Source organism: Streptomyces alanosinicus (genome assembly GCF_014650595.1).
Taxonomy (GTDB): Bacteria; Actinomycetota; Actinomycetes; order Streptomycetales; family Streptomycetaceae; genus Streptomyces; species Streptomyces alanosinicus.
The window spans coordinates 1-57671 of the sequence record NZ_BMVG01000039.1; the positions used below are offsets into that span (position 1 = coordinate 1).

A 57671-nucleotide genomic window follows, 5' to 3' on the forward strand; every position below is an offset into this window, starting at 1 on the left:
ACGTGAAGAAACTCGTCAACAACAATGCGAACTGACACGAACCGGATCACGGGACACTAGCGGTAGCCGCCCAGTCCCTGGCGGCGGGCGCGCCAGGCCGCGTCGGCGGAGAGGTAGGGGGCGCCGGCGAGGATCAGTGGGAGCCAGGCCATCAGATAGGCGAGGTCGTTGCCGTAGTAGTAGGGGGTCGTCGCCCAGCTCACCGTGAGCCACAGGCTGAGCGAGATCAGCGCGCCGCCGAGCGCGGCCAGCCGGCCGAACAGACCGAGCAGGGTGCCGATGCCGACGACCAGTTCACCGAAGGCGATGGCGTAGCCGAAGCCGACCGGGGCCTTCAGGGCCAGGTCGACCAGGGCCGGGACGGCGGCGGAGTCGCGGGCCGCGCGCATGGTGTCGCCGATGGACCCGGCGCCGCCGGACTTCATGAAGGCGCTGTCGGTGAGCTTGTCCAGGCCGGCGTAGATGAACGTGACGCCGAGGAAGACGCGCAGCGGCAGCAGGGCGTAGTGGGCGGCGAGCTCCCGCCAGCCGCGGGGGCCGTGCAGCCGGTCCATGAGCGTGTCGGTCCGCATGCCGTGAGTCATCGTCGCCCGCCGCCTCTCGCCCGCCGTCCCACCCCTCACCTGACCATACGTACGACCGGGGGGCACAGTTCAATCCCATCCCGACGTTTTTCCGGATTTCGGCCCCGTGTACGAACCGTTCAGTCGGTCACCTGGACGATGCAGCGGTTGGTCGCCACGCCGGCCGCGGTGACCACCTGTACCTCCACCGCCCCGGGCTCCACATCGGCCGGTACGGGCACGGTCAGGGAGGTGTCGGTGGGGTTGCTGAAGCCGCCCGGGACCGGGACGAGCGGCACATGCACGTCGACGGTGCCGATCCGGACCACCGTGCGGGAGAGCCGGTCCGCGCTCTGGGCACCGGGCGGCACGAAACCGGCGCCGCGGATCTCGATGTCGTCGCCGGTGCGGATCGGCCCGTCCAGGTCGCCGGGTTCACGGACGCGGACCACGGACAGGACGACCGGGCGGCCGCCCTCGGCGTACTTGCCCGCCAGATAGGTCGCGGCCGAGATCAGCATCATCACGCCCAGCCCCCAGGGCAGGTCGGGCAGCTGGTCGGGCCGGCGGGCCAGTCGTACGGCGGCGAACAGCAGGGCGACGGCGCTGATCGCGACGTACTGGATGTCGGCGAAGGCGCCCCGGCCGGAGTCGTCGGTGAGCAGGTCGGCGGCGCGCGGCCGGTGCGCCGGCACCTTCTGCAGCCGCTGCGCGAGGACACGCAGGGCCACCACCCGGCGGACCAGGACGGCGATGCCGCACACCACGGCGAGGACGGTCACCACGCCCGCGCCGCGCGCCAGGTCGAGGCCGGAGATCAGCGCGTCGCGTTCGGCGTGGTCGGAGGCGGCGGCCAGCCGGGCGGCCAGCAGGAGCACGGCGTAGGCGACGAACAGCACCCAACAGGCGGCCACCGTACGGGAGGTGGACATCCGGTTGTCCTCGCCGATCACCGGGGCCACCGCCCCGCCGCGCGCCCGGTGCAGCCAGGAGGCGGCGCTGAGCGTGCCGGCGACGACGAGTGCGGCGGCCAGGGCCGCGGTGCGGGCGCCGGTCCAGCCCGCGCCGACGGCGGTGAGCGCCTCGCCGAGCAGCAGCGCGACGACCGCGCCCCATACCGCGCACACCGTACGCAGCCACAGCCGGGCGAGCCGGGCCTCGCCCTCGGCACGGCCGCGCCGGGCGACGGCCTCCGCCCGCTGGGTCAGTTCCTCGGAGACCCACTGGCGCGACGCCGAGGCCGAGTGCGCCACGGCCGCCGGCAGGCCCTGCCCGGCCGCGAACTCGTCGCGCAGGCGCAGAAACGCGGCGACGGCCCGCCGGTGACCCTCCCGGGCGCCGTGCGGGCAGTCCCCGCAGGTGCAGCCGCCCTCGTGCATCCCTCCGACACCCGTGTCCTGTCTCGCCTCCTGCACCGCCACGCCCGGCGCCCGCCTTCCCCACGACTCACCCGCACGGCCCGCGACCCTTCGACGGAGGGCCTCGCCGCCGCGCAACTCCCTTGCACCGACTGCGAATTGTGCCCTACGAAACGCCGCCCGGGACCGTCGGTCCGGGTCACGGCGGGTGAAGTACGGGCCGCCGTGTTGACCCGGCTGCGAGAATTTCCGTATGGCCGAGATCATCCAGCGGGACGGGACCTGGGCCTTCGACGGCAGCACGATCCGGATCACCCCCGGGCTGCACCGCTGCGTGCCGCTGTTCCGGCAGACGTACGGGGAGATCTCCGTACCGCTGGAGGCTGTCTCGGACGTCGTCCACGAACCCGAGCGGGGGCGGGGCCGGCTGCGGTTGCGGCTGCGTGAGGGCGCCGATCCGCTGCTGCAGGCAACGGGCGGGCGACTGCCGGACCAGGCCGATCCCTATCGGCTGACGGTGGCCGCGGACCGCGGCGGGGTCGCGGAGTACGTCGCCGAGGAGATCCGGCAGGCCCTGCTCCTCGACGGGATCCCCAAGGAGCGCACGGCCGCCTATCTGCTGCCGGGCCCGCCGGTGCCGGTGTCCGTGCGGTCCTCCGACGGCACGGTCTCCTTCGACGGCACCCAGGTCCGTATCGACTGGGCCGACTCCTCCGACCGGGTCAAACGGGCGACCGGCCCGCGGATCATCGCCCTCGGCGATCTGGTGCAGGTGGAGTGGCTGCCCAACTCCGGGTACGAGGACGGCTTCCTGCGGTTCGTGACCCCGGAGACGGTGTTCTCCAAGCTGCCGCCCGAGCGGGATCCCTACGCCCTGGACCTGTGGGGCAGTGTGCGGCGCGATCTGCTGACCGCGCTGGTCGCGACGGCCGTCACCGCCCGGCTGCCGCATCCCTCCGGCCGTCCGGGCGGCGGTCACGACGGCCTGGTGCCGCGCCGGGCGGTCGTACCGGCGCAGGCCGACCACCATGACGTACTGCTGCGCCGGCTGCGGGAGCTGGGCGAGCTGCACCGGGACGGGGTGCTCACGGACGAGGAGTTCACGCGGACCAAGGCGGTGGTGCTCAGGGGCTTCGACTGAGCGGGGCGGGCCGTCCCGTGGGCAGGGCCGGCCGTCCCGCCGCGGCGTCGGTCAGCTGAGCAGGTCCGGCTCGCTGCGGCTGATGTCCTGCCACAGGGGCTGGTAGTTGATCCAGGCCACCAGGTCGCCGCCGAGCTGTTCCCGGGTGGCGACGGCCAGCTTGTGGTCGATGAGGACGGGGCGGCCGGCCGCCTTCGCCATCAGCTGCACCTGACAGGACCGCTCCAGGGACATGAACCACCAGGCGGCGGCGTCCACCGAGTCGCCGACGGTGAGCAGTCCGTGGTTGCGCAGCACGAGCGCCTTGCGGGAGCCGAGGGCCCCGGCGATGCGGCGGCCCTCCTCGGCGTCGACGGTGACGCCGGTGTAGGCGTCGTAGAGCGCCACGTCCTCATAGAAGGCGCAGCTCTCCTGGGTGAGGGGGTCGATCAGCTCGCCGAGCGCGGCGAGAGCGCGGCCGTGCACGGAGTGGCAGTGGGCGACGGCGACGACGTCCGGGCGGGCGGCGTGCACCTGGGCGTGCACGGTGAACGCGGCCTGGTTGACGTGGTAGCGGCCCTCGACGACCTGCCCGTCCTGGTTGGCGAGGACGAGGTCGCCGACGGTGACGTGCTTGAACGGCATCCCGAACGGGTTGACCCAGAAGCAGTCGGAGAACTCCGGGTCGCGCGCGGTGATGTGCCCGGACACCCCGTCCTCGAAGCCCGCCCGCCCGAAGATCCGCAGGGCTCCGGCGAGGCGCTCCTTGCGATGCCGGCGTTCGTCCGCCATCGACTCGTGCATCGGCGGCATGGCGAACTGCAGCTGGTCGGTGGGCAGCGGCAGGGGCGGGGTGGGCCCGTGCATAGGTCCTCCTGCACTGGGATTGCGTACGGCCGGAAGTTACCGCCGGTCAGCGCAAAAGGGCAGAGTTGTTTTGTAAAGATGACGTACGCGGCGGATACCCGACAGAAGATGTCCGGATTGTCGGTGAGACTGGCACGTATGACCCCTGTGAACTGGGCGGCCTTCGCCGGCGCCGCACCCGAACTGGCCGCGATCGCCGAGAAGCGCTTCGGCGCCCACCGCCACCATGTCCTCGCCACGCTCCGCAAGGACGGCTCGCCGCGCACCTCCGGTCTGGAGGCCGACTTCCGCGGGGGCGAGCTGTGGCTCGGCATGATGGCGGGCTCGCTGAAAGCCCTCGACCTGCGGCGCGACCCGCGCTTCGCGCTCCAGGCCAACCCCGGCGAGGGCACGGACCTGGCCGGTGGGGACGTGCGGATCAGCGGGCGGGCGTACGAGGTCGAGGAGGGCGCCGCCAAGGCCGCGTATGTGAAAGAGGTGGAACCGCCGGAGCCGTTCCACCTCTTCCGCACCGAGCTGACGGAGGTCGTACGGACCTGCGTCGAGGACGACACCTACCTCGTCGTCCAGGTCTGGAAGCCCGGAGCGCCGGTGCGCACGCTCAGGCGGACATGACCTTCGAAACCGGGGGGACTACTCCCACTCGATGGTGCCCGGGGGCTTGGAGGTGACGTCGAGGACGACCCGGTTGACGTCCCGCACCTCGTTGGTGATCCGGGTGGAGATACGGGCGAGGACCTCGTACGGCAGCCGGGACCAGTCGGCGGTCATGGCGTCCTCGGAGGAGACGGGGCGCAGCACGATCGGATGGCCGTAGGTGCGGCCGTCGCCCTGGACGCCGACCGAGCGGACGTCCGCGAGCAGCACCACCGGGCACTGCCAGATCTGGCGGTCCAGGCCGGCCGCGGTCAGCTCCTCGCGGGCGATCGCGTCGGCGTCCCGGAGCAGGTCCAGGCGCTCCTTGGTGACCTCGCCGACGATGCGGATGCCGAGGCCGGGGCCCGGGAAGGGCTGGCGCTGGACGATCTCCTCCGGCAGGCCCAGTTCCTGGCCGACCATGCGGACCTCGTCCTTGAACAGCTTGCGCAGCGGCTCGACGAGCTGGAACTCCAGGTCCTCGGGCAGGCCGCCGACGTTGTGGTGCGACTTGATGTTGGCGGTGCCGGTGCCGCCGCCGGACTCGACGACGTCGGGGTAGAGCGTGCCCTGGACGAGGAACTCGACCGCCGGGCCCTCGTCGGCGATGATCTCGGCCTGCGCCTGCTCGAAGACGCGGATGAACTCACGGCCGATGATCTTGCGCTTCTCCTCGGGCTCCGAGACACCCTTGAGCGCGGTCAGGAAGCGCTCCTCGGCGTCGACGACGACCAGCTTGACGCCGGTCGCGGCCACGAAGTCCTTCTCGACCTGCTCGGTCTCGCCCTTGCGCATCAGGCCGTGGTCGACGTACACGCAGGTCAGCTGGTCGCCGATGGCACGGGCGACAAGGGCGGCGGCGACCGCGGAGTCCACGCCGCCGGACAGACCGCAGATCGCGCGCTTGTCGCCGACCTGCTCGCGGATCGCGGCGACCTGCTCCTCGATCACATTGCCCGTGGTCCAGGACGGGGTCAGACCCGCGCCGCGGTACAGGAAGTGCTCCAGGACCTGCTGGCCGTGCGTGGAGTGCATGACCTCGGGGTGGTACTGGACGCCGTAGAGCTTCTTCTCGTCGTTCTCGAACGCGGCGACCGGGACGACGTCCGTGGCGGCGCTGACCGTGAAGCCCTCGGGGGCGGCGGAGCAGGCGTCGCCGTGCGACATCCACACGTGCTGCTCGGCCGGGGTGCCCTCGAAGAGGGTGGAGGAGGTCCGGGAGACATGCAGGTCGGTGCGGCCGTACTCGCGGGCGCCGGTGTTGTCGACGGTGCCGCCGAGGACCTCCGCCATGAGCTGGAAGCCGTAGCACATGCCGAAGACGGGGACGCCGGCCTCGAAGATCGCGCGGTCGAGGCGGGGGGCGCCCTCCTCGTACACGGACGAGGGGCCGCCGGAGAGGATGATCGCCGCCGGGTTCTTGGCGAGCATCTCGGCGACCGGCATGGTGCTCGGCACGATCTCGCTGTAGACCCGGGCCTCGCGGACGCGACGGGCGATGAGCTGGGCGTACTGCGCGCCGAAGTCGACGACCAGGACGGTGTCGGGGGTGGCGGCAGCGGGAGTCGCTGATGACACGGGGTGCCTTCCGGCGGTCGGGCGGGGGTCTGTGGTTCCGATTCTAACGGGGCGGGCGCGGGAGGCGTCTCGTGAGCCGGGGCGGCAAGGGAGCAGCGGCGGGAGGGGAGCCGGGCCGGGCCCGGGGCGGGAGGGGGGCAGGGGCCGCCGTGGCATACTGGCCGCATGCTCGCGCACTCGACCTTCCTCTTTACCTATGGCAACCGGCCCGCCGGCTGCCATGGTCGTGCTGCTTGAGCCAACCGCCAAGCGACTTCCCAGGCGCCCCGGGCCGACAAGGCCCGGGGCGCCTGTCGTTTTCCGGGGTCTGTCGTTCCGGGGCATCCACCTTCCCGATCAAGGAGCCCTACGTGACCACCACCACCGCGGAAGCGACCATCGCCGACGCCCGTGAGCGCATCGACGCGCTCGACGACCGGATCATCGGCCTCATCCAGGAACGGATGGCCGTGTCCACCGTCGTCCAGGAGGCCCGTATCGCCTCGGGCGGCCGACGCGTGCACCTCTCCCGCGAGATGGAGATCCTCGGCCGCTACCGGGAGGCGCTCGGCAAGCCGGGTACCGGCCTCGCGATGACCCTGCTGGAGCTGTGCCGGGGCCGGATCTGAGTTCGATCACCGTCTCACCCGTACGGCGCGTGACCGGTGTGCGCACCGCTTCGTTGAGGGGGTGTCCGTGCCAGCCAGGGGCGGGCCCGAAGAGAACCACGCGTGGCTCGCTGGGGCGATGAGGCGTACGGGTCGTGCCGTGCGCCGTGGGACCTCGCTCCAGGGAAGTGACCGGACGGCAGGGGACAGCAGCCCGGTCACCCAAGAGAACGGCCGGCCCCGGGGACGCCCGGGGCCGGCCGACGGAAAACCTCAGATGTGCACCACGGACCATGTGCACCACGGACCATGTGCACCACGGAACCAGCGGCGCAACCCCCCGGCGCCGCCCCAGGCACCGACGCTGCCCTGACGTCGGTGCTGACCGAAAGAAGGGCCCCGCGGCCTCTCCGTCCCGCGGGGCCCTTCGTCATGCCCGGCAGGCGATGAATCGTCAGGCCCTACAAGCGAGGAACGTGAGTCACGTCACATGAAAATCAGGCGCCACTGGAGCAACCGTTGAGGGTCCTCGCTGATCAAACCTGCCGAGCCGGCCAGACGGCGCGAGGGACCTGCCTTCGGAGGGGGATGCAGGTCCCTCTTCACTACTTCTTCGGCCGTACCGCCGGCATCCCCAGGAACGGAAGGCGCAGGGCGCCGAAGGCGTCCTGCGGGACCGCGGGAGCCTGCGGCTCCACCGGCTTCAGCCGCTCGTAGGCCGCGCCCGGCACCGGACGCGCGTCCTCCTCACCCTTGTTCGGCCAGAACGACATCGCGCGCTCGGCCTGCGCCGTGATCGTCAGCGAGGGGTTCACCCCCAGGTTCGCCGAGACCGCGGCGCCGTCCACGACCGAGATGCCGGGGTGGCCGTAGAGGCGGTGGTACGGGTCGATCACCCCGGTGTCCGCCGAGTCGCCGATCGGGCAGCCGCCGAGGAAGTGCGCGGTCAGCGGGGTGCCCATCAGCTCGCCGACGTTGCTGCCGGCGAAGCCGTTGATCTCTGCCGCGAGCGCGGAGGCGGCCTCGGTGGCGGCCTTGATCTGCTTGGGGTTCGGCGAACCGTGGCCCTGCCGCGCGGTGAGCAGGCCCTTCCCGACGCCGTCCGGCTTCAGGTACGTCGTCAGCGAGTTGTCCAGCGACTGCATGACCAGGCCGATGATGGTCCGCTCGGACCAGCGCCGGTTGGACAGGGAGCGCAGCACCAGCAGCGGGTGCCTGGCCGCGTTCGTCAGCCAGGCCAGGGCCCGGGAGGAACCCTCGGCGTAGGGCACCTGGAGGATCGACAGGCCGCCCATGGAGTTCGAGCCCTTGCCGTAACGGACCGGCTCGATATGGGTGTTCGCGTCGGGGTGGATCGAGGACGTGATGGCGACACCGCGCGTGAAGTCGGCCTGCGGCTCACCGGTCGCCTTGCGGTAGCGGCGGTTGTCGGTCTGCGCGCCGACCAGCGCCTCGGAGTTGGTGCGGGTCAGATCGCCGAGGCGGGCGGAGAGGTACGGCAGCTGGCCGCCGGCCTTCATCCGGTGCAGCAGGGTCTGGGTGCCGTACGTGCCGGCGGCGAGGACGACCCTGCGGGCGGTGAAGAGCCGGCCCTCGCCCTTCTTCTTCCGGTCCGTCGGCAGGGTCGCCACCGCGTAGCCGCCCCGTGAGTCGTCCGTGACGGACACGACCGTCGTCATCGGATGCACCACCGCGCCCGCCTTCTCGGCGAGGTGGAGGTAGTTCTCGTTCAGGGTGTTCTTCGCGCCGTGCCGGCAGCCGGTCATGCACTCGCCGCACTCGGTGCAGGCGTTGCGGGACGGGCCGGCGCCGCCGAAGTACGGGTCGGCGACCTGCCCGCCCGCACCCGCCCGCGCCGTGCCGTCGGCGTCCTTGCCGTCGCCGAAGAACACGCCGACCGGTGCCAGGTGGAAGGTGTCGCCGACGCCCATCTGCTGGGCCGCCGCCTTCAGATGCACGTCGGAGGGGGTCATCGTCGGGTTGAGCCGTACGCCGAGCATGCGCTGGGCCTGGTCGTAGTACGGCTTCAACTCCTCCTGCCAGTCGGTGATGTCCCGCCACTGGGGGTCGTCGAAGAAGGCCTTCGGCGGTACGTAGAGGGTGTTGGCGTAGTTGAGCGAGCCGCCGCCGACACCCGCGCCCGCGAGGACCATGACGTTGCCCAGCAGGTGGATCCGCTGGATGCCGTACATGCCGAGTTTCGGGGCCCAGAGGTAGTTCTTCAGGTCCCAGGAGTTGCGGGGCAGGCTCGCGCGGGTGAAACGGCGCCCGGCTTCCAGGACGCCTACCTTGTAGCCCTTCTCGGTCAGCCGGAGGGCGGATACGGAACCGCCGAAACCGGAGCCGACGATCAGGACGTCGTAGTCGTAGGCGTCTTGCGGCACGGGTGTCTCCTCGTTGAGTTTCGCGTGCGGGCCGGCTGTGGAAGCAGGTGGGTCACCTGAACCGGAATGCCTTCATCAGGCGGAGACTGCGGCTCATGAACTGCGCGTAGGCCTCGTCCGTCATGCCCAGCGACGGCGCCATCGGCAGCAGGCGCTGCTGGGCCACCGTCTGGGCCTCCGTGTACTTGAGGATGCCCTCGGAGCCGTGGCGGCGGCCGAGGCCGGAGTCCTTCATGCCGCCCATCGGGGACTGGACGCTGCCGTAGGCGGGTGCGTAGCCCTCGTTGACGTTGACCGTGCCGGTGCGCAGCCGGGCGGCGACCTCGCGGCCGCGGCCGGCGCTCCTCGTCCAGACCGAGGAGTTGAGGCCGTACGGAGTGGCGTTGGCGCGCTCGATCACCTCGTCGTCGGAGGAGAAGCGGTAGACCGACACGACCGGGCCGAAGGTCTCCTCCTCGCACACGGCCATGGAGTCCTCGACGCCGTCGAGGATGGTCGGTTCGAAGAAGTACGGGCCGATGTCCGGGCGGGCCCTGCCGCCCGCGACCACCGTCGCGCCCTTCGCCACGGCCTCCTCGACATGCCGCTCCACGGTCTTCAGCTGGCGCTCGCCGACCAGCGAGCCCATGTCGGCGCCGTAGGTGAGGGAGTTGCCGAGCCGCATGGCCCGGGTGCGGGCGGCGAAGCGCTCCAGGAAGGCGTCGGCGACCGATGCGTGGACGTAGAGCCGCTCGATGGAGATGCAGAGCTGTCCGGCCGAGGAGAAGCAGGCGCGTACGGCGCCGGCGGCGGCCTTCTCGATGTCGGCGTCGTCCAGGACCAGCATGGCGTTCTTGCCGCCGAGTTCGAGGGACACGCCGACCAGCCGGGCGGCCGCTCCCTGGGCGACCTCGCGGCCGGTGCGGGTGGAGCCGGTGAAGGAGACGTAGTCGGCGTGCCTGACGATCTCCGGGCCGACGACCGGGCCCTCGCCGAGCACGACCTGGAAGACGCCCTCGGGCAGACCGGCCTCGATCAGCAGGTCACGCGCCCAGAGAGCGGTGAGGCAGGTCTCGGTGTCCGGCTTCATCACGACCGCGTTGCCGGCCACGAAGGCGGGCAGGGCGTCGCCGACGGACAGCTCCAGCGGGTAGTTCCAGGGGGCGATCTGGCCCACGACCCCGCGCGGGTGGCGCAGTTCGGTGACCTTCGTGAGAGTCGGGATGGCGCCGGTGTGCCGCTTGGGCTTCAGATAGGCGGCGGCCCGGCGGCCGTAGTGGCGGGCCGCGACGGCGACGGCCTGGACCTCCTCGTGCGCGTGCAGCCGGGCCTTGCCGGTCTCCAGCTGGATGAGGTCGAGCACCTCGGCCTGCCGCTGCAGCACTAGGTCGTGGAAGCGCAGCAGGACGGCGGCCCGCTGTCCCACCGGAGTCTTCTCCCACACGGCCTGCGCGGTGCGCGCGGCCTCGAAGGCCCCCCGTACGTCCTCGGGTGTGGACTCGGGCAGGTCGGCCAGCTTCTCGCCGGTGAAGGGGGTGTGGTTCGCGGTACGGCCCGAGCCGACGACACCCTTGGTGAGCTGGGCCACCAGCTCCGGGGTGACCACGTCGGCGGCGGTGCGGGCGCCTTCGGGGGCGGGCGCGAGGGGGTTGGTGCGGGTGCTGTCCGGGGCCTGCGTGTCCGTCATGACGCGCAGGGTATGCCGGAGCGCAGCCTTTGTGTACCCGTCGGTAACGCGGATTCACCGACTGCACACATACCGCCAGTGATCACTGGCAGGGAATGCGCTGATCAGCGTGTTGACGCCGCGGTGTGCAGAACGATCATTCGAGTCCGGCTTTTTTCGCCAGAAGCAGGCCGAGCGCGGTGCGCGGGGTGCGGCGGGGGGTGGGTGCGGGTTCGGGCGCCGAAGCAGGTGCAGGTGCAGGTGCCGGCGGGGACGAGGACGGGGGCGCGGGCGGGGGTGCGGCCTCGGGTTCCGTGGCCGGTGCGGGCGTCAGGCCCAGGTAGGTCCGCAGCGCCGCCGCGACATCCGCCGCTCCGGGGCGCGCCGACGGCTCGTCGGCGTGCAGCCGGTCCAGCAGGGGGCCCAGCGGGCCGGGGTCCGTGTCCCCCACGGCGGCCCGGAGCAGCGCGCCCAGGGACCACAGGTCGGAGGCCGGGCCGGCGCCGGGACCCGCGGCGCGCTCGGGGGCGACGAAACCGGCGGGCAGCTCGCCCGGATGTCCGTCACCGGTCCCGAAGTCGGTGACGACCACCCGCCCGGTGCCGGACTCCAGCAGGACGTTGGCCGGTTTGACGTCCCGGTGCACGATGCCGACGGTGTGGGCGGCGCGCAGCGCGCCGAGGACGGCGAGCCCGATCCGAGCGGCCTCGTCCGGCGGAAGAGGGCCGCGCCGCAGCACCTCCCGCAGCGACTCGCCCTCCACCAACTCCATGACGATCCAGGGCACATGCCCCTCCATGACGACGTCGCACACCTCGACGGCCGAGGGATGGCGCACCCGGGCCGCGACGCGGGCCTCCCGGTAGAGCCGGTGGGCGATACGACGGCTCTCCTCGTCGTCGGCCGGATCCCCGGGCAGCAGCGGCTCCTTGAGGGCGACCCGGCGGCCCCGCGCCTGTTCGTCCCGGGCCCGCCAGACGGTCCCGGTGGGGCCGGACCCGAGACGTCCGGCCAGCCGGTAACGGCCGCCGATCAGACGGGCGCCGGGCGGGCGTTCGCTCAGATGTGCGTCGGGCGGGTGTACGCCGTCTCCACTCATGCCACATGAGTACCGTGCGCACCACGCCGTTGTCGAAGCGGGAGGTCGGGCCGCCCATCGGTGGAATCAGGGCTTGCCGATGTCCAGGTTCGCGATCGCCGCCTTGGCCACCTCCCGGCCGCGCGCCGTGAAGTCGCCCTTGCCCGGGTAGCCGACCGTCAGCGTGTACATGTCTCCGGCAGCGGTGCGGTAGTAGAAGATCTGCAGTTCGCGCGGGCGCGGGTTCTGACTGTCGTCGGTCGTGTAGACGACGGTGTTCCGCGCGGCCTGCGCACCGTGGTACGTGGGCGTGTCGTCCGGGTTCGTGCGCGCGCCCTTGGGCATCTGGAGGGTGTACTCGCCCTCGCCGCGGAACTTCTCGTCGTCGGCGTACATCTGGGACCGGGCGCTGTTCTTGATGTCGTTCAGGGAGCCGTCCGCCTTGCGGGACACATGCAGCTGGACCCAGACGCCGCCGCTCCAGTCCTCGTACGTCACCCAGTTCTTGTCGGTGGCGTCCTTGGCGGGCCGGACGGCCTGGTAGGACGCGGGCACGGCGACGGTGGCGCCGAGCTTCGCCTCCGGTTTCCTCCCCCAGCCTTCGGGCAGCGGGCCCGCGAAGGGATCGGCGAGCACCAAATACGCCACCACGGCCGCCGCGACCAGCGCCGCACCCAGGCCGAGCCACACGGCCCGGCCGAGGCGCCGGACGGGGGCGGCGGGGCCGGCGTGGTCGGCGGAAGCAGCGGTGGCGGTGACCTCGACGCGCTGGGTGGGCACCGGCGGCGCCGGGGGCTCGGCCGCCTTCGTCAGCAGCGCGCGGACCCGGTCCGCCGGCAGCCGGTGCGCGGGATCCTTCCGGAGCAGCCCGTCGATGACCTCGGCCAGCGGGCCGGAGGCGGACGCGGGCGCGGCCGGCGTGGAGTTGAGGACGGACTGAAGGGTGGCCGGGGTGTTGCTGCGGCGGAACGGCGACACGCCCTCGGTGGCCGTGTAGAGCAGCACGCCCAGGGACCACAGGTCGCTCGCCGGGCCGGGCCGCTGCCCCAGCACCCGTTCCGGGGCGATGTACTCGGGCGAGCCGACGAAGCCTCCGGTGTCGGTCAGTTGGGTGTCGCCCTCGATGCGCGCGATCCCGAAGTCCGTGAGGACCACCCGGTCGTACCGGCCCAGCAGGACGTTGTCGGGCTTGACGTCCCGGTGCAGGACGCCCGCCGCGTGCGCCGCCTCCAGGGCGCCGAGCACCTGGAGGCCGATCCGGGCCGCCTCGGGCGCACCCAGCGTGCCCTCGCGCAGGGCGTCCCCGAGGGTACGGCCGCGCACCAGCTCCATCACGATCCAGGGCCGGCCGTCGACGACCGCGACGTCATGGACGTTCACCACCGCCGGGTGGTCGAGCCGGGCCGCCGCGCGGGCCTCGCGGCGCATGCGTTCGAAGGCGTTGGCCCGTTCCTGTTCGGGAAGGTGGTCGGGCACCCGAGGCTCCTTGACGGCGACCTCCCGGTCCACCGTCTCGTCCTTGGCCCGCCACACGGTCCCCATGCCGCCGTGGCCCAGCTTGCCGAGCAGCCGGTAGCGGCCGTCGACGAGCCGCCCGGCGCCCGCCTCCGGTTGCCGCCCCGGTGCGTCCGCACGCGACGCCGGCGGTTGCAGAACAAAACTCGTCGTGTCGTCGGCCCCCTGGCCGGCTCCCCCGTCACTGCTCATGCGTCATCCATATCGCGCCGGGCCCGCACCCAGCCACCGAGAAAGCCAACGGTCACGAAGCCGTGACCGAGCCGCCGTCAGGCGCCCGCGTGAAAGGTGTCGAGCGCCACGTCGAAGTACTCCCGGGCCTCCCGCACCTTGCCGACCGGCGCAGACACCCACACGTCGTACATCCGCCCGGCCTCCTCCCAGCACAGGTCGTAGGTGTGGCGCGGGCCTTCCGCCGCGCTGTAGCCGGCCCAGCTGAACTCCCAGAGCGCGGCGGGGTGTCCGTCGTGCGTGGTGGGGGTGACCTGGCCGTCGTGGTAACCGGGGTTGGTGTCGGGGCCCTTGGCGGCCGAGCGCCGCAGCACCGCCTGGGGGCCGCCCGGTTGGGGATCGGCCACCTTGACGCCGAGCCGGAAGGTCTCCCCGGGCGAGAGGTAGAAGACCCGCTCGCCCTGCGGGCTGCGGGTGAAGTCCTTCGGCACGGCGAGGGAGAAACCGGCCGGGTCCCGGGCCGTGCGATAGCCGGAGGGCGCGGTGTGCGAGCCGGCCGAGGCCGTCGCACCGCCGGGCGTGGGTGTGGGGCGCGGGGAGTCGGGCGGCGGGGAGGAGGCCGGGGGTGCGGTCGGGCTGGTGCCGGTCCCGGTCACCGGGGAGGTCGCCGTGCCGCCGGGGCTGCCGCCGCCCCCGTCCCCGCTCCCGTGCAGCAGCAGCGCCGCCGCCGACACACCGGCCCCGGCCAGCGCGGCGACGAGCAGGGCCGCGATCAGCACGCCGCGCGTCGAGGTGCGGGCCGGGACCTCCGCCGCCGCCCCGGACCCGGTGGGCGACGGGGATCCGCCGTGCGGAAGGTCCCGCTGGGTCGGCGTGTAGGCGGCGGCGTGCGCCGTACGGCCCCCCGCCCCACCGGAGTTCGCGGTACGCCCTCCGGCCGCGTCGGACACCGGCGTACGGCCCCCGCCGATCCGGTGACCGCGCCCGGCGGCCGGCGCGCCGGCCGTGCCCGGCGCCTCGGGAGTCCGGCCCGTCTCCAGGAACGTGAGCAGCATCTGCTCGGCATCCGCCGCGCCGAGCCGCCGGTCGGGATCGCGCTCCAGCAGCCCCCGTACGACCGGCAGCAGCGGCTCGGCCTCGGCGGGCGGCCGGATGTCCGCGGCGACGACGGCGTGCAGGATGCCGCCGAGCGAGTCCCGCCGGAACGGCGACTCGCCGCTGAGCAGGGTGCACAGCAGCGCGCCCAGCGACCACAGGTCGGACTCCGGCCCGGTGCGCAGCCCCGACATCCGTTCCGGCGCGGTGTACTCGGGCGAGCCGACGAAGGACCCGGTCTCGGTGAGCGTGGTGGCGCCCGCGACCTGGGCGATACCGAAGTCGGTCAGCACGACCCGGCCGGTGTCGGACTCCAGCAGGACGTTCGCGGGCTTGATGTCCCGGTGCAGCACCCCCGCCTCGTGCGCGGTGCGCACCGCGCTGAGAAGGGCGACACCGACCCGCGCGGCCTCGGCGGCGTCGAGGGGGCCCTGCCGGGAGATCCGGTCGGCGAGCGAGCCCCCCTCGACCAACTCCATGACCAGGTAAGGGCGTTCGTCCTGTTCCACCACGTCATGCACGACGATGATGTGCGGATGCCGCAGCCGGCCGACCGCCCGTGCCTCACGGAAGGTGCGGTCCTGGCGGCGCCGCGCGTCGTCCTCGGAGAGGGAGTCGTCCGGGAGGAGTTCCTTGACCGCGACCCGGCGCGCCAGCAGTTCGTCGGTGGCCCGCCACACGACGCCCATGCCGCCACGCCCGATGCGTGCCTCCAGGCGATAGCGGCCCGCGATCACCCGGTAGTCGGCAGCCTCGGTCCCCATGCGCCCCATCATGCCGCACCGGGCCCATGCGCTCCGGGGCGCCGATCAGCCAAGCCGCACCGCTCAACCAGCGGTTTTCAGCCGTATCAGCCGCCGTTCGGCTGCTGCCAGCTCTGCAGCACCCACGTGAACTCCTTGCTGGTCTTCGCCCAGTCCTTGGCCGGCGTCGACAAGTAGAGGGCGTACTCGATGCCCGCCCGCGAGTAGTACGTCTCCTCGATCGCGTGCCGCGGACCGGCGACATGCGGCGGGTCCTTCTTCAGCGCGGTCCAGGTGTACTCCCACAGCGCACCCGGGCGGTCGCGGTAGATGTTCGCCTTCATGGCCACGTTCTTGTAGTCGACCAGCTTCTGGATCTGCTGTTCCAGGTCCTGCTGGTGCTGGAGCGGGGTGGCGAAGTCCGGGGAGCCGTCGATGGCGATGCGGACGAAGTGCTTTCCGCCGTCCGGGCTGTAGTCGATCTGCTTGAGGTCGCCCTGGATCCCGTAGACCGTCCGCTTCCAGCCCTTGGGCAGGGAGAGGCTGAAACCGAGCGGGTCACGATAGGTCTGCCAGCTGTCCGGGATCGTGCCCTCCGGGCCCGGCGCGGTGCTGTCGCTCGCGGACGTGGCCGGGCTCGCGCCCCCGGCCGACCCGGTGTTCTGCTCCGCGGCGCCGCCCCACTCCTGGACGGCCACCGCCGCGCCCCCACCGAGCACGGCCGCGACGGCGACGACCAGCGCGAGGGTGCGCAGCCGGCGCCGGGGCCGGGCCGGCGCCGGGGTCAGGGACGCCGGGGCGACGGCCGTCTGCCCGGTCATGGAACGGCCCGGACCCGCCGGTGCCGTGACGCCGTGGCCGAGGCTGGTCCCGGTGGTGCCGTAGCCCGTCGCGGACATAGTGCCCGTCCCGTTCGCGTACAGGCCGGACCCCTGGGTCGGGACGAACTCCTGGGCCGTGTGCGGGCGGCGGCCCTCCGCCGCCTCGGCGAGCATCTGCTCCGCCTCCGCAGCGCTCGGCCGCTGAGCCGGTTCCTTGCGCAGCAGGGCGGATATGACGGGGCCGAGCACACCGGAGTGGCGCGGCTCGTCGGCATCCTCCTCGACGACCGCCTGCATGGTGCTCAGCGGTGAGGTCCGGCGGAACGGGGAGCGGCCCTCGACCGCCGTGTACAGCGTGGCGCCCAGCGCCCACAGGTCCGAGGCGGGGCCGGGGTCGTGGCCGCGCACCCGCTCGGGCGCGAGGTAGTCGACCGAGCCGACGACCTCTCCGGTGCGGGTGATGGTGGAGTCGCCCTCGATCTGCGCGATGCCGAAGTCGGTGAGCAGCACCCGGCCGTCACGGCCGAGCAGGACGTTTCCGGGCTTGACGTCCCGGTGCAGGACGCCGGCCGAGTGCGCGGCGCGCAGCGCACGCAGCACCCACAGCCCGATCCGCGCGGCCTCCCGTGGCTCGACGCGCCCTTGCTCCTTGACGGCGTCGGCCAGCGAGTGGCCCTCGATCAGCTCCATGACGATCCACGGGCGGCCGTCATGCTCCAGCACGTCGTGCACGGTGACGACGGCGGAGTGGTTGATGCGCGCGGCGGCGCGGGCCTCGGCCCGGGTGCGGGCCAGCAGTACGGCCTGGTCGCTGTCGGACACGTAGAGCGCGGCGGTCAACTCCTTTACGGCGACCTTCCGGTGCAACACCTCGTCGTGGGCACGCCATACCCGGCCCATGCCGCCGCTGCCGATGGAATCGGCGAGTCGGTAGCGGCCCGCTATGAGCAGGCCCTGCATCTGATTCACGTTGCCCCGCAATGCTCTTGACAGGGTCAGATTAAGGACCGGTCTGCCATCAGGGAACCAGCGGGGTCCCAAGGTGACAGCACTGTGACGCTTGTGCCCACCGCAAACCGGCCAGGACCGGACCACCGGTATACGGCGCGCTCAACGCGTGTAGCGGTACGTCGTCGTGGCCTCCTCGTACAACCGGGTCACCGCGTCCCGCTCGGCCTCCGGGCCGCGGACCTGAACGATGTGATAACGGCCGTTCAGCAGGATCGCCATGTTCCGCACGAACAGGTCCCGGCCCTGCCCGTCGGTCCAGGTGAACTGCCCCTCGGCCATGGTGCGTCCGCCGACCTCGATGGTCCTCAGCCCGGTGGCCGTGGCCCAGCTGGAGGCGCGGTAGGGCTGGAGTTCGCTCTCCTTGTCCCGCTGGTAGACCATCGGATCGCCGCCGTAGGAGGCGGCGCTGTCCCGTCCGGGTACGACGATCAGCTCGAAGTTCCCGTGCGCGTAGACCACCTGGCCGCTGCCGTTCTTCGGGGTGCGGTCCCAGCCCTTGGCCACGGCGATCTCGAAACCGTCCGGATCCTTTTGCAGGGTGAAGCCGTCGGCGACGGAGGGTTCGCCGTCGGTCTGGGTCCCGGTGGCGGGCGCGGAGGCGGCGGGGCCGGCGTCCGCGGACTGCCCGGAGGACGGCTGCCCGGAGGACGGCTGCGGGGTGGTGGGTGCGGGGCTCGCCTGCCCCGCGCTGCCGGTGCGGTCGCCGTCCGCCGCTCCGCTGTTGCCGTGCTTCGGCATGAACAGCATCGCGTACGCGATCGCCCCGGCCAGCAGGAGCAGGATCAGCAGGAGCAGGGTCCGGCCGAGGCTGCGCGGCGAACGTGCCTCCTCCCGGGCCCGCTTGTGCCGGCCGTGCGGATGGGGCTCGGGCAGCGTGGCGCGCCGGCGCCGCAGCCGGACCAGTTCACCGCGCCGGCGGACGATCGGCAGCCGCCGCGGGTCGGCGGACGGCACGGACACGACGTGGGTGCCGGCGTCGGGCTCGGGCGCGGACCGCACCAGCGAGCGCAGCCAGCCGTTCAGCTCCTCGAAGTCCAGGCGCTCGGTGGGGTCCTGGCGCAGCAGCGACTCCACGACCGGCCGCAGCGGACCGCACTCCTCGGCGAAGGCGGGCGGCTCGGCGCAGACCAGCTGCACCAGCTCGGCCGTCGACTCCTCCGGGTAGGGCGCGTGCCCCTGCACGGCCCGGAACAGCAGCGCGCCGAGCGCCCACAGGTCGGTCGCGGGCCCGATCGGCGCCGCGAGCTGCCAGTTCTCGTGCACGGGCCCGGCCTGCTCCGGCGCCCACCGCTCGGTCACCGGCCCGACGACGGTCATCCGCACCTGCCGCGCCCGCTCAGCCGCCAACGCCGTCCCGGGCCCCCGCCGGACCCCGCCGGAATCCGTCGCCTCGTCCCAACGGGAGGCGCGCTGCTCCGCGAGGGGGCTCCGGCCGGGGAGACCCGGATCGCCGTAGCCGGGCGGGACGGGCCCGCGGGGGTGCGTGCCATAAGCCGACGGGACGGCCCCGTGCCGCCCGGCCTCAATGCCGGTTCCCTGGGCCGCGCCCGGTCCCCGGTCATGGGCCTGGGCCTGGGCCTGGGCCTGGGCCTGGGCCTGGGCCGGCAGCGACGGCTGTCCGGGGCGGGGCGCCGCCGGGGGCAGCCCCGGGCGCCGCGTGACACCACCCAGGGCCGGGGAGCCACCGGAATCGGAGCGCGGCGAGACACCGTGCCAGGGAGAACCGTGCACGCCGTAGGGGTCGACGGTCCGGCCGGGGGGAGCCGGAGTACCGGGCCCGCCGGGACCGCCGGAGGACCTGCCAGGACTACCCGTTACACCAGGACCGCCGGGGTCGCCGGTTCCGCCAGGTCTGCCGGGGCCGCCCGTTACGCCGGGGCCTCCAGGGCCGCCCGACCCTCCGGAACTACCCATTCCGCGAGGGCCGCCGAAGCCACCGGGACCATCCGATACGCCGAGACCGCCAAGGCCGTCCGGTCCTCCGATGCCGCCAGGGCCTCCCGGACCGCCCATTCCGCCAGGACCACCGGAACCGCCCGGCCCTCCGGAACCACCCATTCCGCCAGGACCGCCGAAGCCGCCAGATCCTTCGGGACCACCTATTCCGCCAGGACCGGCGAGGCCGCCAAGGCCGTCAGAGCTGCCGAGGCCGCCCGTTACGCCAGTGCCGCCCGGCCCTCCGGAACCACCCATTCCGCCAGGGTTGTGGAGGTCGCCAGATCCTTCGGGACCACCCGTTACACCGGGGCCGCCGAAGCCGCCGCGACCACCTGATACGCCGGGATCGCCAGGTCCGTCTGGTCCTCCGATGCCGCCTGGGCCACCGGTTCCGCCGGGGCCGTCTGAGGCGCCCGGGCCGCCTGGGGCGCCGGTTCCGTCTGGGTACGGCGTCGGTGGTGCGCTGTCGGCGTGGTCGGGGTCGGTGCTGGGCTCGGAGGGGGGTCGGGCGCCGGGCAGTGCGGGGTGTACGGTCTGCCTGGCCTCCTGTACGCGGGCGGCGGCCCGCGCACCCGCGCGGTACGCGGCGATGGCCCCGGCCCGGGCGGCACGGATGTCCGCCCCGCTCGTCCCGCTCGTCCCGTTCTCCAAGGCCCGCCGGCCCGCCGGGCCGGACGCGCCGGTCCCGGTCCCGCCGGACGTCCCGTTCGCCACCGGCGCCGACAGTCCGCCGGCCGCCCGCGCCTGGATCGCGGCCCGGCGCGCGGCCTCGGGGTCGACGTCGGGATCGACACCGGCGGGGCCGCCGGAAGCCGGCCCGCCCCCCTGCCCGCCGGCGAACGCACCGCCGCCCGAGCCGGCCGCACCCGGCCCCGCAGACCCGCCCGAGCCGCCGCGCGGCCCGACGGCCCCCGGTGCGGCCCACTCCGCCCCGGCCACCGTCTGCACGGGCGCCGGAGCGCCCTCCTCCGGCACCGGGTCGTACCCGCAGAGCGCCTCCTCCGCGGCACCCGTCGCGAGACCGGTCAGCATCACCCGGCCGTCGTCGCAGACCAGCACCGTACGCGCGGTGATGTTGCGATGCACCCAGCCGTGGCCGTGCAGCACCCGGAGCGCCATCAGCACATCGGAGGCGACCTCGGCCGCCCGGTACGGCGACAGCGGCTGTTCGGCGAGCAGCGCGGCCAGCGGACGCGCGGACACCCACTCACTCACTATCCACAGCGACCCGCCCTCGGCGAACACGTCGAAGACCTGGTCCAGACGCGGATGGTCGGGGATGCGGGCCGCCGCCTGCACGGCCTCGACGGCGCGCCGGACGGCCGGGTCGGCGGGCCGGCGGGAGGCGGTCCGGGCGTCCGGCGCCCGCCGGGTCCCGCGCTCACGCGCGGTGAACCCCTCGGGCAGTCCCTCGGCGTCGAGCACCTCCGCCTCGACGACCTCCGGCAACGGCACCTGCCGGACAAGCACTTCCTGGCCGCTGTAGGTGTCGAAGGCGCGGGTCTCGGTGAACTCGTACTCGTCGGAGGGCGGCAACGGCAGGCGGTAGCGGTCGGCGAGCACCCGACCCGCGTAGTCGTCCACGCTGCCTCCCCCGGCCGCCCGGTCGGTCATATCCGTTCGCCTCACGACCCGTTCCGCACACACATCCGGCTGCGTACGGTCCGCAACCATTCACGATACGTGCCGGAGGCAACCCGCATTGAGTGGATGACGGATTCTCACGTCCCAAACCGCCACCCGGGCCCCACGGCGTGGGTCCGCGGCGGCTACGACTTGGGTGCGAAGGACGCCGTCAGCGTCTTCCAGGTGTCCTGGCGCAGCGCGCCGTCCCAGTCCGCGGCCTTCGCGGTGTACATCAGTCCGTAGGCGAGATGGTCGTTGACCACGAAACCCCGGTCGATGGTGCGGTACTCGGTGCCGCCGTCGGAGTACGTGAACTCCCAGTCGGCCGTGTTCCAGCCGCGGTAGTCCACCTTCTCTATACGGATCTTGTGATACTGCGAACGCACCATGTAGCGCTCCTGGTTCCGCCAGTCCGCCACCGGGTCGCCCTTGGGGCTGTCGGTCCAGCCGACGAGCAGATTCTGCCCGTCGGGACCGGTGTAGCGGTCGCCCGCGTCGTCACTGGACTTGTACGACCATCCCTTGGGCAGGCCGATCGAGTACCCCTGGCCGCCCTTGCGGGTCGAGGCCACCGGCGCGCTCCCGCCGCCCTGCGAACCGGACGTGCCGGACGAGCCCGAGCCGGTGGAGGCGCTCGCGTCCACGGCGGTGCCCGAAGCGGAACCGGTGCCGGCCGACGACGGGTTCGCCCCGTCCGTCCGGGTCCCGCCGCCCGCGGCCTTGCCGCCCTTGTCCTGCTTGGCGGACGCTCCGGCGCCCGCCGTCGTCCGGTGGGCCCCGCTGCCCTTGTCGTCCTTGCCGCCGTCACCGCTGAGGGCGATGGCAAGGACGGTGCCGAGCACCGCGAGGGCGGCCACCACGGCGATGATCACCAGCGTGCGCCTGGGCACCACGTCGGTCAGCGGCGCCCGGGGCACCGGCCGCGGCGGCAGGTCCAGGTCCGGCGGCGGCATCACAGGCCAGCCCGAACTCGGCTTGTTGGCACCGGACTTCGACGCCCCGGCGGCGCCGGAAGCGGATCCCGACTGTCTCCCGGCGGCCCCGGCACCCGTCGCGGGGGAGGCCCCGGACCGGGCCCCGCCGGAGCTGGCTGGCCGCGCCCCACCGGACGTGGCCGGGCGGGCCCCGCCGAAGCTGGCGGTCCGCGCTCCGCCGGGCGTGGCCGGGCGTGCCCCGCCAGGGGCCGCGGGCCGGGCCCCGCCGGCGGCGGCACCGCCGGCGCCCGTCGTTCCGCCCGCGCCCGGTGCGGCCGGGTCCGCGCCGCTCTTCGTCCGCGCCGAGGCCGCGGCGCCGGCCGCCCCCGCCGCCTTGCGGACCGAACGCAGCGCGCCGCGCAGCTTCTCCCCGGCCTCCTCGCCACGCCTGCCGTCGGACGCGCCGGGCGGCGGCGGCAGCGGCACCACCCGGGTGGCGTCCATCGGCTCGGGCTCGGGCGCGTGGATGACGTGGTTGAACATGACCCGGGCCCCGGCGTCGTCGAGCCGCTCGGCCGGATCCTTGGTGAGCAGGCCGTAGATGACGTCCCGGAGCGGGCCCGCGTTCTTGGGCTCCTCCAGGGGCTCGGTCATCACCGCGGTGAGCGTGGCGATCGCCGACCCCTTGTCGTACGGCGGCACGCCCTCGACCGAGGCGTACAGCAGCCCGCCGAGCGACCACAGGTCGGCCGCGGGCCCCGGCTTGTGACCCCGGGCGCGCTCGGGCGCGATGTAGGAGGGGGCGCCGACCAGCATGCCGGTGGAGGTGATGGACGGGTCGCCCTCGACCTGAGCGATACCGAAGTCGGTGAGCACGACCCGGCCGTCCTCGGCGATGAGGACGTTGGACGGCTTCACATCGCGGTGCAGGATGCCCTCACGGTGCGCGGAGCGCAGCACGTCGAGGACGGCGAGGCCCACCTCGGCGGCGCGCCGGGGCTCCAGCACGCCGTCCTCGCGGATGACCTCGGCGAGGGACTTGCCCTCCACCAACTCCATGACGATCCACGGCCGGTCGTCCTCGTCGACCACGTCGAAGACCGTCACCGCGCTGTTGTTGCGGATCCGGGCGATCGCCTTGGCCTCGCGCAGGGTGCGCGTGATCAGGCGCCGCTTCTCCTCCTCGTCGATGTTCGACGGGAACCGCAGTTCCTTGACGGCGACCGTCCGGCCCAGGGTCTCGTCCTCGGCACGCCAGACCGTGCCCATACCGCCCCGGCCCAGCACGTCCCCCAGCCGGTACCGCCCGGCGAGGAGACGACGCTCGCCCTTGTCCTGACGAGTCCCCTGACGCGATGTACCCGCCCGCTCCGTCTCCGACATGCGTCCCCTCATGCAACCCGCCCTGACAGAGCCTCCATTGTCTCTCACTCGACAAGTGCGCCTCGCCCAGGGTGCCCCTGGCCACGGCCCGCCCGCCACGGACCGCGCGGTCATGCGGAGCGAGGGCTGCGCCTACCGGGATGATGGGTCGTAAGAAGGGCGAAACCGGCACCCCTCCATGCCAGTTCGACCGGTCTGCGCCCCGCCGGTGTCAGCTGAGCGGCACGATGTCCGGCGCCCCCAGTCGCGCCGCGTCCGCCGTCTGGTCGTCGGGCTGGAGCTGGGACTCCCGCTCGGCCTCCACCCGCTTCTCGTAGTGCTCGACCTCGCGCTCGATCTGGTCCTTGTCCCAGCCGAGGACCGGCGCCATCAGCCCCGCCGCCTCGCGGGCGCTGCGCGTGCCCCGGTCGAAGGTCTCGATGGAGATACGGGTGCGGCGGGTGAGGACGTCGTCCAGATGCCGGGCGCCCTCGTGCGAGGCGGCGTACACCACCTCGGCGCGCAGATAGTCGTCGGCGCCCTGCAGCGGCTCGCCCAGGCCCGGGTCGGCGGCGATGAGCTCCAGGACCTCCTCGGCCATGGAGCCGTAGCGGTTCAGCAGGTGCTCGACGCGGGCCACATGGAGTCCGGTGCGGGCGGCGATGCGGGCGCGCGCGTTCCACAGCGCCTGGTAGCCCTCCGCGCCCAGCAGCGGGGTCTCCTCCGTCACACAGTCGGCGACCCGCATGTCCAGCCCGTGCACCGCCTCGTCGACCGCGTCCTTCGCCATCACCCGGTACGTCGTGTACTTGCCACCCGCCACGACCACGAGTCCCGGCACCGGATGGGCGACGGTGTGCTCCCTGGACAGCTTGCTGGTGGCGTCGGACTCCCCGGCGAGCAGCGGACGCAGACCCGCGTACACGCCCTGGACGTCGTCGCGGCCGAGCGGCACCGCGAGAACCGAGTTCACATGCTCCAGCAGGTAGTCGATGTCGGCGCTGGAGGCGGCCGGATGGGCCTTGTCGAGGTCCCAGTCGGTGTCGGTGGTGCCGATGATCCAGTGCCGTCCCCAGGGGATGACGAAGAGGACGGACTTCTCGGTGCGCAGGATCAGTCCGGACGCGGAGTGGATGCGGTCCTTGGGCACGACCAGGTGGATGCCCTTGGAGGCGCGGACGTGGAACTGGCCGCGCTCCCCCACCATGGCCTGGGTGTCGTCGGTCCACACACCGGTCGCGTTCACCACCTGCTTGGCGCGGATCTCGTACTCCCCGCCGCCCTCCACGTCCTGCACCCGGGCGCCGACCACCCGCTCGCCCTCGCGCAGGAACCCGGTCACCCGCGCGCGGTTGGCCACCTTCGCGCCGTAGGACGCGGCCGTGCGCACCAGCGTGGCCACGAAGCGGGCGTCGTCCATCTGGGCGTCGTAGTACTGCAGGGCGCCGACCAGGGCGTCCTTCTTCAGGCAGGGGGCGACACGCAGGGCGTGACGGTGGCTCAGATGCCGGTGCAGGGGCAGTCCCCGGCCGTGTCCGCGCGCCATCGACATCGCGTCGTAGAGCGCGACGCCCGAGCCCGCGTACAGCCGCTCCCAGCCCTTGTGCTGCAACGGGTAGAGGAACGGCACCGGCTTGACCAGGTGTGGAGCGAGCCGCTCCAGCAGCAGCCCACGCTCCTTCAGCGCTTCCCGTACGAGGGCGAAGTCGAGCATCTCCAGATAGCGCAGCCCGCCGTGGATCAGCTTGCTGGACCGGCTGGAGGTGCCGGACGCCCAGTCGCGGGCCTCGACCAGACCGGTGGACAGCCCACGGGTGACGGCGTCCAGCGCGGTGCCCGCGCCGACGACTCCGGCGCCGATCACCAGCACGTCCAGCTCCCGCTCCGCCATCGCCGCCAGTGCCTCGGCGCGCTGCGCCGGCCCCAGAGTCGCTGTCCTCACCGCTGCCTCCCGCTGTCCCAGACCCGCTCGCGTCGGCCGCACCCCGTGGGCGAAGCCCGGTTCATCCCCTCCTCATGCCCAAATTGTGACCGGGTTGCCCGACTTCAGCCACCACGGCCTCCCAACCTGTGGACAACTCACGCACAACCCTCGGAAGACACACGAACACAATCACACATAACAGTCATATGTGTACCTAGTCTGACAGGGCACTCGCGCACGACCTGTCGACAGCGGTTGCGCACCTGTCCCGCTTCGGCTACTGGAAGGACGGCCCACGCATGCCCGCAGACCTCGCCGTCATCGGACTCGGCTCCTACGGCTTGCCGCTCGCCCAGGCCGCCGTCGCCGCACGCATCCCCACCGTCGGTTTCGCCACCGGCCCGGAGGAGGGCTCGCTGAGCCCTGCCGAGCTGCGCCGGATGCACCAGGCCGGTTTCCGGCCCGGCACCGACCCGGCCGAGCTCGGCCGGGTGCGCACCGCGGTGATCTGCGCGTCGACCCCGCGCGGCACCGACGGCGCACTGGACCTCGGCGAGGTGGAGACGGCGGCCCGCGCGCTGGCCGAGCGGCTGCGCCCGCACACCACGGTCATCCTGGAGTCGCCGGTGCTGCCCGGCACGACAGAGACGTTCCTGCGGCCGCTGCTGGAGGAGGGCTCCGGGCTGCGCGCCGGCCGCGACTTCCACCTCGCCTACTCCCCGAGCCGGGTCGACCCCGGCAGCCGCGGCCACTCCCCCGCCAGCATCCCCAAGGTCATCGGCGGTCTCACCCCCGCCTGCACCGAGTCGGCCGCCGCCTTCTACAGCCGGCTCACCGACAAGGTGGTGCGCGCGCGTGGGCTGCGCGAGGCGGAGACGGTGCAGCTGCTGGAGACCAACTTCCGGCATGTGAACATCGCGCTCGTCAACGAGATGGCCGTGCTCTGTCATGAGCTGGGTGTCGACCTGTGGGACGTCATCCGGTGCGCGGAGACCAAACCCTTCGGCTTCCAGGCCTTCCGGCCGGGGCCGGGCGTCGGCGGGCACGGTGTCCCGCAGGACCTGACCGGCCACGCCACCCGCACCCTGCGGATGGTGGAGCTGGCCCAGCAGGTCAACCACCGCATGCCGCGCTATGTCGTCCAGCGGGCCGCCACGCTCCTGAACGAGCACGGCAAGTCCGCCCGCGCCGCGCGCGTGCTGCTGCTCGGCGTCACCTACAAGCCCGACATCGCCGATCAGCAGGGCACCCCGGCCCAGGAGATCGCGATCCGGCTGATGGAGCTGGGCGCGTCGGTGAGCTACCACGACCCGCACGTGGCCTTCTGGAACGTCCTGGAGCGCCCGGTGCCGCGCGCGGACGCGCTCTACGACGCCGCGGCCGACGCGGACCTGACGATCCTGCTCCAGAACCACCGGACGTACGACCTGCAGGCCCTGTCGGTGAAGGCCCAACTGCTGCTGGACACCCGCGGAACCACCCCGATGGGCTCGGCGCACCGGCTCTGAGCCCGGTCACGAACGGAAAACAGCCGGGAGCGTTGTCACCCCCGGCTGTTAATCTCCCCCGGACTCACCGAACGCGCCGCACGCGCGCGTGTACGGGGGTCTTCCGTTTCTGTTCTTCAGTCATGCTCTTTTTCGGGGGGATTTCTGTCATGAGCCAGTCAGCTCCATCTCCGCAGCAGCCGCCGTCCGGTCCGGTAGGCGGCAACCCGTACGCCGGGCAGGGCCCGGCCGGCGCGCCGTACCCGCCGCAGCAGGGCGCCGTCAGCGGCCAGCCCGGCGCGTTCCCCGGCCAGCCCGGCGCGTTCCCCGGCCAGCCGGGCGCCTTCGCCCCGCCGGCGCCGGCCGCGCCCGCCCGGAACAACCTCGTCCTCGGTGTGGTCGCCGCGGTCGTCGCCGCCATGGCCGCCGCCGCGCTCTACGGCCTCGTCATCGGCGCCACCAAGCACGAGATCGGCTACGCGGCCGTCGGCGTCGGCTTCGTCGTCGGTCTCGCGGCCGGCAAGGCGGGCGGCCGCAACCCGGTCCTCCCGATCGCCGCCGTCGTCCTGGCCCTGGCCGCCGTCTACCTCGGCCAGCTCGTGGGCGAGGCCATGATCGGCGCCAAGGAGAGCGGCCTGGACTTCTCCGACGTCTTCTTCAACCACTTCGACCTGGTCCAGAAGGCCTGGAAGGAGGAGGCCGACCCGCTGACGTTCCTCTTCTTCGCCATCGCCGGGTTCGCCGCGTTCTCCGCCACCAAGAAGGCCGCCGCCTGACCCCGTCCCACAAGCGGCAGGGCCCGGTCACCTTCTCGGTGACCGGGCCCTTCGCGTCCTACTGCCGGCGGAGACGCGTCAGCGGCGGTGCTGGCTGTCCGCGACCGTCACCTCGACCCGCTGGAACTCCTTCAGCTCGCTGTAGCCGGTCGTGGCCATCGCGCGGCGCAGGGCACCGAAGAAGTTCATCGAGCCGTCGGGGGTGTGGGACGGGCCGGTGAGGACCTCCTCGATGGTGCCCACCGTGCCGAGGTCGACCTTCTTGCCGCGGGGCAGCTCCTCGTTGACCGCCTCCATGCCCCAGTGGTGGCCCCTGCCGGGCGCGTCCGTGGCACGGGCCAGCGGGGAGCCCATCATCACGGCGTCGGCGCCGCAGGCGATCGCCTTGGGCAGGTCGCCGGACCAGCCGACACCGCCGTCCGCGATCACGTGCACATACCGGCCGCCGGACTCGTCCATGTAGTCACGGCGGGCCGCGGCCACGTCGGCGACGGCCGTGGCCATCGGGACCTGGATGCCCAGCACGTTGCGCGTGGTGTGGGCGGCGCCGCCGCCGAAGCCCACGAGCACACCCGCGGCGCCCGTGCGCATCAGGTGCAGGGCCGCGGTGTACGTGGCGCAGCCGCCGACGATCACCGGGACGTCCAGCTCGTAGATGAACTGCTTCAGGTTCAGCGGCTCGTGCGAGGACGAGACGTGCTCCGCCGAGACCGTCGTACCGCGGATGACGAAGATGTCCACACCCGCGTCCACGACCGCCTTGGAGAACTGGGCGGTGCGCTGCGGGGAGAGCGCGGCCGCCGTGACCACGCCGGAGTCGCGCACCTCCTTGATGCGGGCGCCGATCAGCTCCTCCTTGATCGGCGCGGCGTACACCTCCTGGAGGCGGCGGGTCGCCTGCTCGGCGGGCAGCTCGGCGATCTCGTCGAGCAGCGGCTGCGGGTCCTCGTACCTCGTCCACAGGCCTTCGAGGTTGAGCACCCCGAGGCCGCCCAGCTCACCGATGCGGATCGCGGTGGCCGGGGAGACGACCGAGTCCATGGGTGCGGCCAGGAAGGGCAGCTCGAAGCGGTAGGCGTCGATCTGCCAGGCGATCGAGACCTCCTTCGGGTCCCGCGTACGGCGGCTGGGGACGACGGCGATGTCGTCGAAGGCGTACGCCCTGCGGCCGCGCTTGCCGCGCCCGATCTCGATCTCAGTCACGTCTTGGCCTTTCCCTGATGCGTTTCAGCGTCTCCCAGTATCGCCGACGGGTACGACAACGGCGGCCCCGGAGGTTCCGGAGCCGCCGTCGGTCATGCCTGAACGGGCTTCACGCGCGCGTGCACGTCACTTCTTGCTGCTGTAGTTGGGCGCCTCGACCGTCATCTGGATGTCGTGCGGGTGGCTCTCCTTCAGACCCGCCGAGGTGATCCGCACGAAGCGGCCGTTCGCCTGGAGCTCGGGGACCGTGCTGCCGCCGACGTAGAACATCGACTGGCGCAGACCGCCGACCAGCTGGTGCACGACGGAGGCGAGCGGGCCGCGGTAGGGCACCTGGCCCTCGATGCCCTCGGGGATCAGCTGCTCGTCGGAGGCGACGCCCTCCTGGAAGTAGCGGTCCTTGGAGAACGACTTGCGGTCGCCGCGGGTCTGCATCGCGGCGAGCGAGCCCATGCCGCGGTACGACTTGAACTGCTTGCCGTTGATGAACAGCAGCTCGCCCGGGGACTCCTCGCAGCCCGCGAGCAGCGAGCCGAGCATCACCGTGTCGGCGCCCGCGACCAGGGCCTTGGCGATGTCGCCGGAGTACTGCAGACCGCCGTCGCCGATGACCGGGACGCCGGCCTCCTTGGCGGCGAGCGCGGCCTCGTAGATCGCGGTGACCTGCGGGACGCCGACGCCGGCGACCACGCGCGTGGTGCAGATGGAGCCGGGGCCCACGCCGACCTTGATGCCGTCGGCACCCGCGTCGACCAGGGCCTGGGCGCCGTCGCGCGTGGCCACGTTGCCGCCGATGACGTCGACGCCGGAGGAGTTCGACTTGATCTTGGCGATCATGTCGCCGACCAGGCGGGAGTGGCCGTGCGCGGTGTCCACGACGATGAAGTCGGCGCCGGCCTCGATCAGGGCCTGGGCGCGCTCGAAGGCGTCACCGGCCACGCCGACCGCCGCGCCGACCAGGAGGCGGCCGTCGGCGTCCTTGGCGGCGTTCGGGTACTGCTCCGCCTTGACGAAGTCCTTGACGGTGATGAGGCCCTTGAGGACACCCTTGTCGTCGACGAGCGGCAGCTTCTCGATCTTGTGCTTGCGCAGCAGCTCCATGGCATCCGGACCGGAGATGCCGACCTTGCCGGTGACCAGCGGCATCGGGGTCATCACCTCGTGCACCCGGCGGCTGCGGTCGCTCTCGAAGGCCATGTCACGGTTGGTGACGATGCCGAGGAGCTTCTTGTCGCCGTCGGTCACCGGGACGCCGCTGATGCGGAACCTGGCGCACAGCGCGTCGGCCTCCGCGAGCGTGGCCTCCGGGTGGATGGTGATGGGGTCGGTGACCATGCCGGACTCGGAGCGCTTCACCAGATCGACCTGGTTGGCCTGGTCCTCGATGGAGAGGTTGCGGTGCAGCACGCCGACGCCGCCCTGGCGGGCCATCGCGATCGCCATGCGGGACTCGGTCACCTTGTCCATGGCGGCGGACAGCAGCGGGATGTTGACCCGCACGTTCTTGGAGACGTACGAGGCGGTGTCGATCTCGTCGGGTGCCATGTCCGACGCGCCCGGCAGCAGCAGCACGTCGTCGTAGGTCAGCCCGAGTGTCGCGAATTTACCGGGCACTCCGTCGACGTTGGCAGTCATGACACCTTCCCCAAATGGCCTTGATCGGTGCGGATGTCCATGCTAACGGGAAGCATCGCTAGCAAATTCCACGGTAGGGGCTTGCTTCAGGCTTCGTATGTTCGTACGGAAACGGGGACGCGCCTGTTCAGCGAAGGAGCTACCAGGGGTCCGCACACGGGGGTTACTGTTCGGCGAGCGCCCTGAGGCGGCTCAGTGCCCGGTGCTGGGCCACGCGGACCGCGCCGGGTGACATTCCCAACATCTGCCCCGTCTCCTCCGCGGTCAAGCCCACGGCGATACGCAGCAGGAGCAGTTCGCGCTGGTTCTCGGGGAGGTTGGCGAGAAGCTTCTTCGCCCACGCGGCGTCGCTGTTGAGCAGGGCGCGCTCCTCGGGGCCGAGGGAGTCGTCCGGGCGCTCGGGCATCTCGTCGGACGGCACCGCCGTGGATCCGGGGTGACGCATCGCGGCGCGCTGCAGGTCGGCCACCTTGTGGGAGGCGATGGCGAAGACGAACGCCTCGAAGGGGCGCCCGGTGTCCCGGTACCGGGGCAGGGCGAGGAGGACGGCCACACAGACCTCCTGGGCCAGGTCCTCCACGAAGTGGCGTGCGTCGCCGGGCAGCCGGGACAGCCGGGTGCGGCAGTAGCGCAGCGCCAGCGGGTGGACATGGGCGAGCAGATCGTGCGTGGCCTGCTCGTCCCCGTCGACAGCGCGATGCACGAGCGCACCGATCGCCCCCTGGGCCGTGCCCGCCTCGTCCTCGCGCATCGGTCCATCGTGCCTTGCGGCCGTCCGGTCCGTCGCATCGTGCTCGTGGTTATGCACCGAAGCGTTATGAGCAGGCGCGCCGGCACTCATCCCCTGCGCCCTCCCCTTCACCTCGACCGACTCGTCCCCGAGAGACTCCACACCTCAAGGATGCGGCATCGGCGGCGAAACGAGCATCGCCCATCCGGCGGGCCGCCTTGCGCCGCGCCCGCCGAAGCGTCCGACCGGGTCGTACGCCGGGGGCGCGAACAGCCGTCCCGCATACGGCCCGACGCCCGCCGCACGGCGCCGACCACGGGTGTTCGGCAAGTGGATCTCCGTGCACGCGCGCGAGCGGTCCCCCGGCCGCCGGTCTGCCGCGGCGCCGGACGAGTGTGACGGGGTCCACCCCTCGTAGCCCCGTCACGACCGCGCCCAGGGGCATCCGGAGCTTCCGAGGCATGCCACCGGCATCCGCCCCCGGGAACGACGAGAACGCACCACGCGCGCGACCGTCCCCCCGGCATCCCGACCGGGACACGACACCACGACACCGGCACCACGACGCAGCACCACGACACCGGCACCACGGCACGGCGCTACGACGCCCGGCCCGACTCGCGGCGGTGGCGCTACGACGCCCGGCCCGACTCGTCGCGGTGGCGCTACGGCACCCGGCCCGACTCGTCGCGGTGACGCTACGGCACCCGGCCCCAGGGGACGCGGGCGGCCGCACGGCGAGGGACGCGCACGACCGCGTCGCAACCCGCCACGCACAAGACCGCGTAGCACCGGACCGCGCGTACGACCGCGTCACACCCCACCACGCACACGATCGTGTCGCACCGGACCACGCGCACGACCACATCGCACCCGATCGCAGGCACGACCAGGGCGCGCGGATGCCGGGCGCGCCGACGCGCCTGCGGAGCCGCAGGGCACCTCGCCCACCGGGTCGTACACCCGCGTCGCCCACCACGCCTACGGCCGACGCACGCCGACACACCGGCGCGGCCGGTCGGCACGCTGCTGGAGCCGCGAGGCGCGCTCGTCCGGCCCGCACACCTCGGGCCCCGCAGGAATCACTCGTCCGGCCCCGGAGCAGCCCGGCGTCATGCCGTAAGCGGGTCCTGGGCCCGGCCGGTGGACGGCACGAGTGCCCCGCAGCGCATGCCGGGACCGCTGCCGTGGGTGTTTCGGGCGCCGAAAGGGCGCCCGGCTGCTGCCAGGGGAGGCGGACACCCACCCGGCGGGGGTGCCCGATGGCGGTCGGCCTCGCCTGCCCCGAAGGGCCGCGCACCGCCTACCGAACCAGTCCCCAGCGGAAGCCGAGCGCCACCGCGTGGGCCCGGTCCGAGGCGCCGAGCTTCTTGAACAGCCGTCGCGCGTGCGTCTTGACGGTGTCCTCGGAGAGGAACAGCTCGCGGCCGATCTCGGCGTTGGAGCGACCGTGGCTCATGCCCTCCAGGACCTGGATCTCGCGCGCGGTGAGCGTGGGCGCGGCGCCCATCTCGGCCGAGCGCAGCCGGCGCGGGGCCAGCCGCCAGGTCGGGTCGGCGAGGGCCTGTGTCACCGTGGCGCGCAGCTCCGCGCGCGAGGCGTCCTTGTGCAGATAGCCCCGGGCGCCGGCGGCGACCGCGAGAGCCACGCCGTCGAGGTCCTCGGCGACCGTGAGCATGATGATGCGCGCGCCGGGGTCGGCGGAGAGCAGCCGCCGCACGGTCTCCACACCGCCCAGGCCGGGCATGCGCACATCCATCAGGATGAGGTCGGAGCGGTCGGCGCCCCAGCGGCGGAGGACTTCCTCGCCGTTGGCCGCCGTCGTCACGCGCTCGACGCCGGGCACGGTCGCTACCGCGCGGCGGAGCGCCTCTCGGGCAAGCGGGGAGTCGTCGCAGACGAGGACGGATGTCATGACCGCCCTCCGCAGCTGATGCGCGTCACCTTGAGCCTCCAGGCTGGTACGGAATCGTCACCTGTGCGGTCGACCGTCTCGGACGCCTGCCCGAGCGCTTGTGTTTTCAACCGCCTCCGCACTCTCAACGACGGTCACTCGAAAGAGTTACGGGGCTACATGCCGTCTTCGGCACTCTACGTGAGGGTCTCGACACGGTGCAGACATGGCCAACAGACCCTCAACTTTTCATCACAACTATGCCCCATTTGGACGCTTTTCTTCCCGTTTTGTGGTGTCCGAGGCTAGATTGCCAATGAGTCATATTTTCATCTCCTTAGACCGGAGATGTACGGTCGATGGCACCGTATCCGCTCAGAACGGCTACAAGGGGTCACGTAATGGCAGATTTCTCCCGCCTTCCCGGACCGAACGCGGACCTGTGGGACTGGCAGCTGCTGGCTGCCTGTCGCGGTGTGGACAGCTCGCTCTTCTTCCACCCCGAGGGCGAGCGCGGGGCGGCTCGGAGCGCTCGTGAGAACTCGGCCAAGGAGGTCTGCATGAGGTGCCCTGTCCGCGCGGAGTGCGCGGCGCACGCGCTGGCGGTACGCGAGCCGTACGGCGTGTGGGGCGGCCTGACCGAGGACGAGCGCGAGGAGTTGATGGGGCGGGCGCGCAACCGCCTGGTGGCAGCCTCGGCCGCCGGCGCGGACACCGCCTCGAACCCATAGAAGTAACGTTTCTGCACCCTCAGGCCCACCGGAGCACGCCCGGTGTGCCGCGCTATCGCACGCCCCTCGGGCACGCGGGCGCCGATGAGGCACCGCCACTCTCCCGCGACCTGACCCGCCGGACAGGCCCTAGCCGCGGCCGGTCGCGCGGGCCAGTTGCTCCAGGGTCGCCGCCACGGCCGGGACCTGGGCCAGGTCGGGCAGGGTGAGGGCGACGATCTGGCGGCGTACGGCAGGCTCCAGCCGCACCGTCCGCACTCCTCTGGGCCGCACCGACTCCACCGCGAGCTGCGGCAGCACGGCGACGCCCAGCCCCGCGCCGACCAGGCCGACCACCGCCGGATAGTCGTCCGTGGCGAAGTCGATGCGCGGGGTGAAACCGGCTCCCTCGCACACCTCGACCAGCTGGCCGCGGCAGCGCGGGCAGCCGGCGATCCAGGGCTCCTGCGCCAGCTCGCCGATGGCGACACTCTCCGCGCGCCCAAGGCGGTGCCGCTCGGGCACCAGGGCGACCAGACGGTCCGCCAGCAGAGGCCGTACGACCAGGTCGTCCCAGTCCTCGGCGACCGCCGCCCCCTCGTAACGGAAGGCGAGGGCCAGGTCGCAGTCGCCCTCGCGTAGCAGCTCCACCGACTTCGGGGGTTCGGCCTCCTCCAGGGAGACGCGGGTGCCGGGGTGGGCGGCGCGCAGGGCGGCCAGGGCGGTGGGGACCAGGGTGGAGCTGCCGCTGGGGAAGGAGACCAGCCGGACCCGGCCGGCGCGCAGACCCGCGATGGCCGCGACCTCCTCCTCGGCCGCGGTGAGCCCGGCGAGGATCCCAGAGGCGTGCCTGACCAGCGCTTCTCCGGCCTGGGTCAGACGCATCTCACGGCCGTTGCGCACCAGCAGCGGGGTGCCGACCGAGGTCTCCAGGGCCTTCATCTGCTGACTCACGGCGGGCTGGGTGCAGCCCAGTTCCCGCCCCGCCGCCGAGAAGGAGCCGGTGGCGGCGACGGCGCGCAGGACGCGGAGATGACGAGCCTCGATCACCCTTCGAGTATAAGAGCAACTTGGAGATGACGCACAATATTCGCTCGACGCTTTGAGTCGGAGTGCCGTACCGTGCGGATATGAAGCTTCTTTCGGTCAATCTGGGGCATCCCCGGGCGGTGCCGTACACGGACCAGCCGGAGGGCGTGACGGGCATCGACAAGAAGCCGGTCGACGGTCCGGTTCGGGTGAGCGCGCCGGGGCCCAAGGGCGTGGGCGGGAGCGGGCTCACCGGGGACGCGGTGTGCGACCGGCGGCACCACGGCGGTGACGACCAGGCGGTGTACGCGTATGCGCGCGAGGACCTCGACGCCTGGGAGCAAGCGACCGGCCGGCCGCTGGCCAACGGCTGTTTCGGGGAGAATCTGACGACGGACGGCCTGGACCTGTCCGGGGCGCTGATCGGCGAGCGCTGGCGGATCGGCGCCGAGGTGGTGCTGGAGGTGACCTCGGCCCGGATCCCGTGTCGCACGTTCCAGGGCCATTTGGGCGAGCGCGGCTGGGTCAAGAGATTCACGCAGAAGGGCGCAACGGGCGCCTACCTCCGGGTGATCGAACCGGGCGAGGTGCGGGCGGGCGACCCGATCGAGATCGTGCACCGGCCGGACCACGGGGTGACGGTGGCGATGCAGTTCCGCGCGGTCACCACCGAGCGGGAGCTGCTGCCCCGTGTCCTCGCGGCGGGCGAGGCGCTGCACGCGGAGACGCTGGCGGCGGCCCGCAAGTACGCGGCGGCGCGGGAGGACTGAGAGACCGTCGGCCGGTCCGCCGCCCGGCCCCATGCGCAGCGGACGCGCCCACTCCGGGTCACTACCCTTGGGCCATGACAACGGCTCTGATTACGGGATCGACCGCGGGGATCGGTGCCGCGTTCGCGCGGCGGCTGGCGGCTGACGGGCATGACCTCGTCCTGGTGGCCCGGGACACCAAGCGGCTGCGCGAACAGGCGACCGAACTGCATGACCGGCACGGCATCGAGGTGGAGGTGCTGACCGCCGATCTGTCCGAGGACAAGGGCATCGAGACGGTCGCCGACCGCCTCGGCGACCGGAAGAACCCGGTCGACCTGCTGATCAACAACGCCGGCTTCGGCAACAAGGGCCGCTATCTCGAAGTGTCCATGGCCGACGAGCTGAAGATGCTCAAGGTGCACTGCGAGGCGGTGCTCCGGCTGACCTCGGCGGCGTCGGAGGCGATGCGCGAGCGCGGCCGGGGCGGCGTCGTCAACGTGGCCTCGGTGGCCGCCTTCGTCCCCCGGGGCACCTACGGCGCCTCCAAGGCCTGGGTCGTGCAGTTCACCCAGGGCGCGGCCCGGGACCTGGCCGGCAGCGGTGTCCGGCTGATGGCGCTGTGCCCCGGCTTCGTGCGCACCGAGTTCCACCAGCGGGCCGGCATGGGCACGGACAATATCCCGGGTTGGATGTGGCTGGATGCCGACAAGCTGGTCGCGGCGGCCCTGGCCGACCTGGCGCACGGCAAGTCCCTGTCCATCCCCGACCCCCGTTACAAGACCCTGATGGGCCTGGTGAAGGTCGCCCCGCGCGGGCTGCTGGGCGGGATCTCCTCCCGGACGGGCCGCAAGTACGGGCCGCAGTAGCGGGTGGGTGGCGCTGCCGTCCCGGTGCGAAAATGGGCGTGACACAACCGGGCCAGGGGGGCCGGGAGGCAGCGTCATGACCTTCGTACAGCTCATCGACTGCAGGACGAGCCGGCTGGACGAGATGAACCGGCTCATGGACGACTGGGTCGAACAGACCAAGGGGAAGCGGACGGCGACGCACGCGCTGGTGGGCAGGGACCGGTCGGACGGCTCGCACATCGTCGAGGTCGTGGAGTTCCCGTCCTACGAGGAGGCGATGCGGAACTCGCACCTCCCGGAGACCGACAAGATCTTCCAGGGGATCCTCGCCCTGTGCGACGAGACGCCGACGTTCACCGATCTGGACGTCGTGCGCGACGAGCGGCTGGCCGAGGACACCGTACGGCGGTTCCTGCGGACGCTGGCGGCACCGGGTGAACTGCCGCCGCTCAACGACCTGTTGGACGAGGACATCCACAGCCACGATCCGGCCGACCCGCAGGACACCATCGGGCTGGACAACGCCCGCAAGGAGTACGGGATGTGGCGGGCGGCCTTCGACTTCGGTTTCACCGTCGAGGACGTCCTCGCCCAGGGCGAGCGGGCCTGCGCGCGGTGGCGCTGGGACGCCACGCACAAGGGCGACTTCCTGGGGATCGCGCCCACCGGGCGGCAGGTCGCCATGACCGGGACGACGATGTTCCGGTTCGGCGCCGACGGCAAGATCGCCGAGATCTGGTGGCATGACGACAGGCTGGGTCTGATGCAACAGCTAGGCGCGCTGGACGAGTTGGAGACGTAGGCCTAGGGACGGCGGACAGGGCGAAGGCCCGGCACCCCGTGGCGGGGTGCCGGGCCTTCGTGACGAGCGTCAGGCTCAGTGGGCGTGGCCGTGGCCGTGGCCCGCGGCGGCCGGCTCTTCCTCTTCCTTCTTCTCGACGACCAGGGTCTCGGTCGTGAGCAGCAGGGAGGCGATGGAGGCGGCGTTCTCCAGGGCGGAGCGGGTGACCTTGACCGGGTCGATGACGCCGGCCTTGATCAGGTCGCCGTACTCGCCGGTGGCGGCGTTGTAGCCCTGCCCCTTCTCCAGGTCCTTGACCTTGGAGACGATGACGTAGCCCTCCTGGCCGGCGTTCTCGCCGATCCAGCGCAGCGGCTCGACGACCGCGTTGCGGACCACGGAGACACCCGTGGCCTCGTCGCCGGCCTTGTCGAGGTTGCCCTCAAGGACCTTGGAGGCGTGCACCAGAGCGGAGCCACCACCGGAGACGATGCCCTCCTCGACCGCGGCGCGGGTCGCGGAGATGGCGTCCTCCAGACGGTGCTTCTTCTCCTTCAGCTCCACTTCGGTGGCGGCGCCGACCTTGATCACGCACACGCCGCCGGCCAGCTTCGCGAGGCGCTCCTGGAGCTTCTCACGGTCCCAGTCGGAGTCGGTGTTCTCGATCTCGGCCTTGATCTGCGCGACACGGCCGTGCACGTCCTCGGTCTTGCCGGCACCGTCGACGAGGGTGGTGTCGTCCTTGGTGACGGTCACGCGGCGGGCGGAGCCCAGCACGTCCAGACCGGCCTGGTCGAGCTTGAGGCCGACCTCCTCGGAGATGACCGTGGCGCCGGTGAGGACCGCCATGTCCTGCAGCATCGCCTTGCGGCGGTCGCCGAAGCCGGGGGCCTTCACCGCGACGGCGTTGAAGGTGCCGCGGATCTTGTTGACCACCAGGGTCGACAGGGCCTCGCCCTCGACGTCCTCGGCGATGATCAGCAGCGGCTTGGAGGAGCCGGCCTGGATGACCTTCTCCAGCAGCGGCAGCAGGTCCTGGATGGAGGAGATCTTGCCCTGGTTGATGAGGATGTACGGGTCCTCCAGGACGGCCTCCATGCGCTCCTGGTCCGTCACGAAGTACGGCGACAGGTAGCCCTTGTCGAAGGCCATGCCCTCGGTGAAGTCCAGCTCCAGACCGAAGGTGTTGGACTCCTCGACGGTGATGACACCGTCCTTGCCGACCTTGTCCATGGCCTCGGCGATCAGCTCGCCGACCTGCTGGTCCTGGGCGGACAGCGCGGCGACGGCGGCGATGTCGGACTTCTCGTCGATCGGGCGGGCCGAGGCGAGCAGCTCGTCGGACATGGCCTTGACCGCGGCGTCGATGCCCTTCTTCAGGGAGGCCGGGGAGGCGCCGGCGGCGACGTTCTTCAGCCCCTCGCGCACCAGCGCCTGGGCGAGCACGGTGGCGGTGGTGGTGCCGTCACCCGCGATGTCGTTGGTCTTGGTCGCCACCTCCTTCACCAGCTGCGCGCCGAGGTTCTCGTACGGGTCCTCGATCTCGACCTCACGGGCGATCGTGACACCGTCGTTGGTGATGGTGGGGGCGCCGAACTTCTTGTCGATGACGACGTTGCGGCCCTTGGGGCCGATCGTCACCTTCACCGTGTCGGCCAGCTTGTTGACGCCGCGCTCAAGGGCGCGACGGGCGTCCTCGTCGAACTTCAGAATCTTCGCCATGACAGCGGAAGCCCTCTCGGAAATCTATTGGGTGTAAAGACAACTGCGCCCCGGACGCCCGGCTTCGTTATCGGTCGCGGGGGCCAGGGGCGCAGCTCAGGAGCAAAATGTGCTCGAGGTGACTACTTCTCGATGATCGCGAGGACGTCGCGAGCCGAGAGGACGAGGAACTCCTCGTTGTTGTACTTCACCTCGGTGCCGCCGTACTTGCTGTAAAGCACGACATCGCCGACCTTGACGTCGAGCGGAAGGCGCTCGCCGTTCTCGAAGCGGCCCGGGCCCACGGCGAGGACGGCGCCCTCCTGGGGCTTCTCCTTCGCGGTGTCCGGGATGACCAGGCCAGAGGCGGTGGTCTGCTCGGCGTCGAGCGGCTGGACCACGATGCGGTCCTCAAGCGGCTTGATGGCAACCTTGGAGCTGGTGGTCGTCACGATCCGACCTCCCCCTTCGGAGATCTCACGGGGTTAACTGTCTGAGGTGGCGACCAGGTGGATCCGTCGTCGCGGGTGCCGGACCTGCCCGTCGCGTTGTTGGCACTCTCCTACGGGGAGTGCCAGAGCCGAGACTATGACTGCGATTAGCACTCGGTCAAGCGGAGTGCCAATGAGCGCGGCGCGTCGGCCGAAGATTGCCGGTGCCGGGGCCCTTTTGGCGCTCGGTGCCGCCCTGCCGCCACCGGGGGCTGCCGCCCCCAGACCCCCGCTTCGGCCTGAACGGCCTCGTCCTCGATCTCCCCAGCGGGGACACCCCCAGGCGGGCTGATCGGTGCCCGCCGGCGCCTGATCAGTTCAGATAGTCCTCAAGGCGCCCCACCGTCAGCCCTCGCTGCTGGACCCTGCGCAGCACCTGGGTCGTGCGCTCCCGCAAGGGGGCCGCCGAGGTCTCGTCCGGGCCGACCAGGATGATGTCGCCGGCGCGCAGACGGTGTTTGCCGCGGATGTAGACGAGGTCGGTGGGGGTCATCGCGGCGCGCCACAGGACGACCGTGGAGATGCCGCAGTCGGCCGCGGCGCGCAGGGTGGTGGTGTCGTACGAGGCGTAGGGCGGCCGGAAGAGGCGGGGGCGCACACGGAGGCGGGATCTGAGCCGGGCCTGCTGACCGCAGATCTCGGCGCGCTGTCCGGCGTACGGCAGTCCGGCCAGCGCGCGGTGGTCGAGGGTGTGGTTCTGGATGCCGGCGCCCAGCTTGCGCAGGCTGGCGAAGTGGCCGTAGTCGGGGCCGGTGGCGCTGTCGGCGAGGAAGATGCTGACCGGCAGCCGGAGTTCGCGGACCATGTCGACGAACCGGGGGTCCTTCTCGGCGCCGTCGTCGTAGGTGAGGAAGACGACCCGGTCGTGGGTGGGGACGTGGTCGACGACGCGGGGCAGGGCGCGGCCGGCGGTCTGCGGGGCGAGGGCCGGGGCGCGGGCGGCGGGCCGCGGCGGGCGGGCGAGGGGCTCGCTCAGGCCCCAGCGGCGGTAGCTCTGGTCGGGGGTGGGGCCGTGCGGGTGTACGCGCTCGGCGGCCTTCTTGCCGAGGCGTTCGATGGGGTCGACGGACTGGGCGCAGCCGGTGACGCCGGCGAGGAGGAGGGCCGAGGCGAGGAGCGCGGCCATGGGACGGCGCGGGCGCTGCCCGCGCCCGGTCCCCGCGCGCTCCGCCCGCGGGCTCCTCCCCTGCCTCACAGGTAGTCCTCCAGGCGGGCCACGGCGTAACCCTCGCGCGTGATCTTGTTCAGGAAGCGGCGCATGTCGTCGATCATCGTGCCGTTCCAGTCGGAGCGGCCGCGGAAGTGGGTGAGGACGATGTCGCCGCGGCGCATCTTCTGGTCGTCCTCGCGGTACTCCCAGTGGTCGACGAAGACCTCCTCGTTCCAGATCGGCGCGTACTTGATGCCGCAGGACTTGGCGGCGCGCAGGGTGTCCTGGTTGTAGTTGCCGTAGGGCGCGCGGAAGACCGTCGGGCGCTTGCCGAACTGCTTCTCCATGATGTCCTGCATGTCGCAGATCTCGGTCTTCTGATCGTCGTAGGACAGACCCGGCAGGTAGGGGTGGTGCAGGGTGTGGTTGTTCAGGGTGTGGCCCAGGGACTGCATCCTGCGGAAGTAGCCGTAGTCGTCCTCGATCAGGTAGTTGCTGAGGAACGCGGTGTACGGGATCTTCAGCTCCTGCATCATCCGCAGGAACTCGGGGTCCTTGTCCGAGCCGTCGTCGATCGTGAGGAAGACGATCTTCTGCCTGGTGGGGATCGTGGTGAAGACCGGGGGCAGGTTCCAGTCCTCCTGGTGGTCCACCTCGAAGCCGGGCCGGGCGGTGATCCTCGGCTTCGCGGCGGGCGGCGCCGGGGGCGCAAGCGGCGCCTGGTCCAGCCCCCAGCGCTTGGCGGCGGCGACCACACGGGCACGTTCGGCGGCCTGGCGGGCCTTGGGGCTCAGGACGTGGCCGGGGCCGCCCCGGCCAGGTGCGGGGCGGGTCCCGGTGGGACCCGCGCAGCCGGAGAGGAGGGCGGCGGAGGCCAGCGCGACGGCTCCGCAGCCCCGAGCGAGACGCCCGAAACGGGACGGTCTTTTATCGTTCTCATCGTTTTGTACGACTGCTCGCATGGTGCCGGATCCTCGCAGCCGGGAGCCGTGCCGCCGGGCCGACACCGCGGCCGGAAGGCGCACGATCCACCGACTGGCCCACAATGACCCGGTGAACGACCTCGCTCTGCTTCTCACCCCCCAAGGCCGTGCCCTCCTGGCGGAGGTCCGCGACACCGCGCCGGCCGACGAACTCGCCGTCGCCACCCGGCTGCGCCGCGACCACCCCGCCGAGCTGGTGTCGGCCGCGCTCGGCCAGGCCCGGCTGCGGCAGCGGGCGGCGGCGAAGTTCGGGGCGGCGGACGCGGGGCGGATGTTCTTCACTCCGAACGGGGTCGAGCAGTCGACGCGGGCCACCGTGGCGGCCTACCGCGCACAGCGGTTCACGGGCCTGGGCGTGACGTCCGTGGCCGATCTGTGCTGCGGGATCGGCGGGGACGCGATCGCGCTGGCCCGCGCGGGCATCCGCGTGCTCGCCGTGGACCGGGATCCGCTGACGGCGGCCGTGGCGCGGGCGAACGCCGAGGCGCTGGGGCTGGACGAGCTGATCGAGGTGCGGGAAGCGGATGTCACGGAGGTGGACACGGACGGGTACGACGCCGTGTTCGTCGACCCCGCCCGGCGGGGCGTGCGGTCGGGAGGGGCCGCGCGAAGCGCGTCGATGAGGGGTGGTGGCCGGGCGACGGGCGGGCGGATCTTCGACCCGGAGGCCTACTCCCCACCGCTGTCCTGGGCGGTCGAGGCCGCGCGCAGGGCTCCGCACGCGGCACTGAAGGTGGCGCCCGGCGTTCCGCACGAGGCCGTGCCCGCCGACGCCGAGGCCGAGTGGATCTCGGACGGCGGCGATGTGAAGGAGGCGGTGGTGTGGTTCGGGACCGGGGCGCCGGGCGCCGTACGCGCCACGCTGCTGCCCGGGCCGCGCACGCTCCTCGGCAGGCGGCTGCCCGATCCCCCGGTCCGGCCGGTCGGGCGGTATCTGTACGAGCCCGACGGCGCCGTCATCCGCGCCCATCTGGTCGCCGAGGCGGCGGAGGAACTCGGCGGCGGGCTGGTCGACGCGACCATCGCGTACATCACCGCCGACGCCCTGCGGCCCACCCCGTACGCCTCCGCCTACGAGATCACCGATCAACTCCCCTTCAACGTAAAGAAGTTGAAGGCCCTGCTGCGGGAGCGCGAGGTGGGCACGCTGACCGTGAAGAAACGCGGATCGGCGGTCGAGCCGGAGGAACTGCGCAAGAAGGTCAAGCCACAGGGCCCGAACGCGGCGACCGTGTTCCTCACCCGGGTCGCCGGAGCACCCACGATGCTCGTGGGACGTCCCGCCTACGACAGGGCCTAGGGCAACACGCCCTAGGGCGACAGCTCGTCCGCGCGGCGGTGCAGCAGGGCGCGTTCCCTGTCGTTGCGAGCCAGGGCGGCGGCGTGGGTGAACTCGGCGCGCGCCTCCGCTGTGCGGCCGAGGCGGGCCAGCAGGTCACCGCGGACGCTGGGCAGCAGATGGTAGCCGCGCAGGGCGGGCTCGGCGGCCAGGGCGTCCACCAGTCGCAGCCCCGCGGCCGGGCCGTCGGCCATGGACACGGCGACCGCGCGGTTCAGCTCGACCACCGGAGAGGGGGCACGGGCGGCCAGCAGTCCGTACAGGGTGGCGATGGCGCGCCAGTCGGTCTCCTCGTACGTGTACGCGTGCGCGTGGCACGCGGCGATGGCCGCCTGGAGGGCGTACGGGCCGGGGGCTCCCGTCGCCGTGGCGTCGGCGCGGCCGAGGGCGCGGATGCCGCGGGCGATGAGCATGCGGTTCCAGCGGCGGCGGTTCTGGTCCTTGAGCAGGACGGGCTCGCCGTCGGGGCCGGTGCGGGCGGCCGTGCGGGACGCCTGGAACTCCAGCAGCGCGGTCAGGCCGTGCACCTCCGCCTCCTTGGGCATCAGCGCGGACAGGACGCGGGCCAGGCGCAGCGCGTCCTCGCACAGGCCGGGGCGCAGCAGATCGTCGCCGGCGGTCGCCGCGTATCCCTCGTTGAAGATCAGGTAGATGACATCCAGGACGGAGCCGAGGCGGGCCTCGCGGTCGGGGCCCGAGGGCACCTCGAAGGCGATGTTCTTCCTCGCCAGGGTGCGTTTGGCTCGGACGACGCGCTGGGCGATCGTCGGCTCCGGGACGAGGTGGGCACGGGCGATCTCGGCCGTGGTCAGGCCGCCGAACAGCCGCAGGGTGAGCGCGGTGCGGGCCTCGGCGGACAGCACCGGGTGACAGGTGGTGAAGACGAGCCGGAGCAGGTCGTCGTCGATGTCGTCCGGGTCGGCGGGCGTGTCGTACGACGGCGGGGCCGTCTCCAGGTCCCGGCCGAGCTCGGCGAGCTTGCGGGCGTAGGTCTCGCGGCGCCGGATCAGGTCGACGGCACGGCGGCGGGCGGTGGCCATGAGCCAGGCGCCGGGGTTGTCGGGCACACCGTCGCGCGGCCACTGCTCCAGGGCGGCGACCAGCGCGTCCTGGGCCAGTTCCTCGGCGATGCCGACGTCCCGGACGATCCGGGCGACACCGGCGACGACGCGGGGCGACTCCAGCCGGAAGACGGTCTCGATGGCGTGCCCCGCGGCGGAGTCCGGTGCGCCGGGGTGTTGCGTGGTGGTCGGTGGTTCCACAGCCCACCATGCAACACCCCCGGGGGCCACAGGGCCAGCGAACACTCAGCCCTCGGCGATCTCGCGGACCTCGCAGCTCACGTTCCAGTAGTCCTCGTGGACCTGGAGGAACCGCTTGGCCCACTCCACCGCCTCGGCCTTGTCCTTGCACTGCATGATCGCGTAGCCGCCGATGACCTCCTTGGACTCGGTGAACGGCCCGTCGCTGACGGAGGTGCCGCCACCCTGCCAGCGCACCGTGGTGCCCTGCGCGGACGGCGTCAGTCCGGCGGTGTCGAGCATCACGCCGGCCTTGGTGATCTCCTCGATGAGCTGGCCCATGCGCTGCATCAGCTCCTCGCTGGGGCCTCCGGCGGGGGCGGAGGACTCGTCGATGTGCACGATGGACAGGTAACGGGGCATGGTGACTCCTTCGGTCGGGCGGCGGGGCCGTTCCCCGGCCGCTCACCCCGTGCGTCGAACGGGAGACACCAGGATCGACACCTCCCGGGAAAAAGTTCCGCGAGTTTTCCGGCCAGCGTTTCCGGTCAGCGCAGGGACGCCCACAGGTCGCTCACCGCCGGCTCCCTCGCGATCACCCGGTTGGGGTCGGAGGGCGCCGTGACGACCGGCACCATCACGGTCCGCACCTGGTCGGCGGTCAGGCCCCGGCTCTCGGCGAGCCGCATCAGCTCGGGAAATTCTCATCCCAGCGCCCCCGCGATGCCGCAATACGCCGGTCTCGGCCCGCAGTTCGCGTCGTACGGGGTCGCCGGTGCGAGGTTCTCGCGGCGGAGGGCTGGACTCCAGCGCGGAAACCGGCGAAAAGCAAGCCCTGTGCCGCATGCGTTCAGGATGCGTTCAGGAAGCTCCTGGGAGGGTCGGCCCCCCGTCACCCCCCCTCACAGGAGCACCCTTGACCACGCCGTTGACGACGTCCTCGACGACGAAATCCGTCATGAAGAAGCTGCCCGAGGTCACCCTCGCGTTCTGGATCATGAAGATCGCGGCGACGACCCTGGGCGAGACCGCGGGCGACCTGTTCGCCCAGACACTGAAGCTCGGCTATTTCCTCACCACCATCGCCCTGTTCCTGGTGTTCGTGGTGACACTGGTGGTGCAGCTGCGCTCCGCGCGCTACAACCCGTTCTTCTACTGGACCGTCATCCTGTCGACGTCCATGGCCGGCACCACCATGTCCGACTTCATGAACCGGGACGCCAGCACCAAGTACCTCTCGAACGGCACGACCCGGCTGGGCTGGGGCCCGCAGGGCCTGGGGCTCGGCTACCCGGAGGGCGCCGCGATCCTGATCTCCCTCCTGCTGCTGATCTTCCTGGGCTGGAAGCTCAGCGGGATGACCTTCCAGATCACCGAGATCGTCACCTTCCGCGGCGAGGCCCTGTTCTGGTCGGCGATCCTGGTCTCCAACACCCTCGGCACCTCGATGGGCGACTTCCTGTCCGACAGCTCGGGCCTGGGCTATCTGGGCGGTGCGGCCCTGGTGACCGGTCTGCTGCTGGTGCTGGTGCTGCTGATGAAGGTGCCGGCGGTACCGAACGTCCTGCTCTTCTGGATCGCGTTCGTGCTGACCCGCCCGCTGGGCGCCACGGCCGGCGACCTCCTGACCAAACCCACCGCCAAGGGCGGGCTGGATCTGGGCACGCAGGGCTCCTCGGCGGTGCTGCTCGCGGTGCTGTTCGGCCTGATGGCGTACGCGCACCTCAAGGAGCGGCGGGCTGCGGCGGCCCCGGAGGCGGGCCCCGAGGCGGAGGCGGTCCAGCCGCAGCGGGCCGATCACCGATAACGACGAAACCCGCCCCGGACAACCGGGGCGGGTTTCTCATGGAGCGCCGGGCAGGCCTTGCACCTGCATCTCCCCGCAGGAAGCGGGACGTCTTTCCTTGGACCACCAACGCACTGCGTCCGGGCCGTCTTTCCGGCCGTTCGCTGTGTGATGATCATAGCCCAGCCGGGCCGGACACCTCAACCTCAGCCGTCCGCCACGGTCTCGAACCGCCAGCGGTGCACACCCCTGGTCACCAACTCGGCGTCCGGCTCGGGCAGTTCGGGCAGCTCGGCGTCGTACGACGCGTCCCACCAGGTGATGACCAGGACCCGGTCCTGCGGCGCGCGCAGGGTCTCGCGGCGCAACGGCTCCCCGACCAGCGGTTGTTCCCGCACCCAGGCGAGCAGCTCGGCGCCCCGGCCGTCGACGGCGCGGGCCTCCCACATCAGCGCGACCGTCACGAGTACAGGTTCTCCTTGCTGACCTCGTGCACATGGTCGTGGTCATGACCGTGGCCCGGGACATGCGGGTCGGTCACCGGCAGCGAGGAGTCGGCCGACAGGTCCCAGCCGGAGACGGCCCGGTTACGGGCGACCATCTCGGCGCCGAGGGCGGCCACCATCGCGCCGTTGTCCGTGCACAGCTTGGGGCGCGGGACACGCAGCCGGATGCCGGCGGCCTCGCAGCGCTCCTGGGCGAGGGCGCGCAGCCGGGAGTTGGCCGCGACACCGCCGCCGATCATCAGATGGTCGACGCCCTCGTCCTTGCAGGCGCGCACGGCCTTGCGGGTCAGCACGTCGACGACGGCTTCCTGGAAGGACGCGGCCACATCGCGGACCGGGACCTCCTCTCCGGCCGCCCTCCTGGCCTCGATCCAGCGGGCCACGGCCGTCTTCAGACCGGAGAAGGAGAAGTCGTAGGCCGGGTCGCGCGGGCCGGTCAGACCGCGCGGGAAGGCGATCGCCCCCGGGTCGCCCTCGCGCGCGTACCGGTCGATGACGGGGCCGCCGGGGAAGCCCAGGTTCAGTACGCGGGCGATCTTGTCGAAGGCCTCGCCGGCCGCGTCGTCGATGGTCGCGCCCATGGGCCGGACGTCGGAGGTGATGTCCGACGACAGCAGCAGCGAGGAGTGGCCGCCGGAGACCAGCAGGGCCATCGTGGGCTCGGGCAGCGGGCCGTGCTCCAGCTGGTCGACGCAGATGTGCGAGGCGAGGTGGTTGACGCCGTAAAGGGGCTTGCCGAGGGCGTAGGCGTACGCCTTGGCCGCCGAGACACCGACGAGGAGGGCGCCCGCGAGGCCGGGGCCGGCCGTCACGGCGATGCCGTCGAGGTCCTTCGCCGAGACGCCAGCTTCCTTCAGCGCGCGGTCGATGGTGGGGACCATCGCCTCCAGATGGGCGCGGGAGGCCACCTCCGGGACGACACCGCCGAAGCGGGCGTGCTCGTCGACGCTGGAGGCGACGGCGTCCGCCAGCAGGGTGGTGCCACGGACGATGCCGACGCCGGTCTCGTCGCAGGAGGTCTCGATGCCGAGTACGAGAGGCTCGTCGCGTGAGTCAGCCATTCTTCTTCTCTTCGGTTGCTTGGTCGGTGGTCAGGCGCATCACGAGGGCGTCCACATTGCCCGGCTGGTAGTAACCGCGCCTAAAGCCGATGGGCTCGAAGCCGTAGCGCTCGTAGAGCTTCTGGGCGCGGATGTTGTCGACCCGGCACTCCAGCAGCACCTCGTGGCACTCGAAGGCGGTCGCCGCGCGCAGCAGCTCGGCCAGCAGCCGGCCGCCGAGGCCGGTGCCCTGCTGGTCGCGGGCCACGGCGATGGTCTGCACATCGGCCTGGTCGCCGGAGGAGGCGAGGCCCGCGTACCCGATGATCCCGGACTCCTCCTCGGCGACCAGATAGCGGCGGGTCGCCTCGGCGCCCCGGGCGTGGGCCAGCTCGGACCAGAACATGCCCCGCGACCAGGCGTCCTCGGGGAACAGGTCCTTCTCCAGCGCCAGGACCCGGTCGATGTCCCACCAGCGCATCTCGCGCATTCGCACGGTCACTTCGGGGTGACCACCTTGTAGTTCTTGGGGACCTGGGCGTCCGGGCGGCGCAGATACAGCGGCCGGGGGGCCGGCAGTTCCTCGCCGGCGGCCAGCCTCTCGGCGGCCAGCGAGGCGAGGGCGGCGGCCGAGACATGCTCGGGCTCATGGACGCCCGGGAACACATCCGGGTAGAGCAGCGCGCCCGCGCCGACCGCCGGCAGGCCCGCGACCTGCTCGGCGATATCGGCCGGCCGGTCCACGGCGGGGTCGGTCAGCCGGGTGCGGGAGTCGGCGTATCTCGCCCAGTAGACCTCCTTGCGCCGGGCGTCGGTCGCCACGACGAAGGGGCCCTTCTCGATGTCGGCGGCATAGGCGAGGCCGTCCAGCGTGCACACGCCGTGCACCGGGACGCCGAGCGCGAGGCCGAAGGTGTCGGCGGTCATCAGGCCGACGCGCAGGCCCGTGTAGGGGCCGGGCCCGATGCCGACGACGATGCCGGTGACGGTGTCCAGTCCCAGTCCGGCCTCGGCGAGCACACGGTCCACGGCCGGCAGCAGCAGCTCTCCGTGCCGGCGCGCGTCCACCTGGCTCGACGAGGCGATGACGTCCGTGCCGTCGTGCAGCGCGACGGTGACGGCGGGTGTTGCGGTATCCAGAGCGAGCAAGAGCACGCGAACAGCCTACGGCGCTTCGGGGCCTGTGTCGGAAATCCCGGCGTCCGCCCGAAGGGCGGGGCCTCCGGGCAGGCGGGATTTCTGACATAGGCCACAAACCGCCCGTATCGCCGTCCGGGGCAGACGGTCACTGGCTGCTACGGTCTGTACGAAGTACGACATATCGGCGCGAGGCAGAGGTGAGCGCAGGTGGCAGGGACCAGCTCCGGAATCGTGGCCGGCCTCACCGCGGCCGCCCTCGCAGCCGTCGGCTTCCTCTCCTACCAGGCCAGTGCGAACGTACCGGCGAGTCTCAGCGGCCGGGCCACGGCGAGCGCCTCCCCCTCGGCCACCGCCGGCGGCCCGCCGCCGACCCAGGGTTCGACCGCTCTGCCGGGCGCGTCCGGTACGGGCGAACGGGTCGTGTACTCACTGGCCGGCAACCGGGTCTGGCTGGTCGGCGCCGACGGCCAGGTGGAGCGCAGCTACCCGGTCTACCCCGGCAGCGTCGACCCGCCACCGGGCACGTACTGGGTCAATTCCCGCTCGAACGCGATCACCGGCACGGACGGCACCCCCATCGAGCACGTCGTGCGGTTCACCGAGGTGGACGGGCTGGCGGTCGGCTTCAGCGCGGCGGTGGGGACGACGCGCTACGCGGGTGCGGCGGACGTGCGGACCGGGGGGATCCGGGAGTCCCGGACGGACGGGGACGCGATGTGGGAGTTCGGGACGATCGGGGTACGGGTGATCGTCGTTCGTTAGGCGGCGGCTCGGGGCGCAGTCAAGCGGCGGCTCGGGGGTGCGGTTCGGGGTTCTCGGCCGGCTGCGGGTTGCCCCGCGCCCCCCTCCCTTCCGCCTCTTCGGGGTGCTCCGGGGACCGCGGAGGGCGGGACACCGCCTCCGCCGCCGCGCAGGCCGCCAGCAGATCGTGCATGGAGACCCCGGCGGGGGTGGTTGCGGACATGGGCGCCTCCTGAGGTGCGGGGGCGGCGTAGTTAGGCACACCTAACCACGGGCTGAATACCATGTGACCACGCCCGGGACGTCCTGCGCAATATGTTGCCGACGGCCTGTCGGAATCCTGCCGCCGGTCAGGCGGTGAAGGTCAGGCGGTGAGGGTCTCCAGGGCGGCCTCGGACCAGCGTGCGCCCAGTCCGGTCAGCGACACGTGCCGTACCTCGTCGGTGGTGTCGCCGACGGCGCGGTGGATGACGATCTGGAGGCGGTCCTCGGTCAGCTCCTCGACCTTGCCCTCGCCCCACTCCACGACGATCACCGAGTCGGGCAGCGAGACATCGAGGTCCAGGTCCTCCATCTCGTCCAGGCCGCCGCCGAGCCGGTAGGCGTCGACGTGCACGAGAGGCGGGCCGCCGCCGAGGGAGGGGTGCACCCGGGCGATCACGAAGGTCGGCGAGGTGACCGCGCCCCGCACGCCGAGACCCTCGCCGAGCCCACGGGTCAGCGTGGTCTTGCCGGCGCCCAGCTCACCGCTGAGCATCACCAGATCGCCCGCGCGCAGCACCTTGGCCAGCCTGCGGCCCAGCTCCCGCATCTGCTCGGGCGAGGTGATCGTCAGCCGGGTCTCAGTGGGGCCGTGCGGTGCTGCTGGAGCTTCCATAGCCACTAACCGTAGCCCCTGCCGGCACCGCACCCGCGCGGGTCAGCAGGTCGGCGAGGCGGTCGGTGACCACTTCCGGGTGTTCCAGCATCACGAGGTGCCCGGCGTCCGGGACGAGGACCAGCTCGGCGTCGGGCAGCAGGTCGGCGATGACCTCGCTGTGCTCGCTGGGCGTGACCAGGTCCTGGACGCCGGCGAGCACGAGCACCGGCATGTCCCCGAACGAGGCGAGCGCCTCGGTCTTGTCGTGGTCGGTGAAGGCCGGGTAGAACTCGGCCACCACGTCGATCGGCGTGGACTCGATCATCCGCTCGGCGAACCGCTCGACGGCCGGATCGACGTCCCGCCCCGCGAACGAGTACCGCTTGATGATCCCGGCGAACAGCTCGGCGGTGGCCCGGCGCCCCTTCTCGACCAGCTCCGCCTGCTGCCCGAGCGCCTTCAGCACTCCGGGCAGGATCCGGCGCACCGCGTTGACCCCGGCCACCGGCAGCCCGAAGCTGACCTCGCCGAGCCGCCCGGACGACGTGCCGACGAAGGCGGTGGCGACGACCCGGTCCCGGATCAGTTCGGGGTGCTGGGCGGCCAGCGCCATCACGGTCATGCCGCCCATCGAGTGCCCGACCAGCACGATCGGCCCGTCCGGTACGGCGGCGTCGAGGACGGCCTTCAGATCGCGGCCGAGCTGGTCGATGGTGAGCGGCACCCGGTCCCGGGTCTGGGCCACGCCCCGCCCGGAGCGGCCGTGGCTGCGCTGGTCCCAGTGCACCATCCGCACGACCCCGCGCAACGCCGCCCGCTGGAAGTGCCAGGAGTCCTGGTTGAGGCAGTAGCCGTGGCTGAAGACGACGGTGACCGGGGCGGGGGCCTTGCGGCCGAACAGCCTGCGCCGGCGCGGGGAGACGTTCGGGCCCGGATCGGGCTCGACCTCGTCGACCTCGTAGTACAGCTCGGAACCGTCGTCGGCGAACGCCTTGCCCGGGGTGCCGCGCAGGGTGCCGTAGGGGCCCGCCGAGTCCAGTGCCAGCCGGGCCTTTCGCCGCATCCCGCGGCCCACCGTCATCCGCTCGACGGCGACACCGGCCGCCGCGCCCGCGGCGAGCACGCCTATCGCGGCACCGGCGATGCCGGTCGCCCTGCGCCAGCCGCCGGCCGCTCCCGCGGCGGAGGCGGCGGCGGTCGCCGCTGCGACGACCTCCCGCGCGGCCTCTGCGCTGCTCTCGCTCACGTACCGCTCCTCTCCGCCGTACTGCGGTTCGCCTGGGTGGTGACTCGGATCAATCCGATGGTGCCGGTACGAGGCGCGCCGGTGGCGCCGGTGTGACTGGTGTTACAAGGTGACCCGGGTCGCTCTCGGACCGCTACCCGAGTTCTTCCCCGTTCACATAGACGCGGGGAACCCGGGTGCCGATGCGTGTGACGATTTCGTACGCGATCGTGCCGCAGGCCTGCGCCCAGTCCTCGGCGGTGGGCTCACCGCGGTCGCCGGGCCCGAAGAGCACGGCCTCGCTGCCCACCGCGGGCTCGTCCCCGCCGAGGTCCACCACGAACTGGTCCATCGCGACCCGCCCGGCGACCGTGCGCCACTTACCGTCGACCAGCACCGGACCGGTGCCGGAGGCGTGCCGGGGGATGCCGTCCGCGTAGCCGACCGGGACGAGACCGAGGGTGGTCCCGCCGGGGGTGACGTAGTGATGGCCGTAGCTGACGCCGTGGCCGCCCGGGACGTGCTTGACCAGCGCCAGCGAGGCGCTGAGCGTCATCACCGGGCGCAGTCCGAAGTCGGCCGGCGCACCCAGCTCCGGGCTCGGCGAGATGCCGTACATGGCGATGCCGGTGCGGACGAGGTCGAAGTGGGTCTCGGGGAGGGTGAGCGCGGCGGGCGAGTTGGCGATGTGCCGCACCTCGGGCCGTACGCCCTGCTGCTCGGCGTACGCCACCATCTCCCGGAAACAGCTCACTTGCGCGGCGACGGAGGGGTGACCGGGCTCGTCGGCGCAGGCGAAGTGCGACCACAGCCCGGTGATCCGGACCAGCCCCTCGGCCTCGGCGCGCAGGGCCGCGCCGACCAGTTCGGCCCAGTCCGGGCCGGGCTGACAGCCGTTGCGGCCGAGTCCGGTGTCGGCCTTGAGCTGCACGCGCGCGGTGCGCCCGGCCTCGCGGGCGGCCGCGACGGCCTCGCGCAGGGCCCACATCCCGCTCAGGGACACATCGATGCCGGCCTCGACCGCCTGCCGCCAGGGGCCGCCGGGCACCCACAGCCAGCACAGGATCCGGCCCGGCAGCCCGGCCGCGCGCAGCGCGAGGGCCTCCTCGGGCGTGGCCGTGCCGAGCCAGGTCGCGCCCGCCGCGAGGGCCGCGCGGGCGCACGGCACGGCCCCGTGGCCGTAGCCGTCGGACTTGACGACGGCCATCACGGCCGCGCCCGGCGTCCGGGTACGCAGGGCGCGCACATTGGCCCGCAGGGCGCCCAGATCGATCTCAGCGCGGGCGCGCAGGGGGGCGGTCGGCACAGTCGCAGTCTCACTCATCGCGCCCCCAGTCTCTCAGAGGGGCCCACGGGCCCCGGTCTCAGTCTCAGGTACCCGGCCGCCGCCCCCACACATAGACGTGGTCGCCCTTCTCCAGCACGCCCCACAGCTTGCGCGCGTCGGCGAGTTTCAGATTGACGCAGCCCCAGGAGCCGACGGTGGTGTAGATGCTGCCGTAGGCCGCGTGGAAGGCCTCGCCGCCGTCGAAGAACTGGGCGTACGGCATCGGCTCGTCGTACAGGGTCGACACGTGGTTCTTGTGCCGCCAGTAGACGGTGTGCCAGCCCTTGCGGGTGATGTGGCCCTTGCGCCCGCTGCGCATGGGCACCGGCCCGAACACCACCTCGGAGTCCTGCTGCACCCAGGTGAGCTGCCGGTCCAGATCGACGCAGGCGACCTTGTACGAGCGGACGGGGCACTTCTTGGCCGCGTTCGGGTTCTTCTTCGCCGACAGCAGCATCATGGTCGACCAGGTGACGGGCCCGGCGAACCCGATGGCGGGCTTGATCTTGTGCTTGGCCTGGAAGGCACGGATCGCCTTGCAGTCGGCGGTGGTCTGCTTCCCGTCGGTCTTCAGCTTCAGCCAGCGCTCCACCTGCCGCTGGTAGGGCCCGGTCTGCTTGCTGCAGCTCACCTTGGCGACGGCGTCGGCGAGCGGCACGTACTCGATGAGGTCGTACGTCCCCGGTGGCGCGTCCTTCGGCTCCACGGCGTCCTCCTGCGCGGTCGGGGTGTACACCTCCGGCGGCAGCGCCTGGTCGGGCGTGTCGATCTGCCAGGGCTGACCGGGCCCGGGGGCGACACCGGGGACGAGGTCGGTGTCGAGGGCGGCGGGAGCGGGCGGCGCGGGGGCGCTCGCCGCGGGGGCGCTGGCCGCTGTGTATGCGGTCGTGGAGAGGGCTGTCGTGGTGGTGAGCAGTACGGCGACGACCCTGGGCGCGATTCGTCTGCTGATCATGCAATCAGCCAAACGTGTGGCTCCGCCGGATCTGCGGTGCCGCGCGGTCGGGTCACCCGGGGGATGGAGTCGTTCGTCTGCCGCGCCGTCGTGGCTGGTCGCTCCCCCAAGTTCTCGGCTTCGCTCGAACCCGGGGGGACCCCCATCGCGGCGGAGCCGCATATCAGACACAGTCCCGCGCCCCTTAGGGAACTGCAGCGCCGTCGGCTCCACAGCGCCGTAGCTGCGGGCAGTCGTGCCGCTGGGGCGGCACGGGTGGGCGCAGCGGCACCCCGCACGCGCGGGCAAGCCCCCCAGCCCGGCAACACGCCTCAGGCGCGTACGTCCCGCCAGGCCTCCGGGAGTTGTGATGCCACGTCGTGCGCTGCCGCCGGTGCGCCGTTCGAGGCGAAGCGGCCTGCCAGGCCGTGCAGATACGCGGCCGTGCTGCCCGCGTCCCGGGCGGACAGGCCCGCTGCCAGCAGGGAGCCCGCGAGGCCCGACAGGACGTCGCCGCTGCCGGCCGTGGCCAGCCAGGACGTTCCCGTGGCGTTGACCCGTACGGCCCCGCCCGCCGCGTCGGCGACCAGCGTCGTGGAGCCCTTCAGCAGCACCGTCGCGCGGTAGACCGCCGCCAGTTCCCGCACCGCGGCGAGCCGGGCCGACTCGACCTCCTCCCGGCGCACCCCCAGCAGCGCGGCCGCCTCGCCGGCATGAGGGGTCATCAGCGTCGGCGCCGTACGTCCGCGCACCGCGTCCCGCGCGGCGAGCCGCAGCCCGTCCGCGTCGAGCAGCACCGGTACGTCCGTGGCCAGTACCTCGGCCACGGTCGCCGCGTCGTCCCCCGCGCCCGGACCGACCACCCAGGCCTGTACCCGCCCCGCCTTCGCCGGTCCCTGATCGGACACCAGCGTCTCCGGGAAACGGGCGATGACCGCCTCCTTGGCGGGGCCCACGTACCGCACGGCCCCGGCCCCGCCGCGCAGCGCGCCGGAGACGGCGAGCACGGCGGCGCCGGGATAGCGCGCGGAACCGGCGGCGATGCCCACGACCCCGCGCCGGTACTTGTCGCTCTCCGCGGCCGGCACCGGCAACAGCCGTGCCACATCGGCGTGTTGCGGGGACTGGAGTTCACCCTCGGCGGGCAGTTCGAGACCGATGTCGACGAGCCGTACGACCCCGGCGTACTCCCGCGCGGGATCGATCAGCAACCCCGGTTTGTACGTGCCGAAGGTGATGGTGAGGTCGGCCCGGATCGCGGCCCCCCGGACCTCCCCGCTGTCGGCCTCGATCCCGCTGGGCAGGTCCACGGCCACCACGGCGGCCCGGGAGTGCCGGGCGGCCCCGGCCAGGGCCTCGGCCGCGGGCCGCAGCCCGCCCTTGCCGCCGATCCCGACGATCCCGTCCATGACGAGGTCGGCCGATCCGATCAACTCCTCGGCTCCGCCGGCCGGGGCGACCGTGCCGCCGGCCCGCCGCAGCGCGCCCAGTCCCCCGGCGTGCGCCCGCTCGGGCGAGAGCAGGACCGCCGTGACCCCGGCGCCCCGCCGGGCCAGCCGCGCCCCCGCGTACAGCGCGTCGCCGCCGTTGTCGCCGCTGCCGACGAGCAGCACCACCCGGCTGCCGTACACCCGGCCGAGCAACTCGGCGCAGGCGGCGGCCAGCCCCGCGGCGGCCCGCTGCATCAGCGCACCCTCCGGCAGCCGCGCCATCAGGGCCCGCTCGGCCGCCCGTACCGTCTCCACGCTGTACGCACTACGCATGCCCCCGAGTCTGCCCCGGATCGCCCGGGGCCCACACCCGGGGACCAGGGGGCGGATATCAGCCCTCGGCGACGACCACGGCCGAGGCGACCCCCGCGTCATGGCTGAGCGAGACGTGCCAGGAGCGCACACCCAGTTCCGCGGCCCGCGCGGCCACCGTGCCCGTCACCCGCAGCCGGGGCTGTCCGCTGTCCTCGACGTACACCTCGGCGTCGGTCCACTGCAGTCCGGGCGGCGCCCCCAGCGCTTTCGCCAGTGCCTCCTTCGCCGCGAACCGGGCCGCGAGCGAGGCGATCCCGCGCCGCTGCCCGCTGGGCAGCAGCAGTTCCCGCTCCACGAACAGCCGCTCGGCCATGCCAGGTGTCCGCTCCAACGACGCGCGAAAGCGGTCGATCTCGGCGACATCGATCCCCACTCCGATGATGCTCATGCCGGGCAGCCTACGGTCGCGGCCCGTCCCGCCTGCCGAAATCCCCCTGCCGAGGCGCCCACGCGCCGCTTACGCTGCGTGCATGACATCCCAGGGTTATCTCTCCGACCTGTTCTCGCTCGACGGCCGTGTCGCCGTGGTGACCGGAGGCAGCTCCGGCATCGGCCGGGCCATCACCGGGGCGCTGGCGCGGGCCGGCGCGAGCGTGGTGGCCGTGGCCCGCACCAAGGAGCAACTGGAGGAGACCGCCGGGGAGTTGACGGCCGAGGGATGCCGGGCCGGCTGGGTCGCGGCCGATCTGGGCACGCGGGACGGTGTGCGCGCGGCGGCCGAGGAGGCGGCCGGTGTCTTCGGCGAGCCCGACATCCTCGTCAACTCCGCCGGGATCAACCTGCGGCCGCCGATGGGCGAGCTGAGCGAGGACGTGTGGGACACCACCATGGCCGTGAACCTTGACGCGCCGTTCCTGCTGGGGCAGCGGTTCGGGCCCGGCATGGCGGAGCGGGGCTTCGGCCGGATCATCCACATCACCTCGCAGCAGGCCCACCGCGCCTTCGTGCAGAGCGGGGCCTACGGCGTCTCCAAGGGCGCGCTGGAGTCACTGGCCCGCTCGCAGGCGGAGGCCTGGTCGCCGTACGGCGTGACCGTCAACACGCTGGTGCCGGGCTTTGTGATGACCGCGCTCAACCGGCGGCTGTCCGGCGACCCGGAGAAGGTGGCGGCGCTGGCCGCGCGGACACTGGTCGGCCGCAACGGCCTCGCCGGGGACTTCGAAGGCGCGGCCGTCTTCCTCGCGAGCCGCGCCTCCGCCTACGTCACCGGCCAGTCGATCCCCGTGGACGGCGGCTTCTCCGTCCACTGAGCGGGAACGGGCCGGCCCTGTTCTCAGCCCGGGAGCCTTCTCACTCCACCGTCACCGACTTCGCCAGGTTTCGCGGCTGGTCCACCTCGTTGCCCCGCGCGGTGGCCAGTTCGCACGCGAAGACCTGGAGGGGGACGGTGGCGACCAGGGGCTGGAGCAGGGTCGGGGTGGCCGGGATACGGATCAGGTGGTCGGCGTAGGGGACGACCGCCTCGTCGCCCTCCTCGGCGATCACGATCGTGCGCGCCCCGCGGGCCCGGATCTCCTGGATATTGGAGACGATCTTGTCGTGCAGGACCGAACGGCCGCGCGGCGACGGTACGACCACCACCACCGGCACATCCTCCTCGATCAGCGCGATCGGGCCGTGCTTCAGCTCGCCCGCCGCGAAGCCCTCGGCGTGCATATAGGCGAGTTCCTTCAGCTTCAGCGCGCCTTCGAGGGCGACCGGGTAGCCGACGTGCCGGCCGAGGAACAGCACCGTGTTCTTCGAGGCCAGGGTCCGCGCGAGCGCCCGTACCGGCTCCATCGTCTCCAGGACCCGCTCGACCTCCTCCGAGATCCGGGACAGGTCCTTGATGACGGCCTGGATCTCGTCGCCCCACTTGGTGCCGCGCACCTGGCCCAGATACAGCGCCACCAGGTAACAGGCCACCAGCTGGGTCAGGAACGCCTTGGTGGAGGCGACGGCGACCTCCGGACCCGCGTGCGTGTACAGCACCGCGTCCGACTCGCGCGGAATCGTCGAGCCGTTGGTGTTGCAGATCGCCAGCACCTTGGAGCCCTGCTCGCGGGCGTGCCGCAGCGCCATCAGGGTGTCCATGGTCTCGCCGGACTGGGAGATGGCGATCACCAGGGAGTGGCCGTCCAGGATCGGGTCCCGGTAGCGGAACTCGCTGGCCAGCTCCACCTCGCAGGGGATGCGCGTCCAGTGCTCGATGGCGTACTTGGCGATCAGGCCGGCGTGGAAGGCCGTACCGCAGGCGACGATGACGACCTTGTCGATCTCGCGCAGCTCGGACGGGGAGATCCGCACCTCGTCCAGGGTGAGCGAGCCGGACGGGTCGATCCGGCCGAGCAGCGTGTCGGCGACCGCCTTGGGCTGCTCGGCGATCTCCTTGAGCATGAAGTAGTCGTAGCCGCCCTTCTCGGCGGCGGAGGCGTCCCAGTCCACGTGGTAGCTGTGCACCTCGGCGGGGCGGCCGTCGAAGCCGGTCACCGTCACCCCGTCCCGGCGCAGCTCCACGACCTGGTCCTGGCCCAGCTCGATCGCCGAGCGGGTGTGGGCGATGAACGCGGCGACGTCGGAGGCCAGGAACGACTCCCCCTCGCCGACACCGACCACGAGCGGTGAGTTGCGGCGGGCGCCCAC

General features: G+C 72.3%; 49 protein-coding genes and 1 pseudogene (1 of these 50 running past the window's edge). 13 read left to right on the forward strand and 37 right to left on the reverse strand.

All coding sequences use genetic code 11. The features are described from left to right. Nucleotides 1–56: 56 nt before the first annotated feature. Both IE277_RS38710 and IE277_RS38715 read right to left on the reverse strand, forming a co-directional pair. Nucleotides 57–584 carry a DoxX family protein gene (locus tag IE277_RS38710; RefSeq protein WP_189958443.1) on the reverse strand — a complete coding sequence of 176 codons (528 nt, stop codon included), beginning with the start codon at nt 582–584 and terminating at the stop codon, nt 57–59. A 119-nt stretch (nt 585–703) separates the two neighbouring features. Beyond that, on the reverse strand, nt 704–1984 hold the full coding sequence (locus IE277_RS38715; RefSeq protein WP_189958444.1) for a hypothetical protein: 1281 nt from the start codon (nt 1982–1984) through the stop codon (nt 704–706). Between the two features lie 190 nt (nt 1985–2174). Here IE277_RS38715 and IE277_RS38720 point away from each other — a divergent pair, with 190 nt between their 5' ends. Beyond that, nucleotides 2175–3062: a DUF4429 domain-containing protein gene (locus IE277_RS38720; RefSeq protein ID WP_189958445.1), complete on the forward strand. Its 888-nt coding sequence runs from the start codon at nt 2175–2177 to the stop codon at nt 3060–3062. A 51-nt stretch (nt 3063–3113) separates the two neighbouring features. Here IE277_RS38720 and IE277_RS38725 read toward each other — a convergent pair whose 3' ends face one another. Continuing rightward, on the reverse strand, nt 3114–3908 hold the full coding sequence (locus IE277_RS38725) for a class II aldolase/adducin family protein (RefSeq protein WP_189958446.1): 795 nt from the start codon (nt 3906–3908) through the stop codon (nt 3114–3116). Between the two features lie 138 nt (nt 3909–4046). On the opposite strand from IE277_RS38725, the gene IE277_RS38730 reads away from it, so the two are divergent. Further along, nucleotides 4047–4523, forward strand: coding sequence for a pyridoxamine 5'-phosphate oxidase family protein (locus IE277_RS38730; protein WP_189958447.1), 477 nt, complete (start codon nt 4047–4049; stop codon nt 4521–4523). A gap of 18 nt (nt 4524–4541) precedes the next feature. Here the strand turns inward: IE277_RS38730 and guaA are convergent, their stop codons facing one another. Next, on the reverse strand, nt 4542–6122 hold the full coding sequence (guaA, locus tag IE277_RS38735) for a glutamine-hydrolyzing GMP synthase (protein ID WP_189958448.1): 1581 nt from the start codon (nt 6120–6122) through the stop codon (nt 4542–4544). Between the two features lie 350 nt (nt 6123–6472). On the opposite strand from guaA, the gene IE277_RS38740 reads away from it, so the two are divergent. Further along, nucleotides 6473–6730 carry a chorismate mutase gene (locus IE277_RS38740; protein ID WP_189958449.1) on the forward strand — a complete coding sequence of 86 codons (258 nt, stop codon included), beginning with the start codon at nt 6473–6475 and terminating at the stop codon, nt 6728–6730. Nucleotides 6731–7314: 584 nt separating this feature from the next. On the opposite strand, the gene IE277_RS38745 is transcribed toward IE277_RS38740, so the two are convergent. The 9 genes from IE277_RS38745 to IE277_RS38785 all read right to left on the reverse strand — a co-directional run bounded on the left by IE277_RS38745 (nt 7315) and on the right by IE277_RS38785 (nt 24954). Next, nucleotides 7315–9093 (reverse strand): GMC family oxidoreductase N-terminal domain-containing protein, encoded by a 1779-nt coding sequence (locus IE277_RS38745; protein ID WP_189958450.1) that lies wholly within the window; start codon nt 9091–9093, stop codon nt 7315–7317. Between the two features lie 52 nt (nt 9094–9145). Then, nucleotides 9146–10759 (reverse strand): succinic semialdehyde dehydrogenase, encoded by a 1614-nt coding sequence (locus tag IE277_RS38750; RefSeq protein ID WP_189958451.1) that lies wholly within the window; start codon nt 10757–10759, stop codon nt 9146–9148. A gap of 136 nt (nt 10760–10895) precedes the next feature. Then, on the reverse strand, nt 10896–11837 hold the full coding sequence (locus IE277_RS38755) for a serine/threonine-protein kinase (protein ID WP_189958452.1): 942 nt from the start codon (nt 11835–11837) through the stop codon (nt 10896–10898). A gap of 66 nt (nt 11838–11903) precedes the next feature. Beyond that, nucleotides 11904–13523 carry a serine/threonine-protein kinase gene (locus tag IE277_RS38760; protein WP_189958453.1) on the reverse strand — a complete coding sequence of 540 codons (1620 nt, stop codon included), beginning with the start codon at nt 13521–13523 and terminating at the stop codon, nt 11904–11906. 77 nt (nt 13524–13600) lie between these two features. Further along, a complete protein-coding gene (locus IE277_RS38765; protein ID WP_189958454.1) occupies nt 13601–15361 on the reverse strand; it encodes a serine/threonine-protein kinase in 1761 nt (586 codons plus the stop codon). A gap of 86 nt (nt 15362–15447) precedes the next feature. Beyond that, nucleotides 15448–17121, reverse strand: a complete 1674-nt coding sequence (locus tag IE277_RS38770) for a serine/threonine-protein kinase (protein ID WP_189958455.1) — start codon at nt 17119–17121, stop codon at nt 15448–15450. A gap of 150 nt (nt 17122–17271) precedes the next feature. Then, nucleotides 17272–20694, reverse strand: a complete 3423-nt coding sequence (locus IE277_RS38775) for a serine/threonine kinase C-terminal domain-containing protein (protein WP_373310975.1) — start codon at nt 20692–20694, stop codon at nt 17272–17274. 185 nt (nt 20695–20879) lie between these two features. Next, a complete protein-coding gene (locus IE277_RS38780) occupies nt 20880–23033 on the reverse strand; it encodes a serine/threonine-protein kinase (RefSeq protein ID WP_189958456.1) in 2154 nt (717 codons plus the stop codon). Between the two features lie 211 nt (nt 23034–23244). After that, nucleotides 23245–24954 carry a glycerol-3-phosphate dehydrogenase/oxidase gene (locus IE277_RS38785; RefSeq protein WP_189958457.1) on the reverse strand — a complete coding sequence of 570 codons (1710 nt, stop codon included), beginning with the start codon at nt 24952–24954 and terminating at the stop codon, nt 23245–23247. 281 nt (nt 24955–25235) lie between these two features. On the opposite strand from IE277_RS38785, the gene IE277_RS38790 reads away from it, so the two are divergent. Together IE277_RS38790 and IE277_RS38795 are read left to right on the forward strand one after the other, a co-directional pair. Continuing rightward, nucleotides 25236–26444: a nucleotide sugar dehydrogenase gene (locus IE277_RS38790; RefSeq protein ID WP_189958458.1), complete on the forward strand. Its 1209-nt coding sequence runs from the start codon at nt 25236–25238 to the stop codon at nt 26442–26444. A gap of 149 nt (nt 26445–26593) precedes the next feature. Continuing rightward, nucleotides 26594–27199, forward strand: coding sequence for a hypothetical protein (locus IE277_RS38795; RefSeq protein ID WP_189958459.1), 606 nt, complete (start codon nt 26594–26596; stop codon nt 27197–27199). Nucleotides 27200–27277: 78 nt separating this feature from the next. Here the strand turns inward: IE277_RS38795 and IE277_RS38800 are convergent, their stop codons facing one another. From IE277_RS38800 to IE277_RS38815, 4 genes are all read right to left on the reverse strand, one after another. Next, the gene (locus IE277_RS38800; RefSeq protein WP_189958460.1) at nt 27278–28402 is read right to left on the reverse strand and encodes a GuaB3 family IMP dehydrogenase-related protein; all 1125 of its coding nucleotides are present in this window, start codon (nt 28400–28402) and stop codon (nt 27278–27280) included. A gap of 126 nt (nt 28403–28528) precedes the next feature. Then, on the reverse strand, nt 28529–30037 hold the full coding sequence (gene guaB, locus IE277_RS38805) for an IMP dehydrogenase (protein ID WP_189958461.1): 1509 nt from the start codon (nt 30035–30037) through the stop codon (nt 28529–28531). 163 nt (nt 30038–30200) lie between these two features. After that, a complete protein-coding gene (locus IE277_RS38810) occupies nt 30201–30788 on the reverse strand; it encodes a sigma-70 family RNA polymerase sigma factor (protein WP_189958462.1) in 588 nt (195 codons plus the stop codon). A gap of 1282 nt (nt 30789–32070) precedes the next feature. Then, complete coding sequence (locus IE277_RS38815; protein WP_003948568.1) at nt 32071–32682, reverse strand: response regulator transcription factor; 612 nt, start codon at nt 32680–32682, stop codon at nt 32071–32073. A gap of 380 nt (nt 32683–33062) precedes the next feature. Between IE277_RS38815 and IE277_RS38820 the strand changes: the two genes are divergently transcribed. Then, entirely contained in the window at nt 33063–33392 is a 330-nt protein-coding gene (locus IE277_RS38820) for a WhiB family transcriptional regulator (protein WP_189958463.1), read from the forward strand. A 129-nt stretch (nt 33393–33521) separates the two neighbouring features. Here the strand turns inward: IE277_RS38820 and IE277_RS38825 are convergent, their stop codons facing one another. Continuing rightward, nucleotides 33522–34421, reverse strand: a complete 900-nt coding sequence (locus IE277_RS38825; protein ID WP_189958464.1) for a LysR family transcriptional regulator — start codon at nt 34419–34421, stop codon at nt 33522–33524. Between the two features lie 80 nt (nt 34422–34501). Here IE277_RS38825 and IE277_RS38830 point away from each other — a divergent pair, with 80 nt between their 5' ends. The 3 genes from IE277_RS38830 (at nt 34502) to IE277_RS38840 (ending at nt 36802) form a co-directional block, all read left to right on the forward strand. Beyond that, nucleotides 34502–35170: an MOSC domain-containing protein gene (locus tag IE277_RS38830; protein WP_189958465.1), complete on the forward strand. Its 669-nt coding sequence runs from the start codon at nt 34502–34504 to the stop codon at nt 35168–35170. Nucleotides 35171–35244: 74 nt separating this feature from the next. Continuing rightward, the gene (locus IE277_RS38835) at nt 35245–36018 is read left to right on the forward strand and encodes an SDR family NAD(P)-dependent oxidoreductase (protein ID WP_189958466.1); all 774 of its coding nucleotides are present in this window, start codon (nt 35245–35247) and stop codon (nt 36016–36018) included. 76 nt (nt 36019–36094) lie between these two features. After that, complete coding sequence (locus IE277_RS38840; protein ID WP_189958467.1) at nt 36095–36802, forward strand: ester cyclase; 708 nt, start codon at nt 36095–36097, stop codon at nt 36800–36802. Between the two features lie 75 nt (nt 36803–36877). On the opposite strand, the gene groL is transcribed toward IE277_RS38840, so the two are convergent. From groL to IE277_RS38860, 4 genes are all read right to left on the reverse strand, one after another. Beyond that, complete coding sequence (groL, locus tag IE277_RS38845) at nt 36878–38503, reverse strand: chaperonin GroEL (protein WP_189958468.1); 1626 nt, start codon at nt 38501–38503, stop codon at nt 36878–36880. A 122-nt stretch (nt 38504–38625) separates the two neighbouring features. Continuing rightward, entirely contained in the window at nt 38626–38934 is a 309-nt protein-coding gene (groES, locus tag IE277_RS38850) for a co-chaperone GroES (protein ID WP_189958469.1), read from the reverse strand. Nucleotides 38935–39286: 352 nt separating this feature from the next. Further along, nucleotides 39287–40099 (reverse strand): polysaccharide deacetylase family protein, encoded by an 813-nt coding sequence (locus tag IE277_RS38855; RefSeq protein ID WP_189958492.1) that lies wholly within the window; start codon nt 40097–40099, stop codon nt 39287–39289. Between the two features lie 65 nt (nt 40100–40164). Continuing rightward, a complete protein-coding gene (locus tag IE277_RS38860) occupies nt 40165–41085 on the reverse strand; it encodes a polysaccharide deacetylase family protein (protein ID WP_189958470.1) in 921 nt (306 codons plus the stop codon). A 91-nt stretch (nt 41086–41176) separates the two neighbouring features. Between IE277_RS38860 and IE277_RS38865 the strand changes: the two genes are divergently transcribed. Beyond that, nucleotides 41177–42406 carry a class I SAM-dependent methyltransferase gene (locus tag IE277_RS38865; protein WP_189958471.1) on the forward strand — a complete coding sequence of 410 codons (1230 nt, stop codon included), beginning with the start codon at nt 41177–41179 and terminating at the stop codon, nt 42404–42406. An 11-nt stretch (nt 42407–42417) separates the two neighbouring features. Here the strand turns inward: IE277_RS38865 and IE277_RS38870 are convergent, their stop codons facing one another. The 3 genes and pseudogenes from IE277_RS38870 to IE277_RS38880 form a co-directional block, all read right to left on the reverse strand. Continuing rightward, complete coding sequence (locus IE277_RS38870; RefSeq protein ID WP_189958472.1) at nt 42418–43707, reverse strand: RNA polymerase sigma factor; 1290 nt, start codon at nt 43705–43707, stop codon at nt 42418–42420. A 45-nt stretch (nt 43708–43752) separates the two neighbouring features. Further along, a complete protein-coding gene (locus tag IE277_RS38875) occupies nt 43753–44109 on the reverse strand; it encodes a YciI family protein (protein ID WP_189958473.1) in 357 nt (118 codons plus the stop codon). 125 nt (nt 44110–44234) lie between these two features. Continuing rightward, nucleotides 44235–44381: pseudogene (locus IE277_RS38880) on the reverse strand (LCP family protein); the annotation flags it as partial. Nucleotides 44382–44602: 221 nt separating this feature from the next. Here IE277_RS38880 and IE277_RS38885 point away from each other — a divergent pair. Further along, the gene (locus tag IE277_RS38885; protein WP_229882287.1) at nt 44603–45493 is read left to right on the forward strand and encodes a COG4705 family protein; all 891 of its coding nucleotides are present in this window, start codon (nt 44603–44605) and stop codon (nt 45491–45493) included. Nucleotides 45494–45678: 185 nt separating this feature from the next. Here IE277_RS38885 and IE277_RS38890 read toward each other — a convergent pair whose 3' ends face one another. The 4 genes from IE277_RS38890 to tsaB are packed head-to-tail and all read right to left on the reverse strand — an operon-like array spanning nt 45679 to nt 48173. Then, nucleotides 45679–45936: a hypothetical protein gene (locus tag IE277_RS38890; RefSeq protein ID WP_189958474.1), complete on the reverse strand. Its 258-nt coding sequence runs from the start codon at nt 45934–45936 to the stop codon at nt 45679–45681. Further along, nucleotides 45933–47039: a tRNA (adenosine(37)-N6)-threonylcarbamoyltransferase complex transferase subunit TsaD gene (tsaD, locus tag IE277_RS38895; RefSeq protein WP_189958475.1), complete on the reverse strand. Its 1107-nt coding sequence runs from the start codon at nt 47037–47039 to the stop codon at nt 45933–45935. Before tsaD ends, IE277_RS38890 begins: the two co-directional genes overlap by 4 nt. Beyond that, on the reverse strand, nt 47032–47508 hold the full coding sequence (gene rimI, locus IE277_RS38900) for a ribosomal protein S18-alanine N-acetyltransferase (protein WP_189958494.1): 477 nt from the start codon (nt 47506–47508) through the stop codon (nt 47032–47034). The genes tsaD and rimI overlap by 8 nt, the downstream gene beginning before the upstream one ends. An 8-nt stretch (nt 47509–47516) precedes the next feature. After that, on the reverse strand, nt 47517–48173 hold the full coding sequence (gene tsaB / locus IE277_RS38905; RefSeq protein WP_189958476.1) for a tRNA (adenosine(37)-N6)-threonylcarbamoyltransferase complex dimerization subunit type 1 TsaB: 657 nt from the start codon (nt 48171–48173) through the stop codon (nt 47517–47519). A 192-nt stretch (nt 48174–48365) separates the two neighbouring features. Between tsaB and IE277_RS38910 the strand changes: the two genes are divergently transcribed. Further along, complete coding sequence (locus IE277_RS38910) at nt 48366–48920, forward strand: hypothetical protein (protein WP_189958477.1); 555 nt, start codon at nt 48366–48368, stop codon at nt 48918–48920. 19 nt (nt 48921–48939) lie between these two features. Here IE277_RS38910 and IE277_RS38915 read toward each other — a convergent pair whose 3' ends face one another. From IE277_RS38915 to IE277_RS38945, 7 genes are all read right to left on the reverse strand, one after another. Beyond that, nucleotides 48940–49122, reverse strand: coding sequence for a hypothetical protein (locus IE277_RS38915; protein ID WP_189958496.1), 183 nt, complete (start codon nt 49120–49122; stop codon nt 48940–48942). Between the two features lie 141 nt (nt 49123–49263). Further along, nucleotides 49264–49776, reverse strand: coding sequence for a tRNA (adenosine(37)-N6)-threonylcarbamoyltransferase complex ATPase subunit type 1 TsaE (tsaE, locus tag IE277_RS38920; protein ID WP_189958478.1), 513 nt, complete (start codon nt 49774–49776; stop codon nt 49264–49266). Continuing rightward, entirely contained in the window at nt 49742–51004 is a 1263-nt protein-coding gene (locus IE277_RS38925) for an alpha/beta fold hydrolase (RefSeq protein ID WP_189958479.1), read from the reverse strand. Before IE277_RS38925 ends, tsaE begins: the two co-directional genes overlap by 35 nt. Nucleotides 51005–51137: 133 nt before the next feature. Then, nucleotides 51138–52307 carry an alanine racemase gene (gene alr / locus IE277_RS38930; RefSeq protein ID WP_189958480.1) on the reverse strand — a complete coding sequence of 390 codons (1170 nt, stop codon included), beginning with the start codon at nt 52305–52307 and terminating at the stop codon, nt 51138–51140. 46 nt (nt 52308–52353) lie between these two features. Then, on the reverse strand, nt 52354–53265 hold the full coding sequence (locus tag IE277_RS38935) for a L,D-transpeptidase family protein (protein ID WP_189958481.1): 912 nt from the start codon (nt 53263–53265) through the stop codon (nt 52354–52356). A gap of 311 nt (nt 53266–53576) precedes the next feature. Further along, a complete protein-coding gene (locus IE277_RS38940; RefSeq protein ID WP_189958482.1) occupies nt 53577–55007 on the reverse strand; it encodes an NAD(P)H-hydrate dehydratase in 1431 nt (476 codons plus the stop codon). Between the two features lie 58 nt (nt 55008–55065). After that, a complete protein-coding gene (locus tag IE277_RS38945) occupies nt 55066–55437 on the reverse strand; it encodes a holo-ACP synthase (protein WP_189958483.1) in 372 nt (123 codons plus the stop codon). Nucleotides 55438–55519: 82 nt separating this feature from the next. On the opposite strand from IE277_RS38945, the gene IE277_RS38950 reads away from it, so the two are divergent. Beyond that, a complete protein-coding gene (locus tag IE277_RS38950) occupies nt 55520–56299 on the forward strand; it encodes an SDR family NAD(P)-dependent oxidoreductase (protein WP_189958484.1) in 780 nt (259 codons plus the stop codon). Nucleotides 56300–56339: 40 nt separating this feature from the next. On the opposite strand, the gene glmS is transcribed toward IE277_RS38950, so the two are convergent. After that, nucleotides 56340–57671, reverse strand: partial view of a glutamine--fructose-6-phosphate transaminase (isomerizing) gene (gene glmS, locus IE277_RS38955; protein ID WP_189958485.1) — the 3' portion only. It continues 516 nt past the right edge of the window; only the last 1332 of its 1848 coding nucleotides appear in the window; its start codon lies off the right edge, out of view; the stop codon is at nt 56340–56342.

Excerpts from the sequence above, each read along its gene's own strand:
- IE277_RS38710 (WP_189958443.1), bottom strand. The coding sequence starts at position 584 with ATGACTCACGGCATGCGGACCGACACGCTCATGGACCGGCTGCACGGC.
- IE277_RS38720 (WP_189958445.1), top strand. The coding sequence starts at position 2,175 with ATGGCCGAGATCATCCAGCGGGACGGGACCTGGGCCTTCGACGGCAGC.
- IE277_RS38725 (WP_189958446.1), bottom strand. The coding sequence starts at position 3,908 with ATGCACGGGCCCACCCCGCCCCTGCCGCTGCCCACCGACCAGCTGCAG.
- IE277_RS38730 (WP_189958447.1), top strand. The coding sequence starts at position 4,047 with ATGACCCCTGTGAACTGGGCGGCCTTCGCCGGCGCCGCACCCGAACTG.
- IE277_RS38750 (WP_189958451.1), bottom strand. The coding sequence starts at position 10,759 with ATGACGGACACGCAGGCCCCGGACAGCACCCGCACCAACCCCCTCGCG.
- IE277_RS38755 (WP_189958452.1), bottom strand. The coding sequence starts at position 11,837 with ATGAGTGGAGACGGCGTACACCCGCCCGACGCACATCTGAGCGAACGC.
- IE277_RS38760 (WP_189958453.1), bottom strand. The coding sequence starts at position 13,523 with ATGAGCAGTGACGGGGGAGCCGGCCAGGGGGCCGACGACACGACGAGT.
- IE277_RS38765 (WP_189958454.1), bottom strand. The coding sequence starts at position 15,361 with ATGGGGACCGAGGCTGCCGACTACCGGGTGATCGCGGGCCGCTATCGC.
- IE277_RS38770 (WP_189958455.1), bottom strand. The coding sequence starts at position 17,121 with ATGCAGGGCCTGCTCATAGCGGGCCGCTACCGACTCGCCGATTCCATC.
- IE277_RS38780 (WP_189958456.1), bottom strand. The coding sequence starts at position 23,033 with ATGTCGGAGACGGAGCGGGCGGGTACATCGCGTCAGGGGACTCGTCAG.
- IE277_RS38790 (WP_189958458.1), top strand. The coding sequence starts at position 25,236 with ATGCCCGCAGACCTCGCCGTCATCGGACTCGGCTCCTACGGCTTGCCG.
- IE277_RS38795 (WP_189958459.1), top strand. The coding sequence starts at position 26,594 with ATGAGCCAGTCAGCTCCATCTCCGCAGCAGCCGCCGTCCGGTCCGGTA.
- guaB (WP_189958461.1), bottom strand. The coding sequence starts at position 30,037 with ATGACTGCCAACGTCGACGGAGTGCCCGGTAAATTCGCGACACTCGGG.
- IE277_RS38810 (WP_189958462.1), bottom strand. The coding sequence starts at position 30,788 with ATGCGCGAGGACGAGGCGGGCACGGCCCAGGGGGCGATCGGTGCGCTC.
- IE277_RS38815 (WP_003948568.1), bottom strand. The coding sequence starts at position 32,682 with ATGACATCCGTCCTCGTCTGCGACGACTCCCCGCTTGCCCGAGAGGCG.
- IE277_RS38820 (WP_189958463.1), top strand. The coding sequence starts at position 33,063 with ATGGCAGATTTCTCCCGCCTTCCCGGACCGAACGCGGACCTGTGGGAC.
- IE277_RS38830 (WP_189958465.1), top strand. The coding sequence starts at position 34,502 with ATGAAGCTTCTTTCGGTCAATCTGGGGCATCCCCGGGCGGTGCCGTAC.
- IE277_RS38835 (WP_189958466.1), top strand. The coding sequence starts at position 35,245 with ATGACAACGGCTCTGATTACGGGATCGACCGCGGGGATCGGTGCCGCG.
- IE277_RS38840 (WP_189958467.1), top strand. The coding sequence starts at position 36,095 with ATGACCTTCGTACAGCTCATCGACTGCAGGACGAGCCGGCTGGACGAG.
- groL (WP_189958468.1), bottom strand. The coding sequence starts at position 38,503 with ATGGCGAAGATTCTGAAGTTCGACGAGGACGCCCGTCGCGCCCTTGAG.
- IE277_RS38855 (WP_189958492.1), bottom strand. The coding sequence starts at position 40,099 with ATGGCCGCGCTCCTCGCCTCGGCCCTCCTCCTCGCCGGCGTCACCGGC.
- IE277_RS38860 (WP_189958470.1), bottom strand. The coding sequence starts at position 41,085 with ATGCGAGCAGTCGTACAAAACGATGAGAACGATAAAAGACCGTCCCGT.
- IE277_RS38875 (WP_189958473.1), bottom strand. The coding sequence starts at position 44,109 with ATGCCCCGTTACCTGTCCATCGTGCACATCGACGAGTCCTCCGCCCCC.
- tsaD (WP_189958475.1), bottom strand. The coding sequence starts at position 47,039 with ATGGCTGACTCACGCGACGAGCCTCTCGTACTCGGCATCGAGACCTCC.
- rimI (WP_189958494.1), bottom strand. The coding sequence starts at position 47,508 with ATGCGCGAGATGCGCTGGTGGGACATCGACCGGGTCCTGGCGCTGGAG.
- IE277_RS38915 (WP_189958496.1), bottom strand. The coding sequence starts at position 49,122 with ATGTCCGCAACCACCCCCGCCGGGGTCTCCATGCACGATCTGCTGGCG.
- tsaE (WP_189958478.1), bottom strand. The coding sequence starts at position 49,776 with ATGGAAGCTCCAGCAGCACCGCACGGCCCCACTGAGACCCGGCTGACG.
- alr (WP_189958480.1), bottom strand. The coding sequence starts at position 52,307 with ATGAGTGAGACTGCGACTGTGCCGACCGCCCCCCTGCGCGCCCGCGCT.
- IE277_RS38935 (WP_189958481.1), bottom strand. The coding sequence starts at position 53,265 with ATGATCAGCAGACGAATCGCGCCCAGGGTCGTCGCCGTACTGCTCACC.
- IE277_RS38940 (WP_189958482.1), bottom strand. The coding sequence starts at position 55,007 with ATGCGTAGTGCGTACAGCGTGGAGACGGTACGGGCGGCCGAGCGGGCC.
- IE277_RS38945 (WP_189958483.1), bottom strand. The coding sequence starts at position 55,437 with ATGAGCATCATCGGAGTGGGGATCGATGTCGCCGAGATCGACCGCTTT.
- IE277_RS38950 (WP_189958484.1), top strand. The coding sequence starts at position 55,520 with ATGACATCCCAGGGTTATCTCTCCGACCTGTTCTCGCTCGACGGCCGT.